47 protein-coding genes and 1 pseudogene are annotated in these 57671 nt (G+C 64.3%); 30 read left to right on the top strand and 18 right to left on the bottom strand.

What is annotated here, in order from left to right; all coding sequences use genetic code 11:
• Positions 1-311: 311 nt before the first annotated feature.
• Complete coding sequence (locus tag FJW07_RS28580; protein WP_140859570.1) at positions 312-944, bottom strand: HAD family phosphatase; 633 nt, start codon at positions 942-944, stop codon at positions 312-314.
• Positions 945-1152: 208 nt separating this feature from the next.
• On the opposite strand from FJW07_RS28580, the gene FJW07_RS28575 reads away from it, so the two are divergent.
• Entirely contained in the window at positions 1153-2109 is a 957-nt protein-coding gene (locus FJW07_RS28575) for a sugar-binding transcriptional regulator (protein ID WP_140859569.1), read from the top strand.
• Positions 2110-2129: 20 nt separating this feature from the next.
• Here FJW07_RS28575 and FJW07_RS28570 read toward each other — a convergent pair whose 3' ends face one another.
• Positions 2130-2315: a hypothetical protein gene (locus tag FJW07_RS28570; protein WP_140859568.1), complete on the bottom strand. Its 186-nt coding sequence runs from the start codon at positions 2313-2315 to the stop codon at positions 2130-2132.
• 212 nt (positions 2316-2527) lie between these two features.
• Here FJW07_RS28570 and gcvA (FJW07_RS28565) point away from each other — a divergent pair, with 212 nt between their 5' ends.
• The 9 genes from gcvA (FJW07_RS28565) (at position 2528) to FJW07_RS28525 (ending at position 12601) form a co-directional block, all read left to right on the top strand.
• The gene (gene gcvA / locus FJW07_RS28565; protein WP_140859567.1) at positions 2528-3436 is read left to right on the top strand and encodes a transcriptional regulator GcvA; all 909 of its coding nucleotides are present in this window, start codon (positions 2528-2530) and stop codon (positions 3434-3436) included.
• A gap of 177 nt (positions 3437-3613) precedes the next feature.
• Positions 3614-4924, top strand: coding sequence for a sugar ABC transporter substrate-binding protein (locus tag FJW07_RS28560; RefSeq protein WP_140646805.1), 1311 nt, complete (start codon positions 3614-3616; stop codon positions 4922-4924).
• Between the two features lie 143 nt (positions 4925-5067).
• Positions 5068-5940 carry a sugar ABC transporter permease gene (locus FJW07_RS28555; protein ID WP_140702066.1) on the top strand — a complete coding sequence of 291 codons (873 nt, stop codon included), beginning with the start codon at positions 5068-5070 and terminating at the stop codon, positions 5938-5940.
• 11 nt (positions 5941-5951) lie between these two features.
• Positions 5952-6776, top strand: a complete 825-nt coding sequence (locus FJW07_RS28550) for a carbohydrate ABC transporter permease (RefSeq protein WP_140646803.1) — start codon at positions 5952-5954, stop codon at positions 6774-6776.
• Positions 6777-6822: 46 nt separating this feature from the next.
• Entirely contained in the window at positions 6823-7827 is a 1005-nt protein-coding gene (locus FJW07_RS28545) for an ABC transporter ATP-binding protein (protein WP_140656029.1), read from the top strand.
• Positions 7828-7837: 10 nt separating this feature from the next.
• Positions 7838-8608 carry an L-iditol 2-dehydrogenase gene (locus tag FJW07_RS28540; RefSeq protein ID WP_140859566.1) on the top strand — a complete coding sequence of 257 codons (771 nt, stop codon included), beginning with the start codon at positions 7838-7840 and terminating at the stop codon, positions 8606-8608.
• Between the two features lie 166 nt (positions 8609-8774).
• Positions 8775-10253, top strand: a complete 1479-nt coding sequence (locus FJW07_RS28535; RefSeq protein WP_140859565.1) for a mannitol dehydrogenase family protein — start codon at positions 8775-8777, stop codon at positions 10251-10253.
• A gap of 81 nt (positions 10254-10334) precedes the next feature.
• The gene (locus FJW07_RS28530; protein WP_140859564.1) at positions 10335-11018 is read left to right on the top strand and encodes an HAD family hydrolase; all 684 of its coding nucleotides are present in this window, start codon (positions 10335-10337) and stop codon (positions 11016-11018) included.
• Complete coding sequence (locus tag FJW07_RS28525) at positions 11015-12601, top strand: FGGY-family carbohydrate kinase (RefSeq protein ID WP_140859563.1); 1587 nt, start codon at positions 11015-11017, stop codon at positions 12599-12601. Before FJW07_RS28530 ends, FJW07_RS28525 begins: the two co-directional genes overlap by 4 nt.
• Before the next feature lie 27 nt (positions 12602-12628).
• Here FJW07_RS28525 and ugpC read toward each other — a convergent pair whose 3' ends face one another.
• The 7 genes and pseudogenes from ugpC to FJW07_RS28490 all read right to left on the bottom strand — a co-directional run bounded on the left by ugpC (position 12629) and on the right by FJW07_RS28490 (position 20526).
• Positions 12629-13714, bottom strand: coding sequence for a sn-glycerol-3-phosphate ABC transporter ATP-binding protein UgpC (gene ugpC / locus FJW07_RS28520; RefSeq protein ID WP_140859562.1), 1086 nt, complete (start codon positions 13712-13714; stop codon positions 12629-12631).
• A gap of 3 nt (positions 13715-13717) precedes the next feature.
• Positions 13718-14764 (bottom strand): NAD(P)-dependent alcohol dehydrogenase, encoded by a 1047-nt coding sequence (locus tag FJW07_RS28515; protein WP_140859586.1) that lies wholly within the window; start codon positions 14762-14764, stop codon positions 13718-13720.
• Between the two features lie 16 nt (positions 14765-14780).
• Positions 14781-15608 carry a carbohydrate ABC transporter permease gene (locus FJW07_RS28510; protein WP_181167137.1) on the bottom strand — a complete coding sequence of 276 codons (828 nt, stop codon included), beginning with the start codon at positions 15606-15608 and terminating at the stop codon, positions 14781-14783.
• Positions 15605-16471 (bottom strand): annotated as a pseudogene (locus FJW07_RS32400) (sugar ABC transporter permease). Before FJW07_RS32400 ends, FJW07_RS28510 begins: the two are co-directional and overlap by 4 nt.
• Positions 16472-16631: 160 nt before the next feature.
• Positions 16632-17906 carry an extracellular solute-binding protein gene (locus tag FJW07_RS28500; protein WP_140859560.1) on the bottom strand — a complete coding sequence of 425 codons (1275 nt, stop codon included), beginning with the start codon at positions 17904-17906 and terminating at the stop codon, positions 16632-16634.
• A 239-nt stretch (positions 17907-18145) separates the two neighbouring features.
• Positions 18146-19063, bottom strand: a complete 918-nt coding sequence (locus tag FJW07_RS28495) for an AraC family transcriptional regulator (RefSeq protein ID WP_140859559.1) — start codon at positions 19061-19063, stop codon at positions 18146-18148.
• 116 nt (positions 19064-19179) lie between these two features.
• A complete protein-coding gene (locus tag FJW07_RS28490; protein ID WP_140859558.1) occupies positions 19180-20526 on the bottom strand; it encodes a nucleotide sugar dehydrogenase in 1347 nt (448 codons plus the stop codon).
• A 444-nt stretch (positions 20527-20970) separates the two neighbouring features.
• Between FJW07_RS28490 and FJW07_RS28485 the strand changes: the two genes are divergently transcribed.
• From FJW07_RS28485 to FJW07_RS28470, 4 genes are all read left to right on the top strand, one after another.
• A complete protein-coding gene (locus tag FJW07_RS28485; RefSeq protein ID WP_140859557.1) occupies positions 20971-22026 on the top strand; it encodes an NAD-dependent epimerase/dehydratase family protein in 1056 nt (351 codons plus the stop codon).
• Positions 22023-23300, top strand: coding sequence for a glycosyltransferase family 2 protein (locus FJW07_RS28480; RefSeq protein WP_140859556.1), 1278 nt, complete (start codon positions 22023-22025; stop codon positions 23298-23300). The genes FJW07_RS28485 and FJW07_RS28480 overlap by 4 nt, the downstream gene beginning before the upstream one ends.
• Entirely contained in the window at positions 23297-26104 is a 2808-nt protein-coding gene (locus FJW07_RS28475) for a DUF3131 domain-containing protein (protein ID WP_140859555.1), read from the top strand. Before FJW07_RS28480 ends, FJW07_RS28475 begins: the two co-directional genes overlap by 4 nt.
• 235 nt (positions 26105-26339) lie before the next feature.
• Entirely contained in the window at positions 26340-27743 is a 1404-nt protein-coding gene (locus FJW07_RS28470) for an MATE family efflux transporter (RefSeq protein ID WP_140859554.1), read from the top strand.
• A 41-nt stretch (positions 27744-27784) separates the two neighbouring features.
• Here the strand turns inward: FJW07_RS28470 and FJW07_RS28465 are convergent, their stop codons facing one another.
• The 4 genes from FJW07_RS28465 to speB form a co-directional block, all read right to left on the bottom strand.
• Positions 27785-28432 carry an amino acid ABC transporter permease gene (locus FJW07_RS28465; protein WP_140859553.1) on the bottom strand — a complete coding sequence of 216 codons (648 nt, stop codon included), beginning with the start codon at positions 28430-28432 and terminating at the stop codon, positions 27785-27787.
• Complete coding sequence (locus FJW07_RS28460; protein WP_140859552.1) at positions 28429-29085, bottom strand: amino acid ABC transporter permease; 657 nt, start codon at positions 29083-29085, stop codon at positions 28429-28431. The genes FJW07_RS28465 and FJW07_RS28460 overlap by 4 nt, the downstream gene beginning before the upstream one ends.
• 6 nt (positions 29086-29091) lie before the next feature.
• Positions 29092-29889 (bottom strand): transporter substrate-binding domain-containing protein, encoded by a 798-nt coding sequence (locus tag FJW07_RS28455; RefSeq protein WP_140859551.1) that lies wholly within the window; start codon positions 29887-29889, stop codon positions 29092-29094.
• 74 nt (positions 29890-29963) lie between these two features.
• Positions 29964-31019 (bottom strand): agmatinase, encoded by a 1056-nt coding sequence (speB, locus tag FJW07_RS28450; RefSeq protein WP_140859550.1) that lies wholly within the window; start codon positions 31017-31019, stop codon positions 29964-29966.
• Positions 31020-31237: 218 nt separating this feature from the next.
• Here speB and gcvA (FJW07_RS28445) point away from each other — a divergent pair, with 218 nt between their 5' ends.
• From gcvA (FJW07_RS28445) to FJW07_RS28400, 8 genes are all read left to right on the top strand, one after another.
• Positions 31238-32221 carry a transcriptional regulator GcvA gene (gene gcvA, locus FJW07_RS28445; RefSeq protein ID WP_140646783.1) on the top strand — a complete coding sequence of 328 codons (984 nt, stop codon included), beginning with the start codon at positions 31238-31240 and terminating at the stop codon, positions 32219-32221.
• A 283-nt stretch (positions 32222-32504) separates the two neighbouring features.
• Entirely contained in the window at positions 32505-33809 is a 1305-nt protein-coding gene (gene pncB, locus FJW07_RS28440) for a nicotinate phosphoribosyltransferase (RefSeq protein ID WP_140859549.1), read from the top strand.
• 184 nt (positions 33810-33993) lie between these two features.
• Positions 33994-35433: a hypothetical protein gene (locus tag FJW07_RS28430; protein WP_140859548.1), complete on the top strand. Its 1440-nt coding sequence runs from the start codon at positions 33994-33996 to the stop codon at positions 35431-35433.
• 154 nt (positions 35434-35587) lie between these two features.
• Positions 35588-36892, top strand: a complete 1305-nt coding sequence (locus tag FJW07_RS28425; protein WP_140859547.1) for an ABC transporter substrate-binding protein — start codon at positions 35588-35590, stop codon at positions 36890-36892.
• Positions 36893-37110: 218 nt separating this feature from the next.
• The gene (locus FJW07_RS28415; RefSeq protein ID WP_140646780.1) at positions 37111-37992 is read left to right on the top strand and encodes a branched-chain amino acid ABC transporter permease; all 882 of its coding nucleotides are present in this window, start codon (positions 37111-37113) and stop codon (positions 37990-37992) included.
• Positions 37989-38951, top strand: a complete 963-nt coding sequence (locus FJW07_RS28410; protein ID WP_140859546.1) for a branched-chain amino acid ABC transporter permease — start codon at positions 37989-37991, stop codon at positions 38949-38951. Before FJW07_RS28415 ends, FJW07_RS28410 begins: the two co-directional genes overlap by 4 nt.
• Positions 38948-39676 (top strand): ABC transporter ATP-binding protein, encoded by a 729-nt coding sequence (locus FJW07_RS28405; RefSeq protein ID WP_140859545.1) that lies wholly within the window; start codon positions 38948-38950, stop codon positions 39674-39676. The genes FJW07_RS28410 and FJW07_RS28405 overlap by 4 nt, the downstream gene beginning before the upstream one ends.
• Positions 39669-40382 carry an ABC transporter ATP-binding protein gene (locus FJW07_RS28400; RefSeq protein WP_181182743.1) on the top strand — a complete coding sequence of 238 codons (714 nt, stop codon included), beginning with the start codon at positions 39669-39671 and terminating at the stop codon, positions 40380-40382. Before FJW07_RS28405 ends, FJW07_RS28400 begins: the two co-directional genes overlap by 8 nt.
• 129 nt (positions 40383-40511) lie before the next feature.
• On the opposite strand, the gene FJW07_RS28395 is transcribed toward FJW07_RS28400, so the two are convergent.
• Both FJW07_RS28395 and pncA read right to left on the bottom strand, forming a co-directional pair.
• Positions 40512-41936, bottom strand: a complete 1425-nt coding sequence (locus tag FJW07_RS28395) for a sodium:proton antiporter (RefSeq protein WP_140859543.1) — start codon at positions 41934-41936, stop codon at positions 40512-40514.
• A 169-nt stretch (positions 41937-42105) separates the two neighbouring features.
• Complete coding sequence (gene pncA, locus FJW07_RS28390) at positions 42106-42720, bottom strand: bifunctional nicotinamidase/pyrazinamidase (protein ID WP_140859542.1); 615 nt, start codon at positions 42718-42720, stop codon at positions 42106-42108.
• A 291-nt stretch (positions 42721-43011) separates the two neighbouring features.
• On the opposite strand from pncA, the gene FJW07_RS28385 reads away from it, so the two are divergent.
• From FJW07_RS28385 to FJW07_RS28360, 6 genes are read left to right on the top strand one after another with little or no spacing between them, the layout of a single operon-like run.
• Positions 43012-43869: a xanthine dehydrogenase family protein subunit M gene (locus FJW07_RS28385; RefSeq protein ID WP_140859541.1), complete on the top strand. Its 858-nt coding sequence runs from the start codon at positions 43012-43014 to the stop codon at positions 43867-43869.
• The gene (locus tag FJW07_RS28380; protein WP_140859540.1) at positions 43866-46649 is read left to right on the top strand and encodes a molybdopterin-dependent oxidoreductase; all 2784 of its coding nucleotides are present in this window, start codon (positions 43866-43868) and stop codon (positions 46647-46649) included. The genes FJW07_RS28385 and FJW07_RS28380 overlap by 4 nt, the downstream gene beginning before the upstream one ends.
• Complete coding sequence (locus FJW07_RS28375; RefSeq protein WP_140859539.1) at positions 46646-48187, top strand: 6-hydroxynicotinate reductase; 1542 nt, start codon at positions 46646-46648, stop codon at positions 48185-48187. The genes FJW07_RS28380 and FJW07_RS28375 overlap by 4 nt, the downstream gene beginning before the upstream one ends.
• Positions 48187-49071, top strand: coding sequence for a UPF0280 family protein (locus FJW07_RS28370; RefSeq protein WP_140859538.1), 885 nt, complete (start codon positions 48187-48189; stop codon positions 49069-49071). Before FJW07_RS28375 ends, FJW07_RS28370 begins: the two co-directional genes overlap by 1 nt.
• Positions 49064-49648 carry an amino acid synthesis family protein gene (locus tag FJW07_RS28365; protein ID WP_140785197.1) on the top strand — a complete coding sequence of 195 codons (585 nt, stop codon included), beginning with the start codon at positions 49064-49066 and terminating at the stop codon, positions 49646-49648. The genes FJW07_RS28370 and FJW07_RS28365 overlap by 8 nt, the downstream gene beginning before the upstream one ends.
• Positions 49645-50106, top strand: a complete 462-nt coding sequence (locus tag FJW07_RS28360) for a MarR family transcriptional regulator (protein ID WP_140646841.1) — start codon at positions 49645-49647, stop codon at positions 50104-50106. Before FJW07_RS28365 ends, FJW07_RS28360 begins: the two co-directional genes overlap by 4 nt.
• Here the strand turns inward: FJW07_RS28360 and FJW07_RS28355 are convergent.
• The 3 genes from FJW07_RS28355 to FJW07_RS28345 all read right to left on the bottom strand — a co-directional run bounded on the left by FJW07_RS28355 (position 50103) and on the right by FJW07_RS28345 (position 55102).
• Entirely contained in the window at positions 50103-51140 is a 1038-nt protein-coding gene (locus FJW07_RS28355) for a phosphatase PAP2 family protein (RefSeq protein WP_181182742.1), read from the bottom strand. The two genes, FJW07_RS28360 and FJW07_RS28355, sit on opposite strands and share 4 nt — an antisense overlap.
• Positions 51141-51299: 159 nt before the next feature.
• Positions 51300-53027 (bottom strand): hydantoinase B/oxoprolinase family protein, encoded by a 1728-nt coding sequence (locus tag FJW07_RS28350; RefSeq protein WP_140859536.1) that lies wholly within the window; start codon positions 53025-53027, stop codon positions 51300-51302.
• 2 nt (positions 53028-53029) lie between these two features.
• The gene (locus FJW07_RS28345; RefSeq protein ID WP_140859535.1) at positions 53030-55102 is read right to left on the bottom strand and encodes a hydantoinase/oxoprolinase family protein; all 2073 of its coding nucleotides are present in this window, start codon (positions 55100-55102) and stop codon (positions 53030-53032) included.
• A gap of 222 nt (positions 55103-55324) precedes the next feature.
• Between FJW07_RS28345 and FJW07_RS28340 the strand changes: the two genes are divergently transcribed.
• On the top strand, positions 55325-56152 hold the full coding sequence (locus FJW07_RS28340) for a ferredoxin--NADP reductase (protein ID WP_140859534.1): 828 nt from the start codon (positions 55325-55327) through the stop codon (positions 56150-56152).
• A gap of 400 nt (positions 56153-56552) precedes the next feature.
• Positions 56553-57599, top strand: a complete 1047-nt coding sequence (deoC, locus tag FJW07_RS28335) for a deoxyribose-phosphate aldolase (RefSeq protein ID WP_140785201.1) — start codon at positions 56553-56555, stop codon at positions 57597-57599.
• Positions 57600-57671: the final 72 nt, after the last annotated feature.

Below are 57671 nucleotides of genomic sequence, written 5' to 3'. Positions count from 1 at the left end.
TCCCCAATCCGTCGCTGCTTCGCAGCGCCACCTTCCGCCTCCGGAGGGAAAGGAAGGGAGCGTTGCTGGACGAGCGTTGTCGGCAAAAAGCCTGGCGCGCCTTTCCTCTACCCCGTCGATCAGGGGAGAGGTGGCTCGGCGAAGCCGAGACGGAGTGGGGGTCGACCAGCGCTGCATAAGACAATGCATGCGCCAAGCTGCCATTCACGCTATCGCCAAGACCAGCCGCTTGGAAATGTGTGCCGTAGCCCGTTTCACGGGGAGAAGGTGCCGGCAGGCGGATGAGGGGCGGCGCCGACGTCTGAAGCTGCTCAGAGCCCCAGTTGCGTGCGCAGCTCCTCGGCGCTGTTGATGACGATGGCCCCGGCCGGACCCTCCATCGGCGCTTCTGGCCAGAAGATCGTCTTCATGCCCGCCGCCAGTCCGGCCATGGCGCCGGTCAGGCTGTCGTCGACGGCAAAAGCATCCGCCGGATCGACGCCGGCGAGATAGGCCGCGCGCAGGAATGGTTCGGGCAGCGGCTTGCCGTCGATCACGTCGTTGCGGCTGACCGTCATCATGCCCGGATAGGTGAGGCCGACGGCGCGCAGATTGGCGTCGACGATCAGCCGGTCGGAGTTGGACACCACCGCCTGCTCGACGCCGAGCGCCCGCAATTCGTTGAACACCTCGATCGCGCCGGGCCGCGGCTTCAGCGTTTCGGCCATCGGCAGATAATGGTCGTATTTGCGCCCGATCCAGTCGTCGAAGGGCAGAGCGAGGCCGAACTCGTCGCGCAGCATCTCGTAGACCGGCCACGCCGCGATCCCCAGCACGCGCTCATGCAGGTTGGCCGGCGGCGCAATCCCGACGCTGCGCAGCGCGGCCGCAAGGGCAGCCGCATGCAGCGGCTCGCTGTCGACCAGCGTTCCGTCCATGTCCCAGAAAACCGCTTTCGGCATCATGCGAGGCTCCTTTTCCGATCCCTTAAAGCGTTTCCCGGTAGAGATAAACCGTCCCGACGGCAAATGGCCCGGACAGGGGCGAAACGGCCGCCTTCCCAGAGTCAAAATTGCCAAGCAATTGCTCTTTCGATAGACAATTGCGCGCCGCTGCATTCGCTGTAAGCTATGGCGCCCGCTTGAACGTTGCACGGGGTTGGGGAGGCAGGACGTGAATTCGCGACAGGACACCGGCAGCACAAGGTTGGACGACGCCGCGCGCGCCGGCTGGCTCTACTATGTTGCCGGCAATACACAGGACCAGATCGCCGCCAAATTGGGCATTTCCAGGCAGACGGCGCAGCGGCTGGTATCGCTCGCCATGTCGGAAGGCCTGATCAAGGTGCGGGTCGATCATCCGATCGCCAACTGCCTCGACCTCGCCGCGCGGCTGAAGTCGCGCTTCGCGCTCGACCTCGTCGAAGTGGTGCCGAGCGATCCGGCTTCGAACTCGACGACGATCGGCATCGCCGAGGCGGCGGCGGCCGAGATCGAACGCCGGCTGCGCTCGGAGGCCCCCATCGTCATGGCGATCGGCACTGGGCGAACGCTGAAGGCGGCGATCGAGCAACTGCCGCCGATGGAATGCCCGCAGCACAAGGTCGTGTCCTTGACAGGCAACATCTCGCCCGACGGCTCGGCCGCCTTCTACAACGTCATCTTCACCATGGCCGACCGCGTCAAGGCGCGGTCCTTCCCGATGCCGCTGCCGGTCATTGCGTCCTCGCCGGAAGAGCGCGAGATGTTGCTCAACCAGCCGATGATCCAGCCTACATTGGCGCTGGCGGCCGAGGCCGATGTCACCTTCGTCGGCATCGGCGACCTCGGGCCTAAGGCACCCCTCTACGAGGACGGCTTCATTTCGGAAAGCGAGTTGAAGGCGCTGCAGAAGGCCGGCGGCATCGCCGAAATCGTTGGATGGGTGTACGACCGGGAGGGTCGCATGATCGAGGGCATCACCAACGACCGGGTGTCCTCCGCCGCGCTGCCGTCGCGGGAAAGGTCGCTGGTCATTGCTCTGGCCATGGGCGACCGCAAACTGCCGGGCATCCTGGCCGCCGTCAACCGCCGGCTGGTCAACGGCCTCGTCACCGACGAACGGACGGCCGAAGCCCTGCTTGACGGCTGATTGCCCATAAAAAGAGCCGGCTATTGCGAGGGGCCGCGCGGATCGTTGCCGTCGAGAAAACCCATGTCGCGCTGCAGATGCTCGGATAGTTCCCTGACATCGATATAGCCGCGCCTACGGCCCGAAAACCTTGCAAATTCCCGCACGAGCGTGAAAAACCAACCGCGTGCCGGGATGGAGACGAGTTTTTCCTGTACCGTGGTCATGATCGTCAGCCTTCGCTTGAGCAATTCCAGGAAAAGTGTGAGCGGTTTTCCGTCCGGAATTGCGTAAAATCAGAGAGTTAGAGCGATTTGCCGTTTCCGTGAAACGGCGAAGCGCTCTAGCGCTTGAACTGGATTGATCGTCGACCCCAAATATCGGTCTGGCCGGTTCGTGCTTCCAATTAAACCTCGATCATGACCCATAAGGAGGCCTTATGCCCGATCTCAGCTCTCCGCAGCTTGCGCCGCTGCCGCCGCTGCAGGCGATCCGGGTGTTCGAGGCGGTGGCCAGGCACCTGTCCTTCACCAAGGCGGCGCAGGAGCTGGGCATGACCCAGGCGGCTGCGAGCTACCAGATCAAGCTGCTCGAGGAGCGCATCGGCGCTCCGCTGTTTCTGCGCCGTCCACGGCAGATCGAGTTGACCGAGCCCGGCCAGCGACTGGCGCCCGCCGTCAGCGAGGCCTTCGCCATCCTGGGCCAGGCCTATGCCGCGGCGCGCGGCGGCGCCGACGGCCTGCTCTGTGTCACCACCGTGCTGACCTTCGCCTCGAACTGGCTGGCACAGCATCTGGGCTCGTTCCAACTCGCCCATCCCGCACTTGCCGTGCGGCTCGACACGTCGAGCCGCCTGACCGATTTCGCGCGCGAGGATGTCGATCTCGCCATCCGCTCGGGCGGCGGCAAGTGGCCGGGCCTCGAGGCGCACAAGCTGCTCGATGCCGATTTCACCCCGATGCTCAGCCCGAAGCTCGCGGCAAGCATCGGCGGCGTCAACGAGCCGGCGGATCTGCTGCGCCTGCCGATCCTTGATCCCGGCGATGTCTGGTGGGCGCAATGGTTCGAGGCCGCCGGCGTGACCGGGCACGACCTCGCAAAACGGCCCGGCTCCAGCATGGGCGCGCAGGCCTATGAGGCGAACGCGGCCATGGCCGGCCATGGCGTGGCGATCTTGACCAGGGCCCTGTTCAAGAACGAGATCGCCGACGGCCGCCTGGTCCGGCCCTTCGACCTGGTCGGCGACGACGGCCATGCCTACTGGCTGGTCTATCCGACGGCGCGTCGCAACGTGCCGAAGATCCGCGCCTTCCGCGATTGGATCCTGGCCGAGATCGCCTGCCCGTAATCCGGCACCCCTCTTAGCTTCCTCCTCCAAAGATGCCGGCCGCATCGCTGGATCGGGGTCACGTAACGTCATTTCTGCTGCGTTGCAGCATAGATTCAGGGTTGACATAATTCATGCCAAGTGAGTAATTGCCCAAAGCCAAGGCAAATGCTCAACTTGGTTTATGGGAGGAATTTGATGAAACTTCGCACGCTCACCCTGGGCCTGTTGTCGGCCAGCGCTCTCGCTTTCGCCGCGCAAGCCGAATCCATCACCATCGCCACCGTCAACAATGGCGACATGGTCCGTATGCAGAAGCTGACGGACGACTTCACCAAGGCCAACCCCGACATCCAGCTCAACTGGGTCACGCTCGAAGAGAACGTGCTGCGCGAGCGCGTCACCACGGATATCGCCACCAAGGGCGGCCAGTACGACGTCATGACCATCGGCACCTATGAGGTTCCGATCTGGGCCAAGCAGAGCTGGCTCCTGCCGCTCGACAAGCTCGGCGACGACTACGATGTCAAGGACATCATCCCGGCCATTGCCGGCGGCCTTTCGGTCGACGGCAAGCTCTATGCCGCGCCCTTCTACGGCGAAAGCTCCTTCGTCATGTACCGCAAGGACCTGATGGAGAAGGCGGGCTTGAAGATGCCCGATGCCCCGACCTGGGACTTCATCAAGCAGGCCGCCGACAAGATGACCGACCGCGCCAACGGCGTGAACGGCGTGTGCCTGCGCGGCAAGGCCGGCTGGGGCGAGAACATGGCCTTCCTCACGGCCATGTCGAACTCCTTCGGCGCGCGCTGGTTTGACGAGAACTGGAAGCCGCAGTTCGACCAGCCCGAGTGGAAGAACACGCTGCAGTTCTATGTCGACCTGATGAAGGCCGACGGTCCGGAAGGCGCTTCGTCGAACGGCTTCAACGAGAACCTGGCGCTGTTCCAGCAGGGCAAGTGCGGCATGTGGATCGACGCCACCGTCGCCGCCTCCTTCGTCTCCGATCCGAAGGCCTCGCAGGTCGCCGACAAGGTCGGCTACGCGCTGGCGCCCGACAACGGCCTCGGCAAGCGCGGCAACTGGCTGTGGGCATGGTCGCTGGCGATCCCCGCCGGCACCCAGAAGGCCGATGCCGCCGAGAAGTTCGTCTCCTGGGCAACCAGCAAGCACTATGCCGAGCTGGTCGCCTCGAAGGAAGGCTGGGCCAACGTTCCTCCGGGCACGCGCTCCTCGCTCTACGCCAATGCGGAATACCAGAAGGCGGCGCCCTTCGCGAAGATGACGCTGGACTCCATCAACGCCGCCGACCCGACGCATCCGACCGTCAAGCCGGTGCCCTATGTCGGCGTGCAGTTCGTCGCCATTCCTGAATTCCAGGGCCTCGGCACCACCGTCGGCCAGCTCTTCTCGGCCGCCCTTGCCGGCCAGTCGAGCGTCGACGATGCGCTGAAGCAGGCCCAGGACGCGGCCACCGCGGCGATGACCGAAGGCGGCTACATCAAGTAAGGCTCCTCCCGGTGCCGAATGCCGGTCGCGCATCATGACCGGCAGGTGGCCGCCCGAAACCCAGTTCGGGCGGCCACCCTTCAAAATCGGGAAAATTCTGGCACAACTCTGAAAATCCGGCTGACCTTGGGAGGGTGACCGTCATGGCTACTCAGCAAACCCGTTCGCTTGCGCGTTTCATGATGGCGCCATCGGTGATCCTGCTGTTCATCTGGATGATCGTGCCGCTGGCGTTCACGTTGTGGTTCTCGTTCCTGCAATACAATCCGCTGAACCCGATCCGCGACGGCTTTGTCGGTTTCTCCAACTACAGGCTGTTCTACGACAATCCGGCGTTCTTCGCCGCCATTCTCAACACGCTGACCATCGTCGTGGCGGTCCTCCTGATCACCATCATCGGCGGCATTCTCCTTGCGCTGCTGCTCGATCAGCCGATCTGGGGTCAGGGGATCGTGCGCATCCTGGTCATCTCGCCGTTCTTCGTCATGCCGCCGGTGGCCGCACTGGTCTGGAAGAACATGATCATGCACCCGCAATACGGCGTCTTCGCCGACATTGCGCGCTTCTTCGGCGCCCAGCCGATCGACTGGTTCGGCCAGCACCCGCTGACGGCGGTCATCATCATCGTCGCCTGGCAATGGCTGCCTTTCGCAACGCTGATCCTGCTCACCTCGCTGCAGTCGCTCGACGGCGAGCAGAAAGAGGCGGCCGAGATGGACGGCGCCGGCTTTCTCAGCCGCTTCTGGTATCTGACGCTGCCGCACATGTCGCGCGCCATCACCGTCGTCATCCTGATCCAGACCATCTTCCTGCTCTCGATCTATGCCGAGATCCTGGTCACCACCAATGGCGGCCCGGGCTACGCCTCCACCAACCTGCCCTTCCTCGTTTACCAGAAGGCGCTGCTGGAGTTCAAAATCGGCCAGGCGTCCGCCGGTGGCGTGATCGCCGTCATTCTCGCCAACATCGTTGCCTTCTTCGCCATGCGCGCCGTCGGCAAGAACCTCGACAAGTAAGGGAGGACAAGATGGCACGCGCAGTCACCACCCAGCACAAGACCATTGCCACGGCCGCCGCCTGGATCGTCGCCCTGCTGATCTTCTTTCCGATCCTCTATACGATCATCACCTCGTTCAAATCGGAACAGGAGGCGATCCAGGGCTTCGCCCTGATCCCATCCGGGACCTTCGAGAGCTATTCGGAGGTCCAGCAGCAGAGCGGCTACTTCAAGTTCTTCTTCAATTCGGTGCTGCTGTCGGTCGGCTCGACCATCCTGGCGCTGCTGATCGCGGTCCCCGCGGCATGGTCGATGGCCTTCTCGCCAACCAAGCGCACCAAGGACATCCTGATGTGGATGCTGTCCACCAAGATGATGCCGGCCGTCGCGGTGCTGTTCCCGATCTACCTGATCTTCCGCGACACCGGCCTGCTCGACAGCCGCATCGGCCTGATGGTCATGCTGATGCTGATCAACCTGCCGATCGTGGTGTGGATGCTCTACACCTATTTCCGCGAGATCCCGGGCGAGATCCTCGAGGCCGCGCGCATGGACGGCGCCTCGCTGTGGAACGAGATCATCTATGTGCTGACGCCGATGGCCGTTCCCGGCATCGCCTCGACCATGCTCTTGAACATCATCCTCGCCTGGAACGAAGCGTTCTGGACCATCCGGCTCACCACCACCAATGCCGCGCCGCTAACGGCCTTCATCAGTTCCTTCTCCAGTCCGCAAGGGCTGTTCTGGGCAAAGCTTTCTGCGGCCTCGACACTGGCGATCGCGCCGATCCTGATCATGGGCTGGTTCAGCCAGAAGCAGCTGGTGCGGGGCCTCACCTTTGGCGCCGTGAAGTAACGACGCCCGAGCGGCGGACGACGAAGACCATCCCCGGGAGGAAACCATGGGAAACATCACGCTCAAGAACGTCTCCAAGTCCTTCGGGTCGACGGTGATCATTCCGGACATCGACCTCAACATCGATGACGGCGAGTTCGTCGTGTTCGTCGGCCCATCGGGTTGCGGCAAGTCCACGTTGCTCAGGCTGATCGCCGGGCTCGAGGACACCAGCGGCGGCACCATCAGCATCGATGGCCGCGACGTCACCGGCGAGGCGCCGGCCAAACGCAAGCTTGCCATGGTGTTCCAGTCCTACGCGCTCTATCCGCATATGACGGTCGCCAAGAACATCGCCTTCCCGTTGAAGATGGCCGGCGAGGACCAGGCGACCATCGACAAGAAGGTGAAGGACGCAGCCCGCGTGCTCAACCTCACCAACTATCTCGAGCGCCGCCCCGGCCAGCTGTCCGGCGGCCAGCGCCAGCGCGTCGCCATCGGCCGCGCCATCGTGCGCCAGCCTTCGGCCTTCCTGTTCGACGAGCCGCTGTCCAACCTCGATGCCGCACTGCGCGGCACCATGCGCCTGGAGATCAGCGAGCTGCACCATCAGCTCAAGACGACGATGATCTACGTCACCCACGACCAGGTCGAAGCCATGACCATGGCCGACAAGATCGTCGTGCTCAACGCCGGCAACATCGAGCAGGTCGGCTCGCCGATGGAGCTCTACAAGACGCCGAAGAACCTCTTCGTCGCCGGCTTCATCGGCTCGCCGAAGATGAACCTCATCGAAGGCGCGCCGGCTGACAAATACGGCGCCAAGACCATCGGCATCCGGCCCGAGCATCTCAACATATCGACCACGTCGGGCGACTGGAAGGCGACGGTCGGCGTCGCCGAGCATCTTGGCTCCGACACTTTCCTGCACGTCCAGGCGGACGGTATCGGCACCGTGAATGTCCGCGCCGACGGCGAGGTCGGCGTGAAACACGGCGATACCGTCTACCTGACCCCCGACAAGGCCAAGCTCCATCGCTTCGGCGCCGACGGCAAGGCGCTGGCCCAGTGAGGAGGGGAAAGTGAGGCTGAAAGGCAAATCGGCGCTGATCACCGGATCGGCGCGCGGCATCGGCAGGGCCTTCGCCGAAGCCTATGCGCGCGAAGGCGCGACGGTGGCGATTGCCGACATCGACCTCGACGCGGCGCAAGCGACGGCGAAGGCGATCGGCCCGGCCGCTTGCGCGGTCCAGCTCGACGTCACCGATCAGTCTTCGATCGAAGCGGCGGTGAAGGCGGTCGAGGCGAAGACCGGTGGGCTCGACGTGCTGGTCAACAACGCGGCGGTCTTCGACTTGGCGCCGATCGTCGAGATCACCAAGGCGAGCTACGAAAAACTGTTCTCCGTCAACGTGGCCGGCACGCTGTTCATGCTGCAGGCGGCTGCCCGCTCGATGATCGCGCGCGGCAAGGGCGGCAGGATCATCAACATGGCGAGCCAGGCCGGCCGTCGCGGCGAGCCGCTGGTCGCCGTCTATTGCGCCACCAAGGCCGCGGTCATCTCGCTCACTCAATCGGCGGGCCTCGATCTCATCAAGCATCGCATCAACGTCAACGGCATCGCGCCGGGCGTCGTCGACAGCGACATGTGGGACCAGGTCGATGCGCTGTTCGCCAAATACGAGAACCGGCCCAAGGGCGAGAAGAAGCGTCTGGTCGGCGAAGGCGTTCCTTACGGTCGCATGGGCAAGCCCGAGGACCTCGCCGGCATGGCGGTTTTCCTCGCCAGCGACGAGGCCGAATACATTGTCGCCCAGACCTACAATGTCGATGGCGGCCAATGGATGAGTTGACCGGGATGGGCTGAGGGGGAAGGCGCTTCTCTTCTTTCCTCCGGAGAAGACGCCATGGGGCGGGTGAGGGGCGGCATGCTGGAACACCAGGTGTTGCCCCTCATCCTCGCTCTCCCCAAGGAGGCGTAAACAGTCGGGCTGCGGATCGGCCAAAGGGTAAAATGAGATGACCGTGAAACTCTCTTCCTCGAACCTCGCCAGGCTGCCGGCCAAGGTCGCCGGCCCGAAATACGACCGCTCCGCCCTGAAGGCGGGCATCGTCCATTTTGGCGTCGGCAATTTCCACCGCTCGCACCAGGCGGTCTATCTCGACGACCTGTTCGGCACCGGCGAGGGCCATGACTGGGCGTTGATCGGCGCCGGCGTGTTCGAGGGCGAGAAGATCGGCCGTTCCAAGCTCCAGGAACAGGACTGGCTGACCACGGTCGTCGAACAGGACCAGGGTCATATGAGCGCCCGCGTCACCGGCGCCATGATCGATTTCCTGACGCCCGGCGACACGGCCGCGATCATTGACCAACTCGCCGATCCGGCGATCAAGATCGTCTCGCTGACCATCACCGAGGGCGGCTATTTCATCGACCCGGCCTCCGGCAAGTTCAACCCGGCCCATCCCGACATTGTCGCCGACGCCCAGCCGGGTGCCGCGCCGAAGACCGTCTTCGGCATCATCCTTGCCGGCCTGCTGCGCCGGCGCGCCGACGGCATCGTGCCGTTCACCGTCATGTCCTGCGACAACATCCCCCATAACGGCCACGTCACCTCCGACGGCGTGATCGGCCTTGCCAGGCTGATCGACGAGGATCTGGCAAAATGGGTGGAGGACAAGGTCGCCTTCCCGAACGCCATGGTCGACCGCATCACCCCGGCCACCAGCGACCGAGAGCGCAAGATCCTCGCCGACGATTTCGGGCTGGAGGACAATTGGCCGGTGTTCTGCGAGCCGTTCAAGCAATGGGTGCTGGAGGACCGTTTCACCGCCGGCCGCCCGGCGCTGGAAAAGGTCGGCGTGCAGTTCGTCAAGGACGTCTCGCCTTACGAGCTGATGAAGATCCGCATCCTCAATGGCGGCCACGCCACGATCGCTTATCCGGCCGGGCTGATGGACATCCATTTCGTCCATGAAGGCATGCAGGAGCCGCTGGTGCGCGGCTTCCTGTCGAAGCTCGAGCATGACGAGATCATCCCGACCGTGCCGCCCGTGCCCGACACCGATCTGGAGGACTATTACCAGCTCATCGAGCGCCGCTTCTCCAACCCGAAGATCGGCGACACCATCCGCCGGCTTTGCCTCGACGGCTCCAACCGTCAGCCGAAATTCATCATCCCGACGATCGCCGACCGGCTGAAGGCGGGCGAGGGCGTCGCCGGTCTCGCGCTGGAATCGGCCTTGTGGTGCCGCTACTGCTTCGGCACCACCGACAGCGGCGCCGTCATCGAGCCGAACGACCCGAGCTGGGACCGCATGCAAGCGACCGCGAAAGCGGCGAAGGAAGATCCGAAGGCCTGGCTGGCGATGGAGGATATCTATGGCGATGTCGGCCGCTCGCCCGTCTTCGCCGAAGCCTTCGCCCACGCCTTGAAGGTGCTGTGGGCGCAGGGCGCGCATGAAACCCTGACGCGCTATCTCGCCGGCAAGCTCTGAAAGCCTCGATCTCTTTTGACGCAATCCGGGCGGAAAACCGCCCACACTTTTCCTGGAATTGCTTAGCTGGAAGCAACAGCCATGACGCCGGAACTGGTCATCTTCGACTGTGACGGCGTGCTGGTCGATAGCGAGGCGCTTTCCGTCTCGGCGCTGCTTGGCATGATCGAGCTCGCCGGCGGCACGGTCGGCGAGGACGCCGCCTACGAGCATTTCCTCGGCAAGAGCATGAAAAGCGTGCGCGAGATCCTCGGCCGCGATTTCGGGTTGGAGATCAGCGACGAGCATCTGACCGCCATGCGCGTCGACCTGATGCGCAAATTCCGCGAGGAATTGAAGCCGATCCCAGCCGTCAAGGAGGTGCTGCCGAAGCTTGGCCTGCCATGCTGCGTCGCCTCCTCCGGCACGCTGGAGCGCATCCGCTATGCGCTCGACGTCACCGGCTTGCTTCCCTTGCTGGAGCCGCATCTGTTCAGCGCCAGCATGGTCAAGCGCGGCAAGCCGGCGCCCGACCTTTTCCTGCATGCCGCCGCCTGCATGGGGGCGCATCCGCGCCGTTGCCTGGTGATCGAGGACAGCCCCGCCGGCGTTGCCGCGGCCCGCGCGGCGGGCATGCGCGTTTTTGCCTTCACCGGTGGCTCGCACGCGTCCAACCCCGCCCTCAAGGCGCGGCTTGCGTCGACGGAACCGGACTTTATATTCGCTGACATGCTGCAATTGCCCGATCTGATTGCAGGCCTGGGAGCGAGAGAAAAAGCATCTTGACGAAGAGTTTCGTTTGCGCGGTCGATGTCGGCACCGGGAGCGCTCGCGCGGGCATTCTCGACTCCGAAGGCAATCTGCTCGGCCGCGCCGATCATCCGATCGCCATGCATCAGCCCAAGCCCGATCACGCCGAGCATGATTCGGAAGATATCTGGTCGGCGGTGTGCAAATCCGTGCGGTCCGCTCTGCAGAAATCCAGCGTCGCCGCTGACGATATCGCCGGCATCTCTTTCGACGCGACCTGCTCGCTGGTCGCGCGCGACAGGCAAGGCAGCCAGATCAGCGTCTCGGTCACCGGCGAGAAGCGCTGGGACACCATGGTCTGGCTCGATCATCGCGCCATCGCCGAGGCCGATGAATGCACCACGAGCGGCCACGCCGTTCTCGACTATATCGGCGGTGTGATGTCGCCGGAGATGGAAACGCCGAAGCTGATGTGGCTGAAGCGCCATCTGCCGAAGACATGGAACGAAGCCGGCTATCTATTCGATCTCGCCGATTTCCTGACCTGGAAGGCATCAGGCTCGCTCGCCCGCTCGCAATGCACGCTGACGGCGAAATGGACCTATCTCGCGCATGAGGAAAAAAGCTGGCGGCGCGACTTCTTCGAACTTGTCGGTCTCGGCGACCTGTTCGAGCATGGCAACCTGCCGGAAAAGGCCAGCCCCGTCGGCGCCGATATCGGCCCACTGACGGCCAAGGCGGCCGCCGAGCTCGGCCTCACTGAAAAATGCCGGGTAGGCGCCGGCGTGATCGACGCCTATGCCGGCGCGCTCGGCGTTCTGGGCGGCTTTGCCGGCGACGAGAAGGACATTGGCCGGCATCTGGCGCTGATTGCCGGCACATCGTCCTGCGTCATGGCGATGTCGCCCGACCCGCAGCCTTTTGCCGGCGTCTGGGGCCCTTATTTCGGCGCGGCATTGCCGACGCTGTGGCTGTCGGAAGGCGGCCAGTCGGCCACCGGCGCGCTGCTCGACCACATCATCCGCTGGCATGGCGCCGGCGGCGAGCCGGACGCGGCCATGCATATGAAGATCGCCGGGCGCGTCGCCGAACTGCGCGCCGAGGACGGCGATGCGCTGGCTGCAAGGCTGCATGTGCTGCCGGATTTTCACGGCAACCGCTCGCCGCTCGCCGACCCGCATGCGGTCGGCGTCATCAGCGGCCTGACGCTCGATTCCTCTTTCGACAGCCTGTGCAAGCTCTACTGGCGCACCGCCGTCGGCATCGCGCTCGGCGTGCGCCATGTGCTCGAGGCGCTGAACGAGAACGGCTATCTGATCGACACGCTGCATGTCACCGGCGGCCATACCAAGAACCCGCTTTTGATGGAGCTCTACGCCGACGCCACCGGTTGCACGGTTGTCGAGCCGCTGGCCGACGAGGCGGTGTTGCTCGGCACCGGCATGGTGGCGGCGACCGCCGCCGGGATCTATCCCGATCTCAACGCCGCCTGCGTCGCCATGCAACAGGGCGGCAAGATCCGCGCACCCAACAAGGCCGCCGGAGCTCGCTTCGACCGCGACTACCGGATATTCCTCGAAATGCATCGCCAGCGGCAGATGCTCGACGCGATCGGATAGGGCGATTCCAGGAACGCTCTCGCCGTTCTACAGCCTGCGCAGCGACTTGCCTGTCTCGGCGTCGAACAGATGGATGCTTTCCTCGTCGAACGTGTAGCGCACGGGCTCGCTCTGCTGCGGGCATTCGCGGGCCGGCACCAGCGCGCTGATCTCCTTGCCGCCAAAGCCGAACGTCACCAGCGCGTCATTGCCATGGAACTCGATGAGATCGGCGGTGCCTTGCAACAGGTTTCCCGCGCCGGCTTCCGCCGTCTTCAGATCCGGAGGCCGGATGCCGAGCACCACGCGATCGCCGTGCTGCAGGTAGAAGTCGCTGCCCTCGACCGACAGCACTGTCCCCGCGCCGGTCAACGTCCAGCCATCGCCTGTGCGGCCGACCATGGCCTCGATGAAATTCATGTTCGGCGTGCCGATGAAGCCGGCCACGAACAGATTGCCGGGACGGCGATAGATTTCCGCCGGCGAGCCGATCTGCTCGATCACGCCGTCCTTCAACAAGACGATGCGGTCGGCGAGCGTCATCGCCTCGAGCTGATCATGCGTGACATAGACGGTGGTGGTCTTCAGCGACTGGTGCAGCCTGGCGATCTCGACGCGCATATGGTTGCGCAGCTTGGCGTCGAGATTGGACAGCGGCTCGTCGAACAGGAACACTTTCGGCGTCTTGATCATGGCGCGCGCGATCGCCACGCGCTGCTGCTGGCCGCCGGAAAGCTCGGTCGGCTTGCGGCCGAGATAGGACTCGAGGCCAAGCGTTCTAGCGACGGCCTCGACGCGCTTCTTGATTTCGGCCGCCGGCACCTTCTGCCGCTTCAGTCCGAAGGCGATGTTGTCGAAAATCGTCATGTGCGGATAGAGCGCATAATTCTGGAACACCATGGCGATGCCGCGGTCGCCTGGATCGAGATCGTTCACCACCTTGCCGCCGATCGACACCTTGCCGCCGCTGATGTCCTCCAGCCCCGCCAGCATCCTGAGAAGCGTGGACTTGCCGCAGCCGGACGGGCCGAGGAACACGACGAACTCATGCTCTTCGATCGAGAGATTGAGATCGCGGATGACCGTCGTGGCGCCATAGGCCTTGTCGACATGGGAGCAAACGATGGCGGACATTCCTTATCCCTTCTCGCCGGTCAGCAGGATCTGCAGCTTGACGTCCTGCGGCTTGCCTTGCGCGGCGCGCTCGAACGCCTTGATGCTCTCGGAGAAATCATAGGTGCCGGTGATCAGCGGCTTGAGGTCGACCTTGCCTGACGCGATGAGCTGCAGGGCACGGTCGAAGATGTTGGCATAGCGGAACACGGTCTCGATGCGCACTTCCTTGGAGATCGCAGCCGGCACGTTGAGCTCGACCGCTTCCACCGGCAGGCCGACCAACACCACCGCGCCGCCCGGCCGCACGACTTCGAACAGATTGGCGAAGGCCTTCGGGCTACCGCTCGCCTCGAACACGATATCGGCGCCCCAATTTTCGGTCGCGGCCGCAACGGTGTCGACCAGCGACTGCTTGCCGATATTGACCGGCACGATGCCGGGATATTGGGCGGCGATCTCCAGCTTCGGCGCGGAGAAGTCCGAGATCAGCACCTTGGAGCAGCCGCCGGCTAAAGCGGCCAGCGCGATCATGATGCCGATCGGTCCGCAGCCGACGACGACGGCGACGTCGCCCGGAACGATCCTGGCGCGCGCCGCCGCCTGCATGCCGATGGCGAAGGGCTCGACCATCGCGCCCTCGGCGAAGGAGACATTATCCGGCAGCTTGTAGGTGAAGGCCGCCGGATGGACTGCGTAGGGCGCGAGCACGCCATGCACCGGCGGCGTCGCCCAGAAGCGGACGTCCGGGTCGACATTGTAGATGCCGAGCTTCGTCGCGCGCGACGCAAGGTTCGGCACGCCTGGCTCCATGCACACCCGGTCGCCGACCTTCAGGCTTGTGACATTGGCGCCGACCTCGACGATGGTTCCCGAGGCCTCATGGCCGAGCACCATCGGCTGGCGCACGATATAGCTGCCGATGGCGCCGTGCGTGTAGTAATGCACATCGCTGCCGCAGACGCCGACGGTGTGGATGGCGATCCTGACGTCGTCCGGTCCGACGTCTTGCGGCAGCGCGATCTCGCGCAGCGACAATTCGCCTTTTTTCTCAAGCACCAGTGCCCGCATCGGGATAAGCCTCACTTCAATTTTTCTTTTGCCGGAAAACGGAATTCAGGAAGCCGCTCAAAACGCCGAGGAACAGCAGCGGCGGCAGCGACAAGAGCACGACCGAGGCATTGAGGATTCCCCACGGCACGTTCATGCCTTGCTGGGACAGCTCGGAAGCCACGATCGGCAGCGTCTTGGCGTTGGAGCTCGACAGCATCAGCGCGATCAGGAACTCATTCCAGACCAGAACGAAGCTGAAGGCGACGGCGCCTATCAGCGAGCGCGCCGCGACGGGAAGCGCGATCCGCCAGAACACCGAATAGGCGCCGTAGCCATCGACGAAAGCCGCTTCCTCGATCTCCTTCGGCACGCCCTGGAAGGCTGGGATGGCGAGCCACATGATCACCGAGATGGTGAGCAGCGAATAGGTGACGATCAGCGCCGGCAAAGTGTCGTAGAGGCCGACCTGCAGCCAGATCACCATCAGCGGGATGGCCACCGCCACCGGCGGCAGGAAGCGCAGCGACAAGACGAAGAACTGGATGTCGCCGGCAAAGCGGTTTGGGTAGCGCGCCACCGCATAGGCCGCCGGCAGGCCGAGCACGATGCCGATCAGCACCGCCGCGCCGCAGGCGACGACCGAGTTGTAGAGCCCGGTCAGCACGCTGTCGCGGCCGAGGATATAGGTGATGTTGGCGAGCGTCGGCGTGAAGATCACTTTCGGCACGCGCGTGATGATGTCGACATTGTTCTTGAGCGCGTTGAGCGCCGTCCAGACCAACGGGAACACGGCCAGGAATCCGGCCAGCGCCAGGATGGCCTTGGCGACCAGGCGGCCCACTCTTATCGGATATGGCTTCATGCCTGCACCCGCTTCCACAGCATGGTGAAGGTGATGACGGTCGCGATCATCATCAGCACCGCCATGGCCGACGCGTAGGAAACCTTGCCGGATTCGATGAAGCCTTGCGAGAAGGCGTACATGTCGAGCGTCTCGGTCGCGACGCCGGGCCCGCCGCGCGTCATCACATAGATGAGGTCGAAGGATCGCAGCGACTCGATCATCTTGACGAACATCAGGCTGATCAGCGGCGCCTTCAGCATCGGCAAGGTGACGTAGGCGTGGATCTGCCAGCGCTTGGCGTGGTCGAGCCTGGCCGCCTCGATCGGCTGCGGCGGCAAGATTTCGAGCAGCTACAGCACGATGACGGCGAAGAACAGCCCCCATTGCCAGACATCGACCGAGGCGACGGCGAACAGAGCGGTCGCGGGCTTGGACAGCGGATCGAAGATGAGGCCGCCCGTCAGCAGCCGGTAGGGATAGGTGGCGATGCCGTAGAGCGGGTGATAGGCGAACTTCCAGACGAAGGCGGCCGAGACGCGCGGCAAAAGCACCGGGATGATGAACAAGAGGCAATAGAAATTGCGAAGGCGTGGGCCGGCGGCCTCGAACATCAGCACACCCAGTCCGATCGCCACCACCATTGTCGCCACCACGGTGACGATCTCCCATTTCACCGAAACCCAGACGGCGTTGAGGAAACGGCGGTCGGTAAAGAGATCGGCGAAGTTCGAGAACCAGACCCAGGAATAGCCCGTCGTGCTCAGCTCGCGGTTCTGCAGCGCGATGACGATGGCGTAGAGCGTCGGCACCATCGACAGCACGAGCAGGATGGCGAGCGTCGGAACGAGAAATGTGACCGGCAGGGAAGAGCGTCGGCGCATTGCCTATCCTCGGGTATCGGAGCAATTCCAGGAAAAATGTGACGCGGTTTCCGTCCGGAATTGCGTTCAAGCAAAGAGATCGGATCGCTGGCATGAAACCCGCGGCGGGGATCCCGGCATTCCGACGAATGCCGTGGATCGCGCGCCGCGGGCGGGAGGATTACTTCTTCTTCACCAGCTCGTTGGCATAGGCCTCGAGCTCGTTGAGGCCGCCCTTGATGTCGGTGCGCGTGCCGGTGACGAGCTCTTCCAGGATGATGCCCCAGCGGTCGCCGAGATCGGGCCAGCGCGGATCCTGCCAGAAGTTCACCGCCGTGACCTTGCCGGTATCGGCCAGCGCCTGGCCGAGATCGGCGCCGTAGATATCGGCGAATTCCTTGCTGGTGAGGATGCTGGTGCGGTTGAGCTCGCCGAATTGATGCGCGTCGAGCCGGCGCTTCTCGTTCTCTTTCGACGTCGCCCAGGCGATGAACAGGCCGGCGCATTTCTTCGCGGCGTCGTCCGCATTGGCCTTGGTGCCGATGGCGAGCCCGTGGCCGTAGCCGCCGCCGGGCAGGGGCGAGGGCGGCGGCAGGAAGCCGATCTTGCCGACCACCTGCGAGGTCTTCGGGTCCACCGCCATGCCCGACAGCGGCGTCGATTCGACGAGGATGGCGACCTGGCCGGACAGGAAAGCGCCGGTCGATTCATCCCAGCTGCCGGTCTGCGTGCCGGGCGCCGAGTCCTTGAACAGCTTCAGGTAGGTCTCGGTCGCCTTGACGGCGGCGTCCGAATTGAAAGCCGGCTTGTCGCCGTCGAACCACTTGCCGCCATAGGCTTTGAAGAACGGCATCCAGCGCCAGACATTGGCGCCCGAGCCGCGTGCGCCGCGCAGCGCAATGCCGTACATGCCCTTGTCGGCATTGGTCAGCTTCGGCACGTCGGCGATCAGCTCGTCCAGCGTCTTCGGCGGCTGGATGCCGGCGGCCTCCAGCACATCCTTTCGGTAGACCATCAGGTCGCCGCCGCCGGTCAGCGGCGCGAACCACACCTTGCCGTCATAGGTGGCGACCTTCTGGCGGCCCGGATCGAAATCGGCGTAGTCATAGTCAGCCGGGTAATAATCGGTCAGAGGCACGATCCAGCCCGACGACGCGAACAGCGCCACATTGGCCTCGTCGACATAGTAGACATTGTAGTTGCCGACGGTGGAAGCATCGGCGCGCGACTTGGCGCGGCGGTCGTTCTCGTTGAGGTAATCGATCTGGAACGAAGCGCCGGAGAGTTTCTTGAACTCGTCCTTGGAGTCCTCCAGCAGCGTCAGGCCGTCGCGCGGCTGCGCCAGCACCTTGACCGGCGCCGAGCAGACCGGCGCCTGCGCCACGGCTGCGGTTGAAACGGAAGCGGTAAGCACGAAAGCTGCACCCAGGCTGGCAGCGAGCCGGTTTGATTTCATTGATGTTTCTCCTCCAGGAACATGCGCGGGAAGTAGCAAGTCCGCGGGCTAAGCGACCCTCACGTCGCCCGCATGACTGCGACCCGTCGCCAAAATGAGGAGTTGGAAGGGGCGAGACTAGAAGCCCCGTTGCAGCAGACCTGTACTTTTATGCATTGTGCGGCGCAAAAAATGGCACGGGCAGAGTCTGCCCGTCACACGAGTATCAGTGCTATCAAGCGTAGCCGCTCCCGGCTCGATCAGGCCCGCAATGTCAGCCGCTGCCGCGACAGCTTGCGATAGGACGACGGCGTCATCTTGTGCTTGCGCAGGAAGGCGCGGTTGAAGTTGGAGATGTTCATGTAGCCGACCTGGAAGCAGATGTCGGTGATCGGGATCTCGGTATCGGCGAGCAGCTTGCAGGCCTGCCAGAGTCTGAGCTTGGCGACATGCTCACTGAACGAGTTGCCGGTGTTCTTCTGGAAGAATCGGGAAAAAGTGCTTTCGCTCATCCCGGCCAACGCCGCCACCTCCGGCAGCTTCAGATCCTCGGCGAAATGCTGGAACAAATAGGTCAGCGAGCGCTGGATGATATCGAGCGATTCCGCGTCGAGCAGCGGCGAAAAATCCGGGGACGACAACAGCTTATATTCGTCGGTGGTGGCCAGGAGGTCCAGCAATTCGAGGAACAGGCGGAACCTCGCCAGTCCCTGCACCTCTCCCATTCTTTCCATCAGGTCGGCGCCGTCGAGCGCGGTCTGGCCATGGAAGACCATGCCGCGCAGCGAGCGTTCCAGGAATGGTTCCAGCTCGCGCAGTTCCGGCAGCAGCCCGGACGAGCCGCGCAGCCGCTCGGGATCGAATTGGAGAACGATATCGCGACCCTGGATCAGCTCGCCGGGCTGCACCGCGGTCACCCAGTCATGCGGCAGGCCGCCGCCGACGATGGTCAGGTAGCCCGGTCCGAACTCGCCGATATGGTCGCCGACCAGAACCACGCCGGACGATTTCCTAAGAAGATGGATTTCGTATTCGGGGTGAAAATTCCAGACATTGCGCTCCCACGGATAGTCGTCCAGCCGCCACAGGAAACTGTCGCTCGCCTCGGTCACGATATGCTCGAAGGCGGGCACCGTGCGTGGTATCGCGGCGGTGTTCTTTCTGCGCTTGAAGGGCATCCATTCCTCCCGGCACGGTGCGCCGGCTATCCGCGTCGGCGCTATCCGTAGCAGCCCAGCTCCGGCAAGTGAACGTGCCGTCGGCGCCGGATCCCAAGGCTGGCCCGGCGAATGTCCTACGCTTTCACCACCCGGTCGCAGACGATGCCGTTGCGCTGCATGGCGTTGCGCGTGTCGATGATCAGGCGCGAATGATTTGCCAGGAGCCCGTAGTCGACCCCGTCATGGTCTGTGACGATGACGACCGCGTCATAGGCAGCGATCGAGTCGCGGTTGAGGCGGATGCAGTCCTTGCCGGCCAGCGTCGGGTGCTTGCGCGTCTTCGGGATGCGCGCGACGTGAGGGTCATGATAGGCAATGTCGGCGGTGCGTGTCTCGAGCAGCTCGATCAGCTTGAGCGCCGGGCTTTCGCGCACGTCCGACACGTTCTTCTTGTAGGCGACGCCGACGATCAGGATGGCTGCCTGGCTCAGCGGCAGGCCAAGCTGTGTGTCGAGGGCTTCCGAGAGCTTCGCCATGACGTAGTGGGGCATGGAGACGTTGATCTCGCCGGCCAGCTCGATGAACTTCGTCGACACTTCGAACTCGCGCGACTTCCAGGTCAGGTAGAACGGATCGATCGGGATGCAATGTCCGCCGAGCCCTGGACCGGGATAGAACGGCATATAGCCAAAAGGCTTCGTCTTTGCCGCCTCGATGACTTCCCAGATGTCTATCCCCATCGCGGAATAGATGACCTTGAGCTCATTGACCAAGGCTATGTTGACGGCGCGGAAGATGTTTTCCGTCAGCTTCACCACTTCGGCCACCTTGATGCTCGAGACAGGCACGACCCTCTCCACGATCGCGCCGTAGAAGAGCGCCACCAGTTTCGCGGCGACCGGCCCGTCGCCGGCGACAACTTTCGGAATGGTGGCGGTTTCGAAGCCGATGCTGCCCGGGTCCTCGCGCTCGGGCGAATAGCCGAGGAAGAAATCCCTGCCGGATTTGTAGCCCGTCGCTTCCAGTATGGGCTTCATCACCTCGTCGGTGGTGCCGGGATAGGTGGTCGATTCCAGCACGACAAGCTGGTGCTTGCGCAGATGAGCCGCGATGGCGCGCGTCGTTCCTTCCACGAAGGAGAGGTCCGGCTCCCGCTGCTTTGTCAGCGGCGTCGGGACGCAAATGGATATCACATCGCATTCTTCGAGGGCCGCGAAGTCCGATGTCGCCTGGAAACGCCCGCTTGCGCTGATGTCCTGCAGCGCCTCGTCGGCAACGGCGCCGATATAGGACCGGCCCGCCCTCAGCCTCTCGACCTTGCTGTTGTCGATGTCGAAGCCGATCACCCGGAAGCCGGCCCGCGCCGCCACCGCGGCAAGCGGTAGGCCGACATAGCCAAGCCCGATGACGCCAATCGTGGCCGTTCGTGATTCAAGTTTCGAATGAAGTGTCGCGCCGCGAGCCTGCTCGACCAAAGTCATTGTTGCCCTCCACCAGGGCGGCTGACCGGAACCGGTGCCGCATTGCAATGCCGTGAATTCTGACGAACAGGACTTCTGGTAGCCGGCGTCATAACCCCACGTTGTCATGGGCCGCGATGCAACTCCTGTGCCACGAGTTTTCTTCTGCGGCTGAACCTTGCGCAGGGCCGGCAAACAAGGCGACCGCGGCTCGCGGCGGATCAAGATTCTGCGGATTGTCAAGCGCGCTGCTTGTGCCGATTTCGCACGCAGTCGTTCCACTTTAGGTCATCTTAAAAAAGGAACGCCAAAAAAAACAACGATTACAAAAAGGTAATTAACCACTGTTGTTTATCATACTATTAACTATCAGTTGCTTTGCCTGGGGAAATCCTCGTTTCATGGAACAAGGCGCACAATGAGGGGGTGCGGCTTTCTTCTTTTGCAAACGAGGATTGTCGCTCGATGAGCATGAACAGCAACGAAGTCAGATGCCTTATCGCCGGAGGCGCGGGGTGTCTGGGGACTAACCTTGCCCGTCGCCTTCTCGATCAGGGCGCGCAGGTCGATGTCGTCGACAATCTCTCCACCGGTCGCCAGGCGAATGTCGACCAGTTGTCGCGCCATCCAAATTTCGGCTTCATCAAGATGGATATCGCCGATCCGGCAATCTGCCGGCGGTTGCAGCGCCGTCGTTACAGCCATGTCTACAACCTGGCCTGTCCAACGGGCGTTCCCAACATCAAGCGGCTGGGCGAGCAGATGCTGATGGCCTCGTCCGTCGGAACGCTGAACCTGTTGAAGATCGCGCGCAGGTGCAAGGCGAAATATCTGTTCGCCAGCACCGCCGAGGCTTACGGCGATCCGGACGTCTTCCCGCAGCCTGAGACCTATGTCGGGCGGGTCGATCCGGTCGGGCCGCGCAGCCCCTACGAGGAAGGCAAGCGCTTCGGCGAGGCGCTGACCCGCTTCTGGGGCGGCAAATATGGTATCGAGGTGCGCATCGTGCGCATTTTCAACACCTATGGTCCGGCCATGTCGCCCAAGGATCAGCGTGTCATCCCACAGATGTTGACCCGCCTCATCGCCGGCCAGCCCGTGCCGATCTATGGTGACGGAACGCAGACGCGAACCTTTCTCCATGTGGACGATCTGGTGAGCGGACTTCTCACCGTCGTCGAAAAGGGAGTAAGCGGCGAGGTCTACAATGTCGGCGGCGACGAACAGATCACCGTGCGCGACCTCTTCACAACGGTGAAAAAAGCAACCGGCCTTGCGGGCGAAGCAGCCTTTCGCGAGCATTTCATCGAGGATCACCGCGGCCGCTGGCCGGACACGACCAGGCTTCGGGCCCTCGGCTGGCGGCCGAACATCTCGTTGGAAGCAGGCATCCGCCAGAGCTACCAGGACCTGCTTCGCGCGATGGGCATCAAGCCGGCCCGCTCGGCTCTCGGCCCCGCGCACAGGAGGGACGGCGGCGCGCCGGTCCCGGGCGATCGGTTGCAGCCCGCCGCGCCATGAGCCCGACGGCCGCCCTCAATATGACCTTGATGGTTCTCAGCGCGTCGCTGGGCATAAACATCGCATTCTGGTGCACGGTCGGGCTGCTGCGCTTCATCGCCGAACTCGGCAGCAGCAAGGCCGCCGCGATCCCTCGCGCCATCAGGGTCGCCGATGTCGCGGTCGTCATCCCCGCGCATAATGAAGAGATCGCGCTTCCCAAATGCATTGCCGCCCTCAAGGCGATCATCCCGGCCCGGCAGATCTATGTCGCCAGCGACGGATCGAAAGACGCCACGGTTTCCATCGCCCGGAGCCTGGGCTGCAGGGCTCTTGATATCCGGCCCAACGGTGGCAAGGCCAAGGCCATAGACCGGGCGATCAAGCACTATCGCCTTTGCGAGCGGTTCAAGGCGGTGCTGATCCAGGACGCAGACTCCGAAATCGACCCACACTATTTCGACCACGCCCTTCCGCTGTTCGACGATCCGGGTGTCAGCGTCGTCGCGGGCCATGTCCTGTCGCGCTGGCGCGATCAGCGCCTGCCGACGCTGGATATGCTCTTCGCCGCCTATCGCACACGTCTCTACAGGATCCTGCAGACGGCGTTCCAATATGGCCAGTCCTGGAAATGGACCAGCGTGAGCTATATCGCGCCCGGCTTTGCAAGCATGTATCGCACCCAGGCCCTGACCCAGATCGACATCACGGCCCCGGGCCTTGTGATCGAAGACTTCAACATGACCTTCGAGGTGCAGCACAAAGGGCTGGGCCGCGTCGCCTATACGCCGAGAGCGCGATGCTCGTCGGAAGATCCGTTCAACCTCTCCGACTACCGCAAGCAGGTGCAACGCTGGTATCTGGGTTTCTGGCAGACGGTGCACCGGCATGGCGTCTGGCCAAGCCGCTTCTGGCTTTCGCTCGGCGGCTTGCTGGCCGAATTGCTCGTCATATCGGTTTTCGCGCTCGCTCTGCCGCTGGCCGTCCTGGCGTATCTGGCGACAGGCCTTGAAGTGCCCGCATTCTCGATCGGCCAATTGGCGATACGGCCGGTCTCGCCCGTCATTCTCCTCGCTCTGTTCCTCGCCGTCGATTATGCGCTCACACTGGTCGTCGCGGTCATCGAGCGGCGGCCGAGCCTGATGCTCTACGGCATCGCCTTTCCCGCCATCCGGCTTCTCGACGCCGCTCTTTTCCTGCGCGCCCTCGTCAAATCCTTCTCCGCGAAATCCGATGGCCGCTGGGTGAGCCCGGCGCGGTACGCAATTCCCGCCGCCGACAGGAGGCACTCATGACCATAACCCGGCGTTCGATCCTTCTCGGCGGCATCGGCATCCCGCTCCTGGCCGTTGCCGGACGAGGTGTCGCCACGGCCGCGGCGCGCCTGCCCAATCCGCTGATCGTGACCGTCAGCGGCGTCGGCGCCAGCGCCGACACAGGCAAGCTCGAAGCTGTCGCAAACGCCTTCTCGTCCACCGGTCTGCCGATCGCCATGACCATCAAGATGGCGGGCGATCCCGGCGACATCCCAGGCTACAGCTCCGGCCTGGCCAAGTGGATCAGGCAGTCCGTGGAACTGGCTCCAAACGCCATCGAATTCGGAATCCATACCACGAAGATCGCGCCGGCCGATCCTTATCTGCAGGCCCGGCAGGCCGGCGAGATGCAGGCCGCCTTCTCGCTCATGATCAACGCGTTCGACCGTTACAAGTCCAAGGCCGTCATCACCGCGCTGACGCTGACCACCAATCAGCCGCTGCAATCGCCTCAGGACGCCGCCTCGATGAGGTCGGCCGGCATTCGCACCGTCATTCGTCTTGCGGGCGAGCCCGACGACAAGGTCGGCAAGCAGCCTTCGGATGGAGGCTATTGGATGACCAACACCGGCCTTGTGAACACCGTCGCCTCGGTGCGAACATCCGCCACATCGGGCAATGCGACGGCCGCGCTGACGGCCCCGGCCGCGCTTGCGCGGAATATCACGGCTCTTGCCGCCAACATCGACCCGGTCATCGTTGAAATTCCCTTTGACGCGCTCGCCGGCCTGTCCAATGCCGATGCGGCCGACTACGCGGCCGGCGTCGCCATGGCAGTGCTTGCGGCGGTTTCATCCGGCGCCGTGCGTGTCCTGACGCCGCAGAGGCTCTATACGCAGAGCCGCGCTGCCGGCAGGCGCTACATCGTGGTCAGGGTGGACGACCTGCGTCTCGACAGCGACACCGATCCGAGCCACATGGCTTTCGTCAAGGGCCTCATCGAAGCCGGCTATCCAGTCACCAACGCCATCATCCCGGCCCCCAAGGCGGGCCTGCTGTCGGCGGACGAAAACAGCAAGGCCTTTCTGCGATCGATGCTGGCGGACCAGCGATACGATATCGCGGGGCATGGCTGGCATCATACGCCTTCCGAACTGCTCGGAAACTCGCTCGCCAAGGACGTCGACCTCATCAGGGACTGCATGAGCGAAATCTACCGCTCCACCGGCAGGCTGCCGCTGACCTATATTCCTCCGAACGACGATTTCGACGACAACACGCTCGATGCCGTGGCCGGCACAGGGACGCCGATGTTCGCCGCCGAGAAGGGCGACATGCGCTGGTTCAACGGTCTCGACAGGCGTGGAATCTTGCATGTGTCCAATACCGTCAAGTTCGAAGCCGCCTGGACCGGCGACCTTCCCTACTTCTCGCAAGAACAGGTCTTCGATTATCTTGGAGAGGACAATGATGCGGTCTTCTGCATCCACCCGGACACCGCCAAAACGCCCGAAAAGAAGCAGGTGATACTCGACTCCATCACCCGGATGGCAGGCCTGCCGGGCACGACGCTGGTCAATTTCGCGCAATACTACAAAGCCGTCTGCCCAGCCATGCCGAAGGTGGATCGCATCCGGCAAGCCCGTGCCGAGGTATCGGTGAAGGACTGGAGAAAACCCGATCCGTATTGGCTGGAGGAGGAAGCGCTGAGGGCCGATGCCGAACTGGCCTGGACCTATTTCGACTGGGGCGCAAGGCATTACAACGGCATGGCGCCGGCCACGTCCTGGATCGAATCCGGCAAGCAGGCCGGATATCCGTTTGTCACCATGTGGGATATCGGATCGCACATCCTGGCGGCGGTTTCCGCCCAACGCCTGCGCATCATCGACCAGACCGAATTCGAGACGATGATCAATCGGATCCTGGCATTCCTGGGCCAGGGCGATTTCAGCTTCGCCGGGGTGAAGATTCCAAATACCGAGCGGCGGCTGAGTTCAAGGGGCGGCGAGCGCGATGGTTTCGACAGCGCCGATACCGGGCGCCTGCTCGTCGCGCTGAAGATCCTGGACAGCTACACCGCGGGTGCCTTCCCGGTGTTCAAGCTGGTGCGGCATTGGTCGTTCGGACCCGTCCTCAAGGATGGCGAGATGCATGTGGTGAGCGACACCGGCAAGATTTCGTCGGGACAGTACAACAGCTATGCCGGCTATGCCGGCCGCGGATACAGCCTCTGGGGCGAGGCGATATCGCCGGTCTTCGGCACTGCGGATCCGAGCAACGACATGGACGCCGCCCTCGCGGCCATGGTGGAAATCCAGCGGCGCGGCCGCATAGCGACCGAGCCTCATGTCACCGAGGAAATCGAGCTGGGCGCATCACCGCATGGGCGGCTGATCGCGGACATCCTCTACGCCGCCCAGATGAAGCGCTTCCAGGACACCGGCATCCTGACCTGCGTTTCAGAGACCGCCATGGCCGGGCCGCCCTATTTCACCTACCAGGGCTACCAGTTGACCCACGATGGCGGCACTTTCCCGGTCGACACGTTGAAGACCTCGGCGCCCGAGAAGGCGGCGAAGCTTTCCGACTCGCTGCGGCTGGTCAACTCCAAGGGCGCCTATCTGTGGCTCGCGGCGCGGCCGGGCGACTACGCGCAAAAGCTCGTGGCCCATGTCAGGGAGCGCGCCAGGATGAAGGGAATAGGTTTTTCCGCAGGCATATCCGAGCGGACCGGCAAGCGGATCGAGGTCACCGATATCAACACCAACGGCGTCATCCTCGAATCTGTCGCCTATATACTCGGTGGCCGCAAACCACTGATTTCGCGCGCAGAGGCCTGAACTCCGCCGGTCCTTGCGGCGGTGGAATCGCGCTGCCCGGCGTTTCTGTCACCTGGCACGGAAGCGGCAGCCGTCGCGCCGGATTGCGTCGGCTGGATCAATCGCTACCCGGGTCCCTCCCTTGCCAACATGTCGCATTTCGTTCACAAGGCGACGCAAATGGCGCCATTTCGCGCCGTTGTTGTGCGGCTTCCGGCCCTTTGGCCGACGCGCCGTGTTCTGAAAGAGCAGAACAATGTCTGCGATCGAAGCCGGCGCTCGCGCGCCGGAAAACCTTTGGCGTCAGGAAATCAGGGCGACGATCACGCTTGCCTGGCCGATGGTGCTGACCAATCTCGGCCAGACCGCCATGACCGCGACCGACGTCATGATGATGGGCCGTCTGGGGTCCGATACGCTCGCCGCCGGCGCGCTCGGCGCCAACCTCTACTTCATGCCGCTGATCTTCGGCCTCGGCCTGATGCTGGCGACCTCGCCGATGATGGCGACCGAGCTCGGCCGCCGCCGCCATTCGGTGCGCGACCTGCGCCGCACCGTGCGCCAGGGCCTGTGGCTGGCGATCCTGATCTCGATCCCGATCTGGATTTTCCTCTCGCATGGCAAAGAGGTGCTTCTGGCCATGGGCCAGAAGCCGGAGCTCGCGCATCAGGCCGGCATCTACCTGCACTGGCTGCAATGGGCGGTGCTGCCCTTTTATGGCTATATCGTGCTGCGTTCCTTCATCTCGGCGCTGGAGCGGCCGGGCTGGGCGCTGATCATCGTTTTCGTCGCGGTCGCCTGCAACGCCTTCTTCAACTGGGTGTTCATGTTCGGCAATCTCGGCGTCAAGTCGATGGGCATCGCCGGCTCCGGCCTTGCCACCACTTTGTCCAGCACGCTGATGTTCGTCGGCCTGGCGGCGGTGGTGATGCTGGAGAAGAAGTTCCGCCGCTACCGTCTGTTCGGCCGCTTCTGGCGCTCCGACTGGCCGCGTTTCCGCGGACTGCTGAGACTCGGCATGCCGATCGCCGGCATCCTCGCCTTCGAGGTCACGATCTTCAATGCGGCGGCCTTGCTCATGGGCCTGATCGATGCGGATTCGCTGGCCGCCCACGCGATCGCCATCCAGATCGCCTCGATCTCCTTCATGGTGCCGCTCGGGCTCAACCAGGCGGTCACCGTGCGGGTCGGCCTGGCGCACGGCGCCGGCAACCCGGATGGCGTTTCGCGCGCCGGCTGGACTGCCTTCGTCATCGGCGTCTCATTCATGGCGCTGATGGGCCTGGTGATGATTCTGTGGCCGCATGCGCTGATCAGCGCCTTCATCGATCTCGCCGATCCGGCCAATGCCAGGGTGATCACGCTTGCCGTGTCGTTCCTTATGTTCGCCGCGCTGTTCCAGATTTTCGACGGCGCCCAGGCGGTCGCGGCCGGCATGCTGCGCGGCTTGCATGACACCAAGGTGCCGATGATCTATGCCGCGATCGGCTATTGGGGCGTCGGCCTGCCGCTCGGCGTGCTGCTCGCCTTCCATTTCGGCCTGAACGGCGTCGGCATCTGGATCGGCCTGGCCTCGGGGCTGGCCGTGGTGGCGGGGCTGCTCCTGGCGCGCTGGCTCAGGCGCGACCGCATCGCGCCGGCGTTGGCCCCCGGGCATTGACAGGAAAGGCTGCCGGCACGATCGGCAGCCTTTGCGCCGGCTCAGCGCGCTCCGACGCGTTGCTCCAGCCGCCGCGCGTATTGCGTCAGCGGGAAGCACATGACGAAGAAGATCAGCGCCACCAGCCCGTAGACCTTGAACGGCTCGAAGGTCGCGTTGTTGATGGCGTTGGAGGTCCTGACCAGTTCCTCGAAGCCGATGATCGAGGTCAGCGCCGTCGATTTGATGAGCTGCACCAGGAACCCGACCGTCGGCGCGCGGGTGATCGCGAAGGCCTGCGGCAGGATGATCAGCCTGAGCTCCTGCAGATAATGCAGCCCGAGGCTCGCGCCGGCGTCCCACTGACCGCGCGGCAGCGCGTCCACGCCGCCGCGCCAGATCTCGGCCAGATAGGCGCTGGCGAAGAAGGTCAGCCCGAGCGCCGCCGCCGTCCACGGTTCGATGCGCAGCCCCAGCATCGGCAGGCCGAAGAACATCAGGAAGAGCTGCATCAAAAGCGGCGTGCCCTGGAACAGCGCGATATAGCCCGCGGCTATCCGCTTGCCCCATTTGTTCTTGGCGATGCGGAAGAACAGCACGATCAGCCCGACCAGCGCGCCGCCGATGAAGGCGGCGAGCGACAACAGCACCGTCCAGCGCGCGGCGAGCAGCAGGTTGCGCAGGATGTCCCAGAAGGTGAACTCGATCATGAAACACCTGCTCCAAGCGCCTGGCGCCCGCCGGCAACGAGCAGCCGGCGCAGCCCAATCGACAGGCCGAGATAGACCAACGTCACCACGAAATAGGTCTCGAAGGCGCGGAAGGTGCGGGCCTGCAGCATGTCGGCCTCATAGGTCAGCTCGCGCACCGCGATCTGCGAGACCACGGCCGATTCCAGCATCATGATGACGATCTGGCTGGTCAGCGCCGGGTAGATCACCTTCAGCGCCTGCGGCAGCACGATCTTGATGAACACCTGGCGAGGCCTGAGGCCGAGCGCCAGTGCGGCTTCAGCCTGGCCGCGCGGCACGGCGTCGAGCCCGGCGCCGACGATCTCGATCGTATAGGCCGCCATGTTGAGCGTCATCGCCAGCATCGCGGCCAGGATCGGGTCGAGCCTGATGCCGAGGCTGGGCAGGCCGAAGAAGATGAAGAACAGCTGCACCAGGAACGGCGTGTTGCGCATCACCTCGACATACCAGCCTATGGCCCGACGCAGCAGCATGGGGCCGTTCCGCCGGCCCGCGGCGCCGAGAATGCTGAGCAGCGTTCCCGCCACCGTGGTCACGACGATCAACAGGATCGTCGTGGCCGCGCCGTGAGCGATATCGCCCACAGCGCCTGGAAGCCAGCCGAAGGCCACGGCAACTCAATCCTTGAGGTTGTCGGGATTGAGCGGCGTCTTCAGCCAGGCCTTTGAACTCTCGTCGAGCTTGCCGTCGGCGAGCATCTTGGCGACCGCGTCGTTGACCGCCTTCTTCAGCCGGTCCTCGTTCTTGTTGAGGCCGATATGCGAAGGCGAAGTGAGCAACTGGAATTTCTGCTCCGGCTGCAGCGCGTCCTGCTTGGCCAGAACCTGGGCGCCGACATCGTTGCCGACCACCATCAGCTGGGTTTGGCCGGAGATGAAGGCCTGGATAACCGCATTGTAGTTGTCGAAGCGGCGGATGTCGGTGGAAGCCGGTGCTGCTTCCGTCAGCGAGGTGTCCTCCAGCGTGCCGCGATTGACGGCGATCGACTTGTCGGCAAGGTCTTCCTTGTCTTTGACCGCCATTGCCTTCGGGCCGATGACGGCGATGTAGTAGGGCGCGTAGGCGGCGGCGAAGTCGATGACCTGCTCGCGTTCCTTGGAGTAGCCGACGCTCATCAGGATATCGACGCGCTTGTCGGTGAGATACGGGATGCGATTCTGGCCGGTGACGCTGACCAGGTTGAGCTTCACCTTCAAGGCATCGGCGATCGCCTGCGCGACGTCGACATCATAGCCCTTGATGCTCATGTCGGCGCTGGCCGACGAGAAGGGTGGGAAGTCGGAGAAGATGCCGACATTGATGGCGCCGGCCTTGGTGATGTCGTCGACGGCATCGGCCTTCGCCTGAGTGGCGAGGCCGGCGCCGAGGATGACGGCCGCGGTGATGACGGATTTCAGTGCGTTGCGAAGAGTCATTGTTGTTCCCCTGCTGGAAGCTTGTTGTTGCATCCGGCCGCCGGCTCCAGCGCGGCGGCCGTGTTGGTATGGCATTAGCCCTTCTTGATTGCCGGGCTGAACACCATCAGGCTGAGAATCTCGAACAGGACCTGGGCGCCGACATGGGCGGTGTTGGTGGTCGCGTCATATTGCGGCGCCACCTCGACGACGTCGCCGCCGACGATGTTGAGGCCCTTCAGGCCGCGCAGCAATTCGAGCACCTCGCGCGTCGTCAGCCCGCCGACTTCCGGCGTGCCGGTGCCGGGCGCGAAGGCCGGATCGATGCTGTCGACGTCGAAGGAGATGTAGGCCGGGCCGTCGCCGACGATTTTGCGCGCCTTCTCGATGATTGCCGGGATGCCGAGCCCGGTCACCTCTTCGGCATGCACGACGGTCATGCCGGACTCGTAGGTGAACTCCCACAGATACTCGGCCGAGCCGCGAATGCCGATCTGGATCGTGCGCGAGGGATCGAGCACGCCGTCCAGCACCGCGTTGCGGAATGGTCCGCCGTGGTGGAACTTGGTCATGTCGAACAGCCCGCTGGTGTCGCAATGGGCATCGATATGGATCATGCCGACCGGCGCTTTTTTGCCGACCGCCTTCAGGATCGGGTGGCTGATCGAGTGGTCGCCGCCGACCGAGAGCGGCAGCACGCCGGCGTCGACGATCTGGTTGGTGCGCTTTTCGATGTCTTCATGGCTGATTTCCAGCCGGTAGCGGCTGCGGAACGGCGTGTCGCCGATGTCGGCGACGCGAAGCTCATGCGTCGGCGCGCATTCCAGCACATGGTTGTAGGGTCCGATGCGCTCGATGGCGCGCAGCGCGCGCGGCCCGAAGCGCGAGCCGGGACGGTTGGTGACGCCGAGGTCCATCGGCACGCCGATCATCGCCACCTGCAGGTCGCCGAAATCCGGATTGTCGGCCGATATTTCGCGATAGGGCGCGGCGAGGAAGGTCGGGATGCCGGAATAGGGCGCCAGTCTTGTGCCCGACTTGTTGAAGATCTTGTCGGCGACCTTGCGGAATTTCGGGTCGAACATCTCGCCGCCATGGCTCTCGCCATATTTGCGGCGCAACGCTTCGAGCTTGCCGCGATCGTAACCCATGTCCGGTCTCCTCTCTTGCCTGCCTGCAGCGCTGCCCACATGGACGATTTGCCAAGCCAGCCTGTTGTCCGGCTGGATCGTTGCCCGCCGGCTGTGCTGCGGATTTCACGTCTCTTGAAGCTGTTCCGGGCAAAAGTGTCGGGCAGCCGCTTTGAAAAATCAATTGATATTGTTAGGGTCTTGGCTGTGAGAAAATCTCACGAAGTAGGAGCCGACCCATGGCCAAGCGCCTGCCGCCCCTGAACCCGCTGCGCGCCTTCGAAGCCGCGGCGCGGCACGCCTCGCTGACCAAGGCCGCGGGTGAGCTGAATGTCACGCACGGCGCCGTCAGCCACCAGATCAAGGCGCTCGAGCAATCGCTTGGCGTGAAACTCTTCGAGCGCACCGGTCAGCGCGTGAAGCTGACGCCGCATGGCGCCGAATTCCTGCCGGCGGTCTCCTCCGCCTTCGACGGCATCGCCGCCGCCACCCAGCGCATGACCAGGCCGGCAAGCGCCGGCGCGCTGTCGGTATCCTGCGTGCCGGCGCTGCTCTTGCTCTGGATGACGCCGCGGCTCGGTTCCTTCACGGCGCAATATCCGGACATCCAGTTGACGCTGATCCCATCCAACGACGCCCGTGATATTCGCGCCCCGCAGATCGACGTCTGCGTGCATTATGGCGACGGCAGCTGGAGCGATTGCTGGATACGCAAATGGTCGGGGCTGGAACTTTTTCCCGTGGTCAGCCCGACGCTGATCAACAACCGGCCGATCCGCGGCGTCCGCGACCTTGCCGATCACGTCTTCCTGCACGGCGACGACGGCCGCGAATGGCACACCTGGCTGGCCGCCGCCGATGCGCTCGATCTGGAGCGCGGCCGCCGCCATCATCTCGGCGATGCGCGCATGGCGACGGAGGCCGCCGTGCACGGCCATGGCGTGGCGCTCGGCGATTCCGTCACCGCGCGCGCCTTGCTGGCCAGGGGCATGCTCGTCGCGCCTTTTACCTTGTCGGTGCCGGCAGTCGATGATTTCTACGTCGTCTGCCGCAACGAAATGCGCTCGGCGCCGATCGTCCAGCTCTTCATCGACTGGCTGTTCGCCGAGAAGGAGCAGGACGAGGGCCGGGCCGACGCGCCGGTGGCCGGCCGCGTGCCCAGCCGCAGGAAACGCCCCGCCCTGAAGGTGATCGGGGCTAGAGCAATTCCAGGAAAAGTGTGAAGCGGTTAGGCTCGGCGACTTCGCCATAACCTCCGTCTGGAAATGCGCTGGCGCGGCGTCTTGATGGTTGGACTTGCATAGCTGCTTTTTGTCGGGCCAGCTTGCAAAGCAGCAAGCGCGTTCGAAAATACAGTGCTAAGAGGCATTCCCGCGGCCAGAGCATGATCCCGAAAAGTGGGAACCGGTTTTCGGAAAAGATCATGCTCAACAAAAAAGTTAGATCAGGATGGCGATTCAACGAAACGTCATCCTGATCTAGCAAGCAACGAAAGCGCATTGAGACATGGCAAAGACCGATATAGCGCGGCGCGTCTACAACCACACCTGGAAGCTCGACCCGATCGTCCGCAGCCTGCTGGACACCGACTTCTACAAGCTCCTGATGCTGCAGATGATCTGGGGCATGTATCCCAAGGTCGACGCCACCTTCTCCCTGATCAACCGCACCACCTCGGTGCGCCTGGCCGACGAGATCGACGAAGGCGAATTGCGTGACCAGCTCGACCATGCCCGCATCTTGCGTTTTTCCAAGAAGGAGATGATCTGGCTGGGCGGCAACAATTTCTATGGCCGCAAGCAGATCTTCGAGCCGGAATTCCTGGCTTGGCTGGAGAATTTCCGCCTGCCCGACTACGAGCTTTCCAGGCGTGACGGTCAGTACGAGCTCTCCTTCCCCGGTCCCTGGATGTACACCACGCTCTGGGAAATCCCGGCCTTGGCCATCATCAACGAGCTGCGCTCCCGCGCGGCGATGCGCTCCTACGGCCCGTTCGCGCTCGATGTGCTTTACGCCCGCGCCAAGGCCAAGATGTGGGCCAAGACCGAGCGGCTGAAAGCGCTGCCCGGCATCCGCATTTCCGACTTCGGCACAAGACGCCGCCACTCCTTCCTGTGGCAGCGCTGGTGTGTCGAGGCGCTGAAGGAAGGCATCGGCGATGCCTTCACCGGTACCTCCAACGTGCTTCTGGCCATGGACAACGACCTCGAAGCTTTGGGCACCAACGCGCATGAGCTGCCGATGGTCTTCGCCGCGCTGGCCAATTCCGAGGAGGAATTGCGCGAGGCGCCCTACAAGGTGCTGCAGGACTGGCAGCGCTATTATGGCGGCAATCTCCTGATCGTGCTGCCCGACGCCTTCGGCACGGATTCCTTCCTGCGCGACGCGCCGGACTGGGTCGCCGACTGGACCGGCTTCCGCCCCGACAGCGCCCCGCCGATCGAGGGCGGCGAAAAAATCATCGACTGGTGGCGCAAGAAGGGCAAGGACCCCAAGCAGAAGCTGCTCATCTTCTCCGACGGTCTGGAGGTCGAGACCATCGAGGAGACCTACAGGCATTTCCGCGGCAAGGTGCGCATGTCCTTCGGCTGGGGCACCAACCTCACCAATGATTTCGAAGGCTGCGCCCCGACCGAAACCGACAGCCTCGACGCCATCTCACTGGTCTGCAAGGTCACCGAAGCCAATGGCCGGCCGGCGGTGAAGCTCTCGGACAACCCCGCCAAGGCGACGGGGGATGAAAAGGAGATCAAAAGGTATCTGAGGATTTTCGGCGAGAAGGGGCGGGTGGAGCAGTTGGTGAAGGTGTAGAGGCTTAAGGCCCGGACGAATGGAATTCCTGGATAAGCCGAGTTCCTTCGCGCCCCCCTCTGTCCTGCCGGACATCTCCCCCACAAGTGGGGAGATTAGACGTCACCTTCGCTTTCGCCAATCACCGACGAAGCAAGAAGAGCGCCGAGCGCCCGAGCTGCTGATCTCCCCCCTTGTGGGGGAGATGTCCGGCAGGACAGAGGGGGGCGCCGTAGAGCGCCATCGCTGCAGACTGGCCATTAAGGCGCTCGCCCTTGCCCTCCTCCCCACCCCAGCCTTCGCCCATGCCTCCGACCGCGGCCATGTCCTGCTGCTGCCCACCGGCTACTACCTCGCCGGCGGAGCGCTTGCCGTGGCCGTCAGCTTCCTCGTCCTGGCCCTGCTGCCGCCAGCCGCCCTCGACAATTTCTGGCGCAAGCGTCTCTCGCTCCTCACCTTCAGCCACCGCCCGCGCGCCATCGTCAGCCTGATTTCCTTTGCCGGCTTCGCACTTCTCATCGCCGCCGGCCTTTTCGGCAGCCGCGACCCGCTTTCCAACCCGCTGCCGCTGGTGGTCTGGACGCTGCTTTGGGCCGGTTTCACGCTGCTGCAGGGCGTGCTCGGCAATCTCTGGGCGTGGCTCAACCCGTGGTACGGGCCTTGGCGCGTCGCCTCTCGTGTCTTCGGCATTCATGCGGGCGATGCAAAGCGGTCACGCCTGCCGTCATGGCTCGGCTACTGGCCAGCCTTCGTGCTGTTCTTCGCCTTCGCTTGGTTCGAGCTGATCGATCCCGCGCCCGACGATCCCGCGCGGCTGGCATACGCCGCCGGCATTTATTGGCTGGTCAGCTTCGTCGCCATGCTCATCGTCGGCTACGACGGCTGGAGCAAACGGGGCGAATTCCTGACCGTCTTCTTCTCCATGGTCGCCCGCTTTGCACCTTTCGAGTATCACGAATGCCGGCTGAGACTCTGCTGGCCCGGCGCCAAGCTGCTCGCCGCTGAGCCGCTGCCACTGAGCGGCACCGCCTTTCTCCTCCTGGCCCTGTCCTCGGTATCCTTTGACGGCCTGTCGAAAACCTTCTTCTGGCTCGCTCAGTTCGGCATCAACCCGTTGGAATTTCCCGGCCGCACCGCGTTGATCAGCATCGGCAGCTTTGGCCTCGTCCTGACCTTCATCCTGCTTGCGGCGGCGTTCGCGCTAGCCGTCTTTCTCGGCCAACGCCTCGCCGGCGATGTGCAGTCGTTCGGAAAAGCCGCCGGCCTGCTGGTCTGGTCGATCGTGCCGATCGCGCTTGCCTACCACATCGCGCATTACCTCACCGTGCTGCTGGTTGACGGCCAGTACGCCCTGGTCGCTCTCTCCGATCCCTTCGCGCTCGGCTGGAACCTGTTCGGCACCGCCGACAGGATGGTCGAGGCAGGCGTCGTCGCCGGCGCTCAGTCGGCCTGGTGGCTGTGGAATCTTCAGGCAGGCGTCATCATCGCCGGCCATGTGCTGGCCGTGCTCGTCGCGCATGGCCTTGCCTGGCGTCTCCGCCCGCAGCCATCGCGAGCCGCGCTCAGCCAGCTCCCGCTCACACTGTTGATGATCGCCTACACGATCTTCGGCCTGTGGTTGCTTGCCACGCCGACCGCCGGATGACACAAGGGCGCGCTCCAATGCCGTTGGGTAAAGCTCGCTTGCCAGGTCAGGGCTTTGGTGATTTAGTTTGTACACATGCAATTTCCCATCCTTCGCAAGAGGATGGTCTAGCCGCCTTATCGCTGGTCAAAACTGAAAAAACAGGGGAACCGACATGGCCGACAAGAACGGATTTTTCGACCTCTCGAAAACCACACTATCCCGCCGCACCGCGCTGAAGGGCATCGCCGCCGGCGCCGGCCTGGCGCTGGCGCCAGGCGTCGTCCGCTACAGCCAGGCGCAGAGCTCGGCGCCGATCAGAATAGGCTTCCAGTCGCACCGCACCGGTATCGGCGCCGCCTATGGCCGCTGGTACGAGAAGACCAGCGCCGCCGCCGTCAAGGCGATCAACGATGCCGGCGGCATAGGCGGCCGCAAGGTCGAGCTGGTCATCGAGGATGACGGCACCGACCCGGCGCGCGGCGCCGAAGTGGTGGCCAAGTTCGCCAAGCAGCACAAGACCGACATCGTCTTCGGCACTTTGTTCTCGCATGTCGTGATCGGCTCGGCGCCCGCCGCCGGGGAAAACAAGATCCCCTATTTCGTGGTCAGCGAAGGTCATCACGTCGCCTCGACCAAGCTTAACCGCTACGTCTTCCAGCCCGGCATCACCGACGTGAAAAGCCAAATCCAGTCGATGGCGCCGTGGATCGCCGCCAATGCCGGCAAGAAGGTGACGCAGATCTTCCCCGACTTCGCCTTCGGCTACGACCATCGCGACTACCTGCCGCCGGCGCTGAAGGCGCAGGGCGCCGACGTGATCGCGCAGATCGCCATCCCGCCGACGGAGAGCTCCTTCACCAAATACTTCCCGCAGATCCCGGCCGAGACCGAGGTGATCTATCATGTCATGGTCGGCCCGGCCGTGCTCACCTTCGTCAAGGAGCTTGGCGAGTTCTACGGTTCGCAGCGACCGCAGCTCTTCGGCTTCATCGATTCGCTCGAGGCCGTCGACATCAACAGCCCTGGCCTCGAATTCCTCGACGGCAGCCATTTCTGGGAGGGCTCGCCGCGTTACGCGCAGGCCGATGACTCGGCCGCGCAGAAGGCCTATCGCGCCGCCGTCGGCATCGACGACAATGGCGCCGCCGTCGGCGACCCCAAGGACGTCTCCACCGCCGCCCACATGTTCGGCTGCTGGGAAACGCTCTATGTCGTCAAGAAGGCGATGGAAGACGCCGGCTACAAGGGACCGGAGGACCGCGCCAAGCTGGTCGAGGCGACCGAGGCGCTGAAGGAATTCGCCGAGGGGCCGGAGCATCCCCAGGGTCCAAAGACCTTCAACGGCAAGATCCACCAGTGCTTCGGCATCCAGAACATCTCCAAGGTCGAAGGCGGCAAGCTCAAGGTCGTGCACAAGACCAAGATCGAGGAGGGCCTCTACGAGCCGGAAGGGGATTACACGACGCAGGCGCTGTGAGCTTAGCTGCTCCTGCACACGTGAGCGCCAAGGCACCCCCCTCTGGCCTGCCGGCCATCTCCCCCGCAAGGGGGGAGATCAGCAGTTCGTGCGGCAGCGCCTATTTTCTTCCTTTGGCGATTGGCGAAGCCTTAGGTGAAGGCCAATCTCCCCCCTTGAGGGGGAGATGCCCGGCAGGGCAGAGGGGGGTGCCTCACGCATCCGTTGGTGCTTAGCATATGCACTTCGGACCCCATCTCCTCCTCGCCGCCCTCGAAGGCCTCGTCACCTCCGCCGTATTGGCGCTGACGGCGCTCGGCCTTTCGCTGGTGTTCGGCGTCATGCGCGTCGTCAACGTCGCCCATGGCGAGTTCTTCATGCTGGGCGCGGTGCTGGCGTGGGCGGTCTCGACGGCGATCTCGGGCCACCCGGCGATCGGTTTCGTGGCCGCGCTGGTGATCGCGCCCGTGCTGGTCGGGCTGGTTGCGCTCGTCGCCGAACGCCTGGTGCTGCGCCGGCTCAACTACAATCCCGAAGGCACCATCGTCGCCACCATCGGCATGCTCTACATCATCCAGCAGCTGGCGTTGACCTTCTATGGCCCCGAGGCGCGACCGGTCGAGCCGCCCTTCAGCTACCGCATCCTTTTGCCGTGGTTCGGCTATTCCGGCTACAAGCTGTCCGTGGTTGCCGCTTCCGCCATCCTGCTGGTGATCACCTGGCTGGTGCTGACGCGAACGAAGATCGGCCTGATCATGCGCGCCACCCAATATGACCGCGAGACGGCGCAGGCCTTCGGCATCCCGGTCGAGCGCGTCTATGCCGGCGTCTTCGCCGTCGGCGCCATGCTGGCGGCGATCGCCGCGGTACTGATCGTGCCGATCAGCCAGGCGCATTACCTGATGGGGCAGGACCCGCTGCTGCTTTCCTTCATCGTCGTCATCATCGGCGGGCTCGGCTCGCTGCGCGGCACCGTGGTCGCCGCCGTCCTGATCGGCCTCTCCGACGGCATCATCTCGATGTTCTTCTCGCCGACGCTCGCCAAGATCATCGCCACGCTGGTGGTCGCCATGGTGCTGGTGTTCCGGCCGCAGGGCCTGTTCGGGACCACGCCGCGATGAGGGATGCTTCGCCGGCAAAGGCCTACGCCCTGCATATCGGCGTCATCGCGCTTCTCTTCGCGCTGAACTTCGTCCTGCCGGACTATCACCAGGGCCTGTTCGCCCGCATCATGGCGCTGGCCGTCTTCGCCATGGGCTACAATCTGCTCTTCGGCTATGTCGGCCTGCTCAGCCTCGGTCACGCCATGTTCTTCTCGGCCGGCCTCTACGGCGCGGGCTTGACTGTCTATCATCTCGGCTGGGGTGTGCCCGAGGCCTTCGTTGCCGGGGTCGCCTGCGGCGCGCTGCTCGCTCTGGTCATCGGCCTGCTGGCGCTGCGCACCTCGGGTGTGGCGTTCATGATCGTCACCATGATGTTCGCCCAGGTTTTCTACCTGCTCATCCTCTATTTCGCCGCCTGGACCGGCGGCGACCAGGGCCTGGTCATCCAGCAGGCATCGCGGGTGTTTTCGATCGGCGGCACCTCCCTCGACCTGACCGATCCGACCGTTCGTTATATGAGCGCGCTGGCGCTGTTCGCGGTCGTGCTGCTCATCACCCTTGCCGTCGTCCGCTCCCGCTTCGGCCGCGTGCTGGTCGCCATCCGCGAGAACGAGGAGCGGACAAAGATGCTTGGCTACGACACGGTCGCCAACAAGCTCGCGGCCGTCGTGGCCTCAGGCGCCATCTGCGCGGCGTCGGGCGCCGCCTATGCGCTGCTGTTCGGTTATGTCGGATCGAGCTTCGCCGGCGTCCAATATTCGATCCTGCCGCTGCTCTGGGTGCTGCTGGGGGGTGCCGCGACCACGCTCGGGCCGCTCATCGGCACGCTGTTCATGTATTACGTCACCGACATCACCAGCGGCTTCACCTCCGCCTATCTCCTGATCGTCGGCGTGGCGCTCATCCTCCTCGTCCTGTTTGCTCCGAAGGGCATTATGGGCAGCATCCGCCAGCGCTTGCTGGGGTGGCTGCCATGATGCCGCTGCTCACCACCAAGGGCCTGTCGCGCAACTTCGGCGGTCTTCGCGCCGTCGACGGCGTCGACTTCGCGCTGATGCCGGGCGAGATCCGCGCCATCATCGGACCCAACGGCGCCGGCAAGACCACCTTCGTCAGCCTGCTCTCGGGCCGCATCCAGCCGTCGTCGGGCATGATCGTCTTCGACGGTAGCGACATCACCAGCCTGCCGGCCTATGCCAGGGTCCGCCTCGGCGTCGCCTACACCTTTCAGATCACCAGCGTCTTTGCCAACCTCACCGCCTTCGACAATGTCGCGTTGCCGGTGCAGCGCACGCTGACGGATGGCCGCTCCAGGGGCGCGGTCAGGGCCGGCGTGATGTCGGCGCTGGAGCGCACCGGCCTGGCCAACCGCGCCGGCACGCTGGCGGGACAGCTCTCCTACGGCCACCAGCGCCTGCTCGAAGTGGCGATGGGACTGTCGCTGAAACCGCGCCTGCTGATCCTCGACGAGCCGACGCAAGGCCTGGCCGACGCCGAGATCGACAATTTCATCACGCTGGTGCGCGAGATCGCCAAGGACGCCACCGTGCTTCTGATCGAGCACAACATGCCGGTGGTCATGCAGCTTGCCGACCGCATCACCGTCTTCAATTCGGGAAAGATCCTCGCCGAAGGCACGCCGGAGCAGATCCGCGCCAACGCCGAGGTGCAGGATGCCTATCTCGGAGCGACCCATGGCTGACACGGGATTGCTCACCATTTCCGGTCTCGACTGCTTCTATGGCGAGGTGCAGGTGCTCTACGGCCTCGACCTCGTGCTCAACAAGGGCGAGGTGCTGTGCCTGTTCGGCCGCAACGGCGCCGGCAAGACGACGACGCTGAAGGCGATCATGGGCCTGGCCCCGGCGGCTGGCGGCTCGATCAAACTGGACGGCAAGGAATTGACCGGGCTCGCCGCGCATGACGTGCCGAAGGCCGGCGTCGCCTATGTGCCGCAGGGCAGGCGATTGTTCGCCGAGATGACGGTGGCGGAAAACATCGAGATCGGCCTGATGGCGCGCGGCAAGGACAAGCAAACCCGCGAGAGCGTGCTCGATCTCTTCCCGTTGCTCAGGGAGCGGCTGAGGCAACGCTCCGGCACGCTCTCCGGCGGCGAGCAGCAGATGCTGGCCATGGCGCGCGCGCTCTGCCTCGAGCCGCAGGTGCTGTTGCTCGACGAACCGACCGAAGGGCTGATGCCGTCGATGATCGCCAAAATCCGCGAGACGGTGGCGAAGCTGCGCGAGCTCGGCGTCTCCACCATCCTGGTCGAGCAGCGCGTCGACGCCGTGCTTTCGGTGGCGGATCGTGTTGCATTCATCGAGAACGGCCGCAACCGCGAGACGGTCGATGTTGAGACGTTGCGTGACGACCCGTCGGCGGTGCGGCGCTATGTCGGCGTGGGATAAGCGCTGAATGCGCGTTCGTACCAAGACCATCGGCCGCTGCGCTGCCCCTCATAGCCCTGCCGCTCACGGGGAGAAGATGGCGGCAGCCAGATGAGGGCAGCGCCGGCGGTGGAAATTGAGTAGCTCAGCTCATCGAAAAAACAAAAACCCGGCGATCAAGAACGTCGGGATCAGCACCGCACCCGACCACGCCATATAGCCGAAGAAGCCGGGCATCTTCACGCCGCGATGCCGGGCGATGGCATAGACCATGAAGTTCGGCGCGTTGCCGATATAAGTGTTGGCGCCCATGAACACCGCGCCGGCCGAGATCGCCGCAAGCGTCGAGGCAGCCTCCGTCATCAGATGCCGGGCGTCGCCGCCGGCGAGCTCGAAGAACACCAGATAGGTCGGCGCGTTGTCGAGGAAGGACGACAGCCCCCCGGTCAGCCAGAAATAGGCAAGGTTGTTAGGCTGGCCATCCGCCGACGTGACCAGCGCGACCAGCGGCGCCAGGGCACCGTCATGGCCGGCTCTCAGGATCGCGATGACCGGCACGATGCAGATGAAAATGCCGGCAAACAATTTCGCCACTTCGGCAATCGGCCCCCAGGTGAAGCCGTTGGCTTCCCTGTGGCTCTTGTACGAGACGCGAAGTGACAACCACGCCAGCGCTAGGATGATGGCGTCGCGCGCGAGGTTCTGCAGTTCGAGGCTAATGCCCAGGACGGTAAAGCTGACGCCGGGCCTCCACGCGGCCGAAAGCAGGATGGCGCCGATAACCCCGGCCAGCAGCGGCAGGTTGGCCAGGCCGCGCAGACGCACCTTCGTGTCCGGAGTGGGATCCTTGATCTTCGGCATGCCGCCCTCGCGGCGATGCAGGATGATGTCGATCGCCAGGAACACGGCGAGCACGACACCGCCGACGAACAACGTCTCCCGCCACAGATTTGCGGTCGTCCAGAAGAAGTCGACGCCGCGCAGGAAGCCGACGAACAAAGGCGGATCGCCGAGCGGCGTCAGCGAGCCGCCGATGTTGGAAACCAGGAAGATGAAGAAGATCACCACATGAGCGTTGAACGGCCGGTTGTCATTGGCGCGCAGCATCGGCCGGATCAGGATCATCGAAGCGCCGGTCGTGCCGATGACCGAGGCGAGCATCGCGCCGATCAGCAGCAGCCCGGCGTTGACCAGCGGGGTGCCGTGGATGTTGCCGGCAAGCAGGATGCCGCCCGAAATCGTGTAGAGAGCGAACAACAGGATGATGAAGGACAGATATTCGGTAAGCAGCGTGTGCAGCACCGCGTCGCCTGCCGAAGCAAGGCCGAAGGCCACCGCCAGCGGCACGACCGCCAGCACGGCCCAGGCAGCGGCGATCTTGCCGTAGTGATGTTCCCACACATGCGGGAAGAGCAGCGGCCCGGTCGCGATCGACAAGAGCAGGCCGGCAAAGGGCAGGCCCCACCACAGCGACATCGCGGCGCCGGGCAGTTCGTGGATTTCGGCGGCCAGCGCCTGTGCTGGAAACAGCATCGCGATGGCGAGCGCGGTGAAATATGGAAAAAGCTCCCTCATCCGTCGCCTTCGGCGACACCCTCTCCCACAAGGGGAGAAGGGGGAACCCGCAATCCGGCGGCGCATACCGGCGACCTCCTCTCCCCTCGGGGAGAGGTCGGATTGCACCGAATTGCCCTTCGCAATTCGGCGGGCAATCCGGGTGAGGGGGGCCTTCCCCACAGTCCGGTCAGTCCGACAGATGATCGTCGAGCGTCACGCCGGCCTCGCGCATCCGCCCCAGCATCGCCTCGACGGAGCCGTTGAGATCGATGCCGCGGCAGGCGTCGAGCCGCACCGTCGTCTTGAATCCTTGCTTCACCGCGTCGAGGGCGGAGAAGGCGACGCAGAAGTCGGTGGCAAGGCCGACCAGGGTGATCGTGTCGATGCCGCGTTCCTTGAGATAGCCTCCGAGGCCGGTTGGCGTCTTATGGTCGTTCTCGAAGAAGGCCGAGTAGGAGTCGATCGCGGTGCGGAACCCCTTACGGATCACCAGCTCGGCCTTGGTCCAGGCGAGCCCGGAATGGAAATCGGAACCGAGACTGCCCTGGATGCAATGGTCCGGCCACAGCGTCTGCGGCCCATAGGGCATCTCCATGGTTTCGAAAGCCTGCTTGCCGGGATGGCTGGAGGCGAAGCTCGAATGGCCGGCGGGGTGCCAGTCCTGCGTCAGGATTACATGTTCGCTGCGCCGGATCAGGTCGTTGACCAAAGGCACGATCTCGTCGCCACCGGCAACCGCCAGCGCGCCGCCGGGGCAAAAATCGTTCTGCAGGTCGATGACGATGAGCGCTTCTTCGGCCATGCGGTTCCCTCTCGTTTCAGCTTGGGGGCTCCAGTCCAAAAGCCGCTGACGCGACCGGACACGGAACCTTGACCAGATGGCCGGCGGCGTCAACCTCCGGCGCCATAACAATCGCGTTCAGGTGTTCGCGGCGCCAACTCTGGCTTTGACAATTGCCGCCGGCCTGATATCATTTGCATACGAATGAAATTTGACCGGTGCGCGTGCCGGCGGGAAGACCCGAAGCAGGCACTTCGGAGGGCCAGGGGAAGGCCCCGTTTCGGGAAGGCCCAATTGTCTGGAAGGCAGAGCGTGATCCGTTACGCGAAACCCACCACGGTCGACGAGGCGCTCGCTTTGCTTGGCGAGGACCGCTGGCGCATTCTGGCCGGCGGCACCGATTTTTATCCGACGCAGGGCGCCAAACCCTTCCGCGACAACATCCTCGACATCAATGGTCTCGCCCAACTGCGCGGCATCGCCGAGGCCGACGATCATTGGCGGATCGGCGCCCGCACCACCTGGACCGACATCGTGCGCCATCCGCTGCCGACGGCGTTCGACGCGCTGAAGGCCGCCGCGCGCGAAGTCGGTTCCGTCCAGATCCAGAATGTTGCCTCGGTAGCCGGCAATCTCTGCAATGCCTCGCCTGCGGCCGACGGCGTGCCGGCATTGCTGGCGCTCGAAGCCGACGTCGAACTGCGCTCGGCCACAGCCGTCCGCCATCTTCCGCTCGGTGAATTCATCCTCGGCAATCGCCGCACCGCCCTGCAGCCGGGCGAGATGGTCACCGCCATTCGCGTGCCGAAGCGCTCCGCCGTCGGCGCCTCGGCTTTCGTCAAGCTCGGCGCCCGGCGCTACCTCGTCATCTCGATCGCCATGGCGGCAGCCCGGCTCGTGGTCGAGAATGGCGTCGTCGCCGATGCGGCGATCGCCGTCGGCGCCTGCTCGGCCGTTGCCCGTCGTCTCGCCGGCGTCGAGGCGGCGTTGCGCGGGCAGCCTGTCACTTCTGCCCTTGCGGACACGGTGCTGTCCGCGCCGATCGATGAACTGTCGCCGATCGCCGATGTGCGCGGCAGCGCCGAGTATCGGCAGGACGCGGCGCGCGAGCTCGTCGTCCGCGCGGTGCGTGCCGCGATCGGTTCCGGTGAAGGCAAGGTGGCCGCATGAGCATGACCCAGTCCGGCATGGCCCAGTCCGGCATGGAACGCGCCGAGATTGCCTTCGAGGTCAACGGCGCGGCTGTCAGCGTATCCGTGCCGCCGGTCAGGCGGCTGTCGCAGGTCTTGCGCGACGAGTTGCGGCTGACCGGCACCAAGGTCGGCTGCGATGCCGGCGATTGCGGCGCCTGCACCGTGCTGGTCGACGGCAATCCGGTTTGCGCCTGCCTGATGCCGGCGGCCTCCGTGGTCGGCGCTTCCGTCACCACCGTCGAAGGCCTCGCCAATGGCCGGCTGTCCGCCTTGCAGGCCTCGTTCCTCGAACACGGCGCCGCGCAATGCGGCATTTGCACGCCCGGCCTGATGGTCGCGGCCACCGCGCTTTTGGAACGCAACCCCACGCCAAGCGAGACCGAGACGCAGGATGCGCTGGGCGGCGTGCTCTGCCGCTGCACCGGCTACAGGAAGATCGTCGCGGCGGTGATGGGCGCCTCGCGGCATATGAACGGCATCGATCTTCGCCTCCCGGAAGTGGGCCACGCCGTCGGCGCCTCTCCCATCCGCCTCGACGGCGTGCCGAAAGTCACGGGCGACGAGATGTTCGGTGGAGACTCCTTTCCGGCCGACGCATTGTCGGTGCTTGTGGTGCGCTCGCCGCACTATCATGCCCGCTTCAGCTTCGGCGATCTCGATGCCTGGACGAAAGCGCATCCCGGCATTGCCGGCGTCTTCACGGCGGCCGACATCCCGGGCCACAACTGCTTCGGCGCCATCGGTCCCTTCGCCGACCAGCCCGCGTTGGCCGAGGGTTTTGTCCGTCTGCGCGGCGAGGCGGTGGCGCTGGTGGCGGGCGAGCGCGAGGCGATCCTCGATCTCGACCTGACGGATTTTCCGATCGGATGGACGGAACTGCCGCATATGCTGCAGCCCGCCGAGGCGAAGGCCGAGGGTGCCGCGCTGATCCACGGCCACCGGCCGGCGAACCTGCTCACCTCCGGCCTGGTCGAACGCGGCGATCCTGAGGGAGCGCTGGCAGCTTCCGCTGCCACCGTGTCGGGCGCCATCGAGACCTCTTTTGTCGAGCACGCCTATATCGAGCCGGAAGCCGGCTATGCTTATGTGGACGGCGACACGCTGGTCGTCGTTGCTTGTACCCAGGCGCCCTATATGGACCGCGACGAGACGGCCAAGGTGCTGGGCCTAGCCGTCGACAAGGTGCGCATCGTGCCGACCGCTACAGGCGGCGGCTTCGGCTCGAAACTCGATGTCTCGCTGCAGCCTCTCATCGGCCTTGTGGCGATGAAGACGGGACGGCCGGCCGCACTTGCCTACACGCGCAACGAATCGATGATGTCGACCACCAAGCGTCATCCGGCCGAGATGAAGGCGACGATCGGCGCCGATGCCGAAGGCAGCGTCACCGGCATGGTCTTCGAGGGCGATTTCAACACCGGCGCCTATGCCAGCTGGGGGCCGACGGTCGCCAACCGCGTGCCGGTGCATGCCTCCGGCCCCTATCTCACGCCGAACTACCGGGCGACCGGCTATGCCATCCACACCAACGGCCCGATCGCGGGAGCCTTCCGCGGCTTTGGCGTTCCCCAGTCGACGATCATGCAGGAGACGCTCTATGACGAGCTTGCCGGCAAGCTGGGCATCGATCGGCTGGACTTCCGGCTAAGGAATTGCCTGCGTGACGGCTGCGAGACGGTCACCGGCCAGCGCCTCGAGTCGGGCGTCGGCATCGGCGAATGCCTGGAGCAGCTTCAGCCGCATTGGTCTCGCGCGCTGGCGGACGCGGAGGCGTTCAATACGATCCATGCCGCAAGCAAGCGCGGCGTCGGCGTCGCCTCCTGCTGGTATGGCTGCGGCAACACCTCGCTGCCCAATCCTTCGACCATCAAGGTCGGCATCACGGCCTCCGGCGACGTCGTCCTGCACCAGGGCGCGGTCGATATCGGCCAGGGTTCCAACACGGTCATCACGCAGATCTGCGCCGACGCGCTCGGCCTGCCGCTGGGCAAGTTCAAGCTGAAGAGCGCCGACACCGCTATCACGCCCGACGCCGGCAAGACATCTGCCTCGCGCCAGACTTTCGTGACCGGCAAGGCGGCGGAGAAGGCAGGCCGCGCATTGCGCGAGAAAATCCTGCGCTTCGCCAATGTCTCCGGCCGGGCGACGATCGCGCTCGACGATGCCAGCATCTCAATTCGCGAAGGCGATGCCGCGCGGCGCATCGATCTCGCGGCGCTGAAAGCCGATGCCGACGGCCTGGTGTTCGTCGCCGAGGAAACCTACGACCCGCCGACGCTGCCGCTCGACGCCAAGGGCCAGGGCAAGCCCTACGCCGTCTATGGCTATGGCGCGCAAATCGCCGAACTCGAGGTCGATCTCAAGCTGGGCACGGTGAAGCTGATCAGGATCACCGCCGCGCATGACGTCGGCAAGGCGATCAACCCGGTGCTGGTCGAGGGCCAGATCGAAGGCGGCATCGCGCAGGGCATCGGCATGGCGCTGATGGAGGAATACATCCCCGGACGCACCGAGAATTTGCACGACTATCTGATTCCCACCATCGGTGACGTGCCGCCCGTGGAGCACATATTGGTCGAAGTTCCGGATCCGGAGGGACCCTTCGGCGCCAAGGGCCTTGGCGAGCATGTGCTGATCCCGACCGCGCCGGCGATCCTCAACGCCATCCGCCATGCCACCGGCGTCCTGGTCACCAAGGTGCCGGCGACGCCGAGCCGCATCCTTGCGGCGATCCGCGAGAAGGAGGCGCGCCGATGAGCGAGCTTGCCGAACGTTTCGAAACCCACGATCCCGGCGAGAAGCAGGTCGCGGAGAAAATCCGCTGCGATGCCTGTCCGGTCATGTGCTACATCGCCGACGGCCGCACCGGCGCCTGCGACCGCTACGGCAATGTCGGCGGCCGCATCGTGCGCATGGACCCGCTGACCATTCTCGACCACGCGGCCGAAACCGGCGGGGCGGTCGTGCCGTTCGTCGCCGAGGGCGAGGCCTGGAACGGCGAGCTGGTCAACACCGGCCGTCGCTTCGTGACTGCCATCGGCGCCGGCACCACCTATCCCGATTACAAGCCGGCCCCCTTCATCGTCAGCCAGGAGGTCGAGGGCGTCGATCTCGTCACCGTCGTCACCGAGGGCATCTTCTCCTATTGCGGCGTCAAGGTGAAGATCGACACCGACCGCCACATCGGCGACGAGACGGCGATCGTGCGCTCGGAAGGCGAGGCGATAGGCCATGTCACGACCGGCGAATACGGCTCGCAGATGCTGTCGCTTGGCGGCGTCCATCACCTTACCGGCGGCTCCAAGGCCGAAGGCCGCGCCACTTGCGATGCGCTGCTCAACCTCTGCAACAGGAAACCGGTCGAGCTCAGCATTGACGGCGGCGCGACCGTGATCGTCGAAGCCGGCAAACCGCCGGTCATCGACGGCAAGGTCGAGCATCGCATGCGCGTCGGCTGCGGCTCGGCCACCATCGGCATGTTCGCCACGCAATGGCGCGGGCTGGTCGACGAGGTGGTGGTGGTCGACGACCACATCACCGGCGTCGTCTCCGAGCATCAGGCCGGCAAGGTGCTGGGCTGGGAGGACACCGGCATCAAGATCATCGGCCGCCGCTCGACGCCCGGCCGCTACTTCAAGGTGTCCGAGCCCGGGCTCGGCTGGGGCGGCACCACGATTTCAGACCCGCTGTCGATCCTTGGCGACTGGAATGCCAAGAAAGGCGCGCGTCCGGGCCTGTCGCTGCTGATGGTGTCGACCACCGGCGAGCAATTCGCCTATTACGAGCTCGACGACGAACTGAAGCCGGTCGAAAAGCCGTTCCCGGACCGGCTTCAGAAATCGGTCGGCCTGATCGAGGACAATTGCGAACCGGCTTTGTGCACGGTTCTCTTCATCGGCGGCGCCGGCGGCTCGCTACGCGCCGGCGTCACCGAGAACCCGGTCAACCTGACCCGCTCGGTGCAGGGCCTGAAGACCTATGTGACCGTCGGGGGCGCGCCCGTCTATGTCTGGCCGGGCGGCGGCATCACGCTGATGGTCGACGTCACCCGCGTGCCGGAAGGCGCCTTCGGCTATGTGCCGACGCCGGCGCTGGTGGCGCCGATCGAGTTCACCATGCGCCGCGACGACTATGTCAGGCTCGGCGGCTACGAAAACGAGATCCGCAGCGTCGAGGACATCCTCGCCAAGGGCGGCGAATACCTCAACCCGCGCAACAACACCGGCGCGCCGGCCGGCAATCCCTGGCCGCCGCTGGCGCAGCTGCGGCGTTCAGCGGCGAATGGTGCCGGCTGATGAACGGCCCGCAGGCGCATTGGCTTGCCGACGGCAGGCGGCTCCATCTCAACCATGGGCCGATCGACCTGGTCGTCGAGGCCTTTGGCGAAGCGGATGAACGCCGCGCCGCTTACGAACAGGCAGTCGCCCGCTTTCAGACGATCCTGATCGAGGTGGTCGAAGAGCTGCCCGAATTGCGGCTTCCTGCATTCTTCCTGGCGCCGCGCAGTTTTGCCGGCCCTACGGCGCGCCGCATGGAAGCAGCCGTCACGTCATTGGCGGAATGCTTCATCACCCCGATGGCCGCCGTTGCCGGTTCGGTAGCCGACGAAATTCTTGGCTCAATGCTCGCCGGCCGCCGGCTCGACCGCGCTTACGTCAACAATGGCGGCGATTGCGCCCTCCATCTCGGCAGAAGCCAGTCGATGACGGTGGCCATCGCCGGCACCGGGAGTGGCATGGCCGATCGCGTCACTATTCGCACCGAGGACGGCGTGCGCGGCGTTGCCACCAGCGGCTGGCGCGGCCGGTCGTTTTCATTCGGGATCGCCGACGCCGTTACCGTCCTCGCCCCGACCGGCGCCGAGGCCGACGCGGCGGCGACGTTGATTGCCAACGCCGTCGATCTTCCCGGTCATCCTGCCATCGCCCGCGTCGCGGCGCGCGACCTGGCGCCGGACAGCGATCTCGGTGAGATGCTGGTGACACAAAGCGTCGGCGCGCTCGCGCCCGCCGAGGTTGCGCGCGCGCTGGACAACGGCCTTGCCGTCGCCGAAGATTTTCGCCGGCGCGGCCTGATCGCCGCATCGGCGCTGTTTCTGGCGGGCGAGGCCCGCATCAGTGGTTCGGCGGCGCTCGCCGCGCCCAACAAACATAAAGCGAAGGAAACTGCCCATGCCTGACTTTCCGATCCGCAAGGTCGCGGTTCTGACTGAGGAGATTTTTCACGATGGCGGCCCGGTGGCGAAAGAGCCCCGCCTTCGCGCGGCGGCTCTCGCCGTGGTCAAGAACCCCTTCGCCGGCCGCTATGTCGAGGACCTGCAAGGCGCGATGGAAGACCTGAAGCCGCTCGGGCTGCTGCTCTCCGACAGGCTGATCGCGGCGCTCGGCGGCGACGTGAAGAAGATCGACGGCTACGGCAAGGGCGCCATCGTCGGCGCCGCCGGCGAATTGGAGCACGGCGCGCTGTGGCACGTTCCGGGCGGCTACGCCATGCGCGAGCGGCTCGGCGACGCCAAGGCCATCGTGCCGTCGGCCAAGAAGGTCGGCGCCTTCGGCTCGCGGCTCGACGTGCCGCTCGGCCACATCAACGCCGCCTATGTGCGCAGCCATTTCGATGCGATGGAAGTCGGCATCAGCGACGGCCCGCGCCCCGACGAGATCCTGTTTTGCCTCGCCATGACCTGCGGCCCGCGCGTCCACAACCGCATGGGTGGCCTGGCGGCGCAGGACATCAAGGCATGGGACGGTTTGAGATGAGCGGCGAGGACAATCTGCTGCGGCTGGTCGAGGCCGAAGACGGCGACGAGAACAACTACCATCTGCAGGATCAGGTCGGCTTTATCCTGCGCAAGGCGCATCAGCGCCACGTCGCGCTCTTCGCCTCGCATATCGGCGACCTGACGCCGCCGCAGTTCGCGGCGCTCGCCAAGCTCTACGATATCGGCGAAACCTCGCAGAACCAGTTGGGAACGCTGATCGCCATGGATGCCGCCACCGTGAAAGGCGTCATCGACCGGCTGAAGGCACGGGGACTGGTCGAGGTTTCCAAGCACGAGGTCGACAAAAGGCGGCTGCTGGTCAATCTGACGCCGCAAGGCCGCGAGGCGATCGAGCGTCTGATCCCGCTTGCCCGCACGATTACAGAGGAAACGCTGGCGCCGCTGACGGCCAAGGAGACCGCAACCTTTTTGCGGCTGCTGGCGAAGCTGGCTTAAAGCGTTTGCGCGACCTGCATCAGGCGGGAAGGATCCGGCTTGCCGTCGCTGATGCTTGCGGTGCGCCGCCAGATCAAGGCCACGACCAGCATCGAGACGTAGCCGTCGACAGCATAGTGCCAGCCCGAATACACCGAACCGAACAGGATGACGATCGCGAATGCCCAGCCCACAATGCCGAGCCAGCGATTGAGCCGCCCAAGGTAGAACGCGTTCAGCGTGGCGATCGCCACATGCATGCTGGGCATGGCGGAAATCCCGGAACCAAGCGCCAGCATGTCGGTCCTGTACGTGGCAAGAAGGTAGCTGGAATAAGACAGCACGTGCTCGTTGCCGGGCCGCTGCTTCAGCACTTCCAGAAGCTCCGCATAGCGATCGCCACCCACCAACTCATCGTAAAAGACCGGGCCGACGGAGGAAAACAGCGTCGCCATGAGCGTTCCGACCACTACAAGCACAAGGGCCATCGCGGTGAGATATCGCAGATGCACCGGCTGGTTGGCGAGCAGCGCTGCAAAAAACACCAACCCGAACCATTCGAGAAACCAGAGCTTGGCATAGGTCACCGACACGACCATCGCCAGAAGGTCGGAATCGAATGCGTGAACGATGCGCCATGGCGCCTGGCCGTGCAGCAGCTCGCCGAAATCGGCCAGGGCTTCGTCACAGTAGAAGGGGACTATGTCGGGTATGTTCACCTTGTAGGTCGTGAACGCGGAGAGCGTCAGGATGAACATGATCACGATAATCGCCGCCCGCAACCCATTGGCACGGATCGACATTGCGATGAATGTGAGCGGAGCCTTCGGCGATAAGGCCATCGCCACCGGGATTGCCACGGCCAGAAAGCCGAGCGGTCCAAGAACGAAAAGCCGCGGCAAATACATCTGTGCCATCGTGTAATATGCCGACGGCCAGATCAGCGCCGCCACCGTAACATAGACCAGGCAGAGCCCAAACAGCTTTTGCGGAACATTGCCTAATTCAGGGTAACGCGCGAGCCGACCATGCCGCAATCTGGCGTGGTCGCGCAAATGTCCGTCCGCAAGTAAATCACTGGATAGCCCCATATGCGCCCCCGAAACTCTATCAGAGTTCTATCTATAGTTGTCTGATTAATATATCCTTATCCGTTTGCTTGGTGTTTGAAATGTCAAAGCTAAATAACATTAGCAATATGTAATATGCGTACACTATACTTGAAAGGCAGCTGGCGAGGAGAGAGTAAGGGCGTCGAACATCTCCCTAGCCTGCTCGGCCGTATAGTAACCAAGCCTGACATCCTCGGCGACCTGCTTCGGGTCGCGCTCGCGCGGATCGCCATAGCCGCCGCCGCCCGGCGTGCCCACACGCACGCGGTCGCCGGCCTTGAGCGCGATGTCCTGCTCCTTGGAAAGATGCGGTGGCACATGCGCTTCGCCGTTCCGGAACACAGTCACGCTGTTTGGCGCGCCATCCTTGCCGCCGAGAGCGCCCTGCGGCCCGAAGCGGCCATGGTCCATGACGAAGGACGCGCGGGCTTCACCGCGTAGGATCTCGACTTCATAAGCGAGCCCGAAGCCGCCGCGATGCTTGCCCGCGCCGCCGGAGCCTTCACGCAGCGCGTAGTGGCGGTAGAGCACCGGAAAAGCCTGCTCCATGATCTCGACCGGCGGCGACTTCGAGATGCCGATGGTCGAGCAGCCATTGCTCAGTCCGTCATGGCCGGCATTGCCGCCATAGCCGCCGCCGGAGATCTGGTACATGACATAGTCGCGGCCGCGCGCCGGATCATTGCCGCCGAGCGCGAAATTGCCGCTGGAGCCGGCGGGCGCCGCCGTCACCTTTTCCGGCAGCGCCTGTACCATGGCCGCGAACACCGCTTCGGCGATGCGTTGCGACACTTCCGCCGCGCAGCCTGATACGGGCCGCGGATATTCTGCGTCGAGGAATGTGCCTTCCGGCCGCTTGACGATGAGCGGCTCGAAGGCGCCGGCGCTGATCGGCACTTCCGGGAAGATATGGCGCATGGCGAGGTAGACGGACGACAAGGTCGTCGCCAGCACGCTGTTCATCGGGCCGGCGCAAGGTTTCGATGAGCCGGCAAAGTCGAAGGTCAGCGTGTCGCCCTTCTTCTCGACGGCGAGATCGATGGTCAGCGGCTCGTTCACCACCCCGTCGGAATCGACGAAGGCCTGCGAGCGATAAACGCCGTCCGGTATGACGGCGATCGAGGCGCGCATCTGCTCGGCGGCGCGGCGGCGCAGTTCCGCGATCGCCTCGACGACGGTTTCGTCACCGTAACGATCCAGGATTTCATTGAGCCTGTCCTGGCCGATCAGCAATGCGGCGGCCTGCGCGCGGATGTCGCCGATGCGCTGGTCGGCGACCCGGATGTTGGAGCAGATGATGGCGTAGATCTCGGGATCGAGCGCGCCCTTCTTGAACAGTTTGACCGGCGGCAGCCGCAGGCCTTCCTGCTCGACCGCAGTGGCCGAGGCCGAGAAGCCGCCCGGCACCGAGCCGCCGATATCCGGCCAATGACCGGTGTTGGAAAGCCAGCAGAAGATCTTGCCACCCCGATAGACCGGCATGACGAAGCGCACGTCCATCAGATGCGTGCCGCCGAGATAGGGATCGTTGACGATGTAGATGTCGCCCGGATCCGGCGCCAGGCACCGCCCGTCGGCGATCATCTCGATCACCGTCTTGGTGGAATACTGCATCACGCCGACGAATACCGGCAGGCCCTGGCTGCCTTGCGCGATCAGCGAGCCGTCGACCGCCGAATAAATGCCGTCCGAGCGGTCATTGGCTTCGGCGATGACCGGCGAGAAGGCCGCGCGGGAGAAAGTCAGGTCCATCTCGTCGCAGACCTGCTGCAGGGCAGCCTGCAGCACCGAAAGCGTGATCGTGTCGAGTTTTGCCCCAAACTCTGGCATTGTCAGGCCTCGCCGATGTCGATGATGATGTTGCCGTCCGCGTCCGAGCACGCCCGGTCGCCGGGTTCGAGCACAGTCGTGGCGTCCATCTGTTCGAGAATCGCCGGCCCCTCGATCACGGCGTCGAGCGGCAGCTTTTCGCGCGCATAGACCGGCGTGTCGTACCAGCGCCCGTCGTACCAGACCGGCCGGATCTCGCGCCGCGCCTCCTCAAGCGTTGCCCCGCGGCCTGCCGGGTCGATCAGCCGCGACAGGTCGATCTGCGGCCGCACGCCGGTGACCGAGGTGTTGAGGTTGACGAGGTTGGCGCGGATTTCCGGCAGCTCGACCTTGAAGCGGGCGAAATAGGCTTTTTCGAACAGAAGCTGCAGTGTTTCTCGTGAAACCGACGAGGAAGGCAGCGGCACGTTGATGATGTGTGTCTGGCCGACGAACTGCATGTCGGCCGAATGCGCGACACGGATTTCGTCCGGCTTCACAGCTTCCTTGGCGATCAGCGCTTCGCCCTCGTTACGGTGCCGTTCCAACACCTCGCGAAGCGCGGTTTCGTCGAGGCCGCCGACGGGCTGATTGATTGTGTTGACAAAGTCGTGCCGCAAATCCGCGACGACGCAGCCGAGCGCATTGGTGATGCCCGGGCGCGCCGGCACGAGCACTCTCGGCAGGCCGAGCTCGCGTGCGAGCGCCGTCGCGTGCAGCGGCCCGGCGCCGCCGAAGGCGAACAGCGCGAAATCGCGCGGATCGTGGCCGCGCGAGACCGAGACCATGCGGATGGCGCCCGCCATCTTCATGTTGCCGAGCCGCAGCACCGCGCCGGCGGCTTCGACGCCGGAAAGGCCCGTTCGCTTGCCAATCTTGTCCTCGAAGATCGAGGTCACGCGCTCGACGGTGACCGGATTGTCGACGGCCAGCAGCTTCTTCGGCGCCAGGCGGCCGAGCACCAGATTGGCGTCGGTGATGGTCGGCTCCATGCCGCCGCGCCCGTAGCAGATCGGGCCTGGATTGGCGCCGGCGCTTTCCGGGCCGATCTGGATCAGCCCGGCCGCGTCGACGCGCGCGATTGAGCCGCCGCCGGCGCCGACCGTGTGCACCGCCACCATCGGCACATGGATCGGCATCGCATATTCGATCTCGATCTCGTTCGACACGGCGGGTTCCGCGTTGCGGATCAGCGCCACGTCGGTCGAGGTGCCGCCCATGTCGTAGGTGACGAGGTTGCCGAAGCCGGCGCGTTTTCCCGTATAGGCGGCGGCGATCACCCCGGAGGCCGGGCCGGACATCACGGTCTTGGCCGATTCCAGCGTGACGAAGCGGGCCGAGATCATGCCGCCATTGCCGTTCATGATCAGGAAGTCGCGGGCGTAGCCCTTCGCGCCAAGTTCCTTGCGCAGCCGCTCGACATAGCGCTCCAGGATCGGCTGCACCGAGGCGTTGACGGCCGCCGTCACGCCGCGCTCGAACTCGCGCGCTTCCGAGAGCAGCGCATGTCCGGTGGTGATGTGGCCGTTCGGCCAGGCCTCCGCCGCGATCTCGGCGGCCCGCCGCTCATGCGATGGGTTGGCGTAGGAGTGCAGGAAATGGATGACGAGCGACTCGCAGCCGGCGTCGAGCAGCTTTTTCACTGCGTCGCGCATCTCGGCTTCGTCGAGTTGAATGCGCACGGCGCCCGAGGCCTCGACCCGCTCCGACACTTCGAGCCGAAGGTCGCGGGGAATGACCGGCACGAAAGTTCCCGTCATGCCATAAGCCTGCGGCCTTGTTCGGCGGCCAAGTTCGATCACGTCGCGAAAGCCGCGCGTGGTGATCATGCCGGTCCGCGCCAGCCGGCGCTCCAGCACGGCGTTGGTGGTGGTCGTCGTGCCATGCACGATGAGGTCGATGCCGTCGATCGGAAAACCGGTGGCGCCAAGCGCTGCGACCACGCCGAAGGCCTGGTTCTCCACCGTGGTCGGCGTCTTGGCGATATGGACCTTGCCGCCAGCCTTGCCGTCGATCAAGAGCAGATCGGTGAAGGTCCCGCCGACATCGATGCCGGCAACGACGCTTCCAGCCGGCGCCGAAAATTTCTCACTCATTGCCGAAACCCGAAATGCCAGAACTACGGATATGCCTTGGTTTGGAAAGGCGTTTTACGCTGCCATCTTGACCTGAAGATCATTTGTATACTAATAAATTCTCGACACAAGAGCTTACCGCTTGGCAGTGTGTGAGAAGCACGCCGGAACCTGACCGTTCGGGCGCGCAGGAAAAAGTTTGGCGCCCAGTGCGTTTCATCTGGGCCGGAAAGTTGGGTTGGAATGAACACGACATCCGCGTTGAACGTCGCAGGCTCGAAGCCGCTGCAGTTCCCGATCCCGGCCAATGTCTACGCCGAGACCGTGGTGTCGGTGAAGCATTACACCGACCGGCTGTTCTCCTTCCGCATCACCCGCCCGCAGTCGCTGCGTTTCCGCTCCGGCGAATTTGTCATGATCGGCCTGCCCAATGCCGAAAAGCCGATCTTCCGCGCCTATTCGGTCGCCAGCCCCGCCTGGGACGACGAGCTCGAATTCTTCTCGATCAAGGTGCCGGACGGTCCGCTGACCTCCGAGTTGCAGAAGATCCAGGTCGGCGACACGGTCATCATGCGCCAGAAGTCGACCGGCACGCTGGTGCTCGACGCGCTGACGCCCGCCAAGCGCGTCGTCATGATCTCGACCGGCACCGGCATCGCGCCCTTTGCCAGCCTGCTGCGCGACCCCGATACCTATGAGAAGTTCGACGACGTCATCCTCACCCACACCTGCCGCGACAATGCCGAGCTCATCTACGGCCAGGAACTGGTCGCGGCGCTCGAAAGCGACCCGCTGATCGGCGAGCTGACCGGCGGCCGCGTCACGCTCTACAATTCGACGACGCGGGAAGAGTCGGCGCGCATGGGCCGCATCACCGCGCTGATCGGCTCGGGCAAGTTCTATTCCGACCTCGGCATCGACAAGCTCAATCCCGAGACCGACCGCATCATGATCTGCGGCTCGATGCATATGCTGAAGGACGTCAAGGAACTCGCCGAGAGCCTCGGTTTCCAGGAAGGCTCGCTCAGCCACCCGGCAAGCTTCGTCGTCGAGCGTGCCTTCGTCGGCTGAGACATATCGCGGTCCGCCAGCTCTGTTGGAGGCGTCTGAGATTAGCGACGACATTCGCGCTCGTCATTCTAGGGCGGAGCAAGGAGCGGAGCGACGCGCGCAGACCCTAGAATCCATGCCGTTACGCCAAGGCGTTGCGGCGGTTACAGAATTCTGCACCGTTACACTCTGCGGCAGAGGTCACGGCACGGATACTCGGGTCAAGCCCGAGTATGACGAAGGGATGGGCGTTGCGGCCAATCTCCAACGCCGGGAGCGCCTACCCAGCATGATGTTTTGACCATACGGTCAAAAATCAGCTGCTCTTGCCGCCTTTTTCCGCTATGACCCACTGAAGGACTCGTGAAGCATCGCTTCGCGGGTTATCTTCGGCTGAGGTCGCTGAGTGAAAGGGCAGGAGATGAGCACGATCCGCGAAGCAGGCGCTGGCGCTTCCAAGGTGATGCCGCTGCCGGCGCGCGCTGCCGCCAACACGCCCGTGCCGCTGGAGCACGGCATTGCCCGCAACCCCGGCATGAAGCTCGATCTCGGCTTCCTGGAATCGGTGCGCAGCGTCAACCGCTCGGCGCTGGAGCGCCGCGTCGCCACGCTGACCAAGCGGCGCTCGATCAAAGCCGACAACCAGGCGGCCTGGCTGCTGCGGGCCATCGCCTGCATGGATCTGACAACGCTGAACTCCAACGACACCGACGAGCGCGTGCGCCGGCTCTGCGCCAAAGCGATCAATCCGCTACGCAAGGATATCGTCGAGGGTCTGGGCATATCAGGCGAAACCATCCGCCCGGCGGCGGTCTGCGTCTACCATCCCTTCGTCGCCACCGCGGTCGACGCCGTGCGCGGCACCGGCGTCCATGTCGCCGCCGTCTCGACCGCCTTCCCGCACGGCCTTGCGCCGCTCTCGACCCGCCTGCAGGAGATCGAGGCCTCGGTGAAGGACGGCGCCGACGAGATCGACGTCGTCATCCCGCGCGGCCTGGTCTACGGCGCCAAATGGCGCGAGCTGTTCAACGAGATCGTCGCCATGCGCGCCGCCTGCGGCGATGCGCATCTCAAGGTCATCCTCGGCACCGGCGATCTCGCCACGCTGCGCAACGTCATGCTGGCCTCCATGGTGGCGATGATGGCGGGGGCGGACTTCATCAAGACGTCGACCGGCAAGGAAAGCGTCAACGCCACGCTCCCCGTCGGCCTTGCCATGGTGCGCGCCATCCGCGCCTATTTCGAGGAGACCGGCTACCTGATCGGCTTCAAGCCGGCCGGAGGCATCTCCACCGCCAAGGTCTCGCTGGACTGGCTGGTGCTGATGAAGGAAGAGCTCGGCCGGCCGTGGCTCGAGCCGGACCTGTTCCGCTTCGGCGCGTCCAGCCTGCTCACCGACATCGAACGCCAGCTCGAGCATCATTTGACCGGGCATTACTCGGCCAACCATCGCCACGCGATGGCGTAGGGCGAAGGCCTTGAGCGCCGAGTTCCTTCGCGCCCCCCTCTGTCCTGCCGGACATCTCCCCCACAAGGGGGG

The organism is Mesorhizobium sp. B3-1-9, assembly GCF_006439595.1.
Lineage (GTDB): Bacteria > Pseudomonadota > Alphaproteobacteria > Rhizobiales > Rhizobiaceae > Mesorhizobium.
This window is presented reverse-complemented; position numbering and strand designations above follow the sequence as displayed.

Excerpts from the sequence above, each read along its gene's own strand:
- FJW07_RS28555 (WP_140702066.1), top strand. The coding sequence starts at position 5,068 with ATGGCTACTCAGCAAACCCGTTCGCTTGCGCGTTTCATGATGGCGCCA.
- FJW07_RS28490 (WP_140859558.1), bottom strand. The coding sequence starts at position 20,526 with ATGACTTTGGTCGAGCAGGCTCGCGGCGCGACACTTCATTCGAAACTT.
- FJW07_RS28500 (WP_140859560.1), bottom strand. The coding sequence starts at position 17,906 with ATGAAATCAAACCGGCTCGCTGCCAGCCTGGGTGCAGCTTTCGTGCTT.
- FJW07_RS28515 (WP_140859586.1), bottom strand. The coding sequence starts at position 14,764 with ATGCGGGCACTGGTGCTTGAGAAAAAAGGCGAATTGTCGCTGCGCGAG.
- FJW07_RS28395 (WP_140859543.1), bottom strand. The coding sequence starts at position 41,936 with ATGAGGGAGCTTTTTCCATATTTCACCGCGCTCGCCATCGCGATGCTG.
- FJW07_RS28475 (WP_140859555.1), top strand. The coding sequence starts at position 23,297 with ATGACCATAACCCGGCGTTCGATCCTTCTCGGCGGCATCGGCATCCCG.
- pncB (WP_140859549.1), top strand. The coding sequence starts at position 32,505 with ATGGCAAAGACCGATATAGCGCGGCGCGTCTACAACCACACCTGGAAG.
- deoC (WP_140785201.1), top strand. The coding sequence starts at position 56,553 with ATGAGCACGATCCGCGAAGCAGGCGCTGGCGCTTCCAAGGTGATGCCG.
- ugpC (WP_140859562.1), bottom strand. The coding sequence starts at position 13,714 with ATGTCCGCCATCGTTTGCTCCCATGTCGACAAGGCCTATGGCGCCACG.
- gcvA (WP_140859567.1), top strand. The coding sequence starts at position 2,528 with ATGCCCGATCTCAGCTCTCCGCAGCTTGCGCCGCTGCCGCCGCTGCAG.
- FJW07_RS28485 (WP_140859557.1), top strand. The coding sequence starts at position 20,971 with ATGAGCATGAACAGCAACGAAGTCAGATGCCTTATCGCCGGAGGCGCG.
- FJW07_RS28410 (WP_140859546.1), top strand. The coding sequence starts at position 37,989 with ATGAGGGATGCTTCGCCGGCAAAGGCCTACGCCCTGCATATCGGCGTC.
- pncA (WP_140859542.1), bottom strand. The coding sequence starts at position 42,720 with ATGGCCGAAGAAGCGCTCATCGTCATCGACCTGCAGAACGATTTTTGC.
- FJW07_RS28455 (WP_140859551.1), bottom strand. The coding sequence starts at position 29,889 with ATGACTCTTCGCAACGCACTGAAATCCGTCATCACCGCGGCCGTCATC.
- FJW07_RS28345 (WP_140859535.1), bottom strand. The coding sequence starts at position 55,102 with ATGAGTGAGAAATTTTCGGCGCCGGCTGGAAGCGTCGTTGCCGGCATC.
- FJW07_RS28430 (WP_140859548.1), top strand. The coding sequence starts at position 33,994 with ATGTCCGGCAGGACAGAGGGGGGCGCCGTAGAGCGCCATCGCTGCAGA.
- FJW07_RS28340 (WP_140859534.1), top strand. The coding sequence starts at position 55,325 with ATGAACACGACATCCGCGTTGAACGTCGCAGGCTCGAAGCCGCTGCAG.
- FJW07_RS28550 (WP_140646803.1), top strand. The coding sequence starts at position 5,952 with ATGGCACGCGCAGTCACCACCCAGCACAAGACCATTGCCACGGCCGCC.
- FJW07_RS28570 (WP_140859568.1), bottom strand. The coding sequence starts at position 2,315 with ATGACCACGGTACAGGAAAAACTCGTCTCCATCCCGGCACGCGGTTGG.
- gcvA (WP_140646783.1), top strand. The coding sequence starts at position 31,238 with ATGGCCAAGCGCCTGCCGCCCCTGAACCCGCTGCGCGCCTTCGAAGCC.
- FJW07_RS28415 (WP_140646780.1), top strand. The coding sequence starts at position 37,111 with ATGCACTTCGGACCCCATCTCCTCCTCGCCGCCCTCGAAGGCCTCGTC.
- FJW07_RS28350 (WP_140859536.1), bottom strand. The coding sequence starts at position 53,027 with ATGCCAGAGTTTGGGGCAAAACTCGACACGATCACGCTTTCGGTGCTG.
- FJW07_RS28530 (WP_140859564.1), top strand. The coding sequence starts at position 10,335 with ATGACGCCGGAACTGGTCATCTTCGACTGTGACGGCGTGCTGGTCGAT.
- FJW07_RS28580 (WP_140859570.1), bottom strand. The coding sequence starts at position 944 with ATGATGCCGAAAGCGGTTTTCTGGGACATGGACGGAACGCTGGTCGAC.
- FJW07_RS28510 (WP_181167137.1), bottom strand. The coding sequence starts at position 15,608 with ATGAAGCCATATCCGATAAGAGTGGGCCGCCTGGTCGCCAAGGCCATC.
- speB (WP_140859550.1), bottom strand. The coding sequence starts at position 31,019 with ATGGGTTACGATCGCGGCAAGCTCGAAGCGTTGCGCCGCAAATATGGC.
- FJW07_RS28365 (WP_140785197.1), top strand. The coding sequence starts at position 49,064 with ATGCCTGACTTTCCGATCCGCAAGGTCGCGGTTCTGACTGAGGAGATT.
- FJW07_RS28545 (WP_140656029.1), top strand. The coding sequence starts at position 6,823 with ATGGGAAACATCACGCTCAAGAACGTCTCCAAGTCCTTCGGGTCGACG.
- FJW07_RS28495 (WP_140859559.1), bottom strand. The coding sequence starts at position 19,063 with ATGCCCTTCAAGCGCAGAAAGAACACCGCCGCGATACCACGCACGGTG.
- FJW07_RS28425 (WP_140859547.1), top strand. The coding sequence starts at position 35,588 with ATGGCCGACAAGAACGGATTTTTCGACCTCTCGAAAACCACACTATCC.
- FJW07_RS28400 (WP_181182743.1), top strand. The coding sequence starts at position 39,669 with ATGGCTGACACGGGATTGCTCACCATTTCCGGTCTCGACTGCTTCTAT.
- FJW07_RS28470 (WP_140859554.1), top strand. The coding sequence starts at position 26,340 with ATGTCTGCGATCGAAGCCGGCGCTCGCGCGCCGGAAAACCTTTGGCGT.
- FJW07_RS28480 (WP_140859556.1), top strand. The coding sequence starts at position 22,023 with ATGAGCCCGACGGCCGCCCTCAATATGACCTTGATGGTTCTCAGCGCG.
- FJW07_RS28535 (WP_140859565.1), top strand. The coding sequence starts at position 8,775 with ATGACCGTGAAACTCTCTTCCTCGAACCTCGCCAGGCTGCCGGCCAAG.
- FJW07_RS28360 (WP_140646841.1), top strand. The coding sequence starts at position 49,645 with ATGAGCGGCGAGGACAATCTGCTGCGGCTGGTCGAGGCCGAAGACGGC.
- FJW07_RS28560 (WP_140646805.1), top strand. The coding sequence starts at position 3,614 with ATGAAACTTCGCACGCTCACCCTGGGCCTGTTGTCGGCCAGCGCTCTC.
- FJW07_RS28465 (WP_140859553.1), bottom strand. The coding sequence starts at position 28,432 with ATGATCGAGTTCACCTTCTGGGACATCCTGCGCAACCTGCTGCTCGCC.
- FJW07_RS28375 (WP_140859539.1), top strand. The coding sequence starts at position 46,646 with ATGAGCGAGCTTGCCGAACGTTTCGAAACCCACGATCCCGGCGAGAAG.
- FJW07_RS28405 (WP_140859545.1), top strand. The coding sequence starts at position 38,948 with ATGATGCCGCTGCTCACCACCAAGGGCCTGTCGCGCAACTTCGGCGGT.
- FJW07_RS28370 (WP_140859538.1), top strand. The coding sequence starts at position 48,187 with ATGAACGGCCCGCAGGCGCATTGGCTTGCCGACGGCAGGCGGCTCCAT.
- FJW07_RS28380 (WP_140859540.1), top strand. The coding sequence starts at position 43,866 with ATGAGCATGACCCAGTCCGGCATGGCCCAGTCCGGCATGGAACGCGCC.